Annotated in this window: 38 protein-coding genes (2 of these 38 cut by a window edge); 25 read left to right on the plus strand and 13 right to left on the minus strand. The window is 63.1% G+C overall.

The genetic code is table 11. The features are described 5' to 3' along the window. Positions 1 to 3,164 carry the 5' portion of an NAD-glutamate dehydrogenase gene (locus ILFOPFJJ_RS00485; protein ID WP_173508636.1) on the minus strand. It extends 1,624 nt beyond the left edge of the window, so 3,164 of the gene's 4,788 nt are visible here — the first part of the coding sequence; its start codon is at positions 3,162 to 3,164; its stop codon lies off the left edge, out of view. A 282-nt stretch (positions 3,165 to 3,446) separates the two neighbouring features. Between ILFOPFJJ_RS00485 and pdxY the strand changes: the two genes are divergently transcribed. Then, the gene (gene pdxY, locus ILFOPFJJ_RS00490; RefSeq protein ID WP_173508637.1) at positions 3,447 to 4,328 is read left to right on the plus strand and encodes a pyridoxal kinase PdxY; all 882 of its coding nucleotides are present in this window, start codon (positions 3,447 to 3,449) and stop codon (positions 4,326 to 4,328) included. Positions 4,329 to 4,401: 73 nt separating this feature from the next. Beyond that, positions 4,402 to 5,043 (plus strand): carbonic anhydrase, encoded by a 642-nt coding sequence (locus tag ILFOPFJJ_RS00495; protein WP_173508638.1) that lies wholly within the window; start codon positions 4,402 to 4,404, stop codon positions 5,041 to 5,043. Between the two features lie 68 nt (positions 5,044 to 5,111). Here ILFOPFJJ_RS00495 and ILFOPFJJ_RS00500 read toward each other — a convergent pair whose 3' ends face one another. Together ILFOPFJJ_RS00500 and ILFOPFJJ_RS00505 are read right to left on the minus strand one after the other, a co-directional pair. After that, positions 5,112 to 5,933, minus strand: a complete 822-nt coding sequence (locus tag ILFOPFJJ_RS00500) for a lytic murein transglycosylase (protein WP_173508639.1) — start codon at positions 5,931 to 5,933, stop codon at positions 5,112 to 5,114. Positions 5,934 to 6,109: 176 nt separating this feature from the next. Then, a complete protein-coding gene (locus tag ILFOPFJJ_RS00505) occupies positions 6,110 to 7,144 on the minus strand; it encodes an aspartate-semialdehyde dehydrogenase (protein WP_173508640.1) in 1,035 nt (344 codons plus the stop codon). A 550-nt stretch (positions 7,145 to 7,694) separates the two neighbouring features. On the opposite strand from ILFOPFJJ_RS00505, the gene ILFOPFJJ_RS00510 reads away from it, so the two are divergent. Next, the gene (locus ILFOPFJJ_RS00510) at positions 7,695 to 9,584 is read left to right on the plus strand and encodes an MFS transporter (RefSeq protein WP_173508641.1); all 1,890 of its coding nucleotides are present in this window, start codon (positions 7,695 to 7,697) and stop codon (positions 9,582 to 9,584) included. A gap of 105 nt (positions 9,585 to 9,689) precedes the next feature. Here ILFOPFJJ_RS00510 and ILFOPFJJ_RS00515 read toward each other — a convergent pair whose 3' ends face one another. Both ILFOPFJJ_RS00515 and leuB read right to left on the minus strand, forming a co-directional pair. Then, on the minus strand, positions 9,690 to 10,388 hold the full coding sequence (locus tag ILFOPFJJ_RS00515) for a phosphatase PAP2 family protein (protein ID WP_173508642.1): 699 nt from the start codon (positions 10,386 to 10,388) through the stop codon (positions 9,690 to 9,692). 154 nt (positions 10,389 to 10,542) lie between these two features. Then, positions 10,543 to 11,655, minus strand: a complete 1,113-nt coding sequence (gene leuB / locus ILFOPFJJ_RS00520) for a 3-isopropylmalate dehydrogenase (RefSeq protein WP_173508643.1) — start codon at positions 11,653 to 11,655, stop codon at positions 10,543 to 10,545. 174 nt (positions 11,656 to 11,829) lie between these two features. On the opposite strand from leuB, the gene ILFOPFJJ_RS00525 reads away from it, so the two are divergent. Then, positions 11,830 to 12,471 carry a LysE family translocator gene (locus tag ILFOPFJJ_RS00525; protein WP_173508644.1) on the plus strand — a complete coding sequence of 214 codons (642 nt, stop codon included), beginning with the start codon at positions 11,830 to 11,832 and terminating at the stop codon, positions 12,469 to 12,471. Between the two features lie 83 nt (positions 12,472 to 12,554). Beyond that, positions 12,555 to 14,642, plus strand: coding sequence for a M3 family metallopeptidase (locus ILFOPFJJ_RS00530; RefSeq protein WP_173508645.1), 2,088 nt, complete (start codon positions 12,555 to 12,557; stop codon positions 14,640 to 14,642). Between the two features lie 212 nt (positions 14,643 to 14,854). Here ILFOPFJJ_RS00530 and ILFOPFJJ_RS00535 read toward each other — a convergent pair whose 3' ends face one another. Then, complete coding sequence (locus tag ILFOPFJJ_RS00535; RefSeq protein WP_173510109.1) at positions 14,855 to 16,027, minus strand: dihydrodipicolinate synthase family protein; 1,173 nt, start codon at positions 16,025 to 16,027, stop codon at positions 14,855 to 14,857. A gap of 318 nt (positions 16,028 to 16,345) precedes the next feature. On the opposite strand from ILFOPFJJ_RS00535, the gene ILFOPFJJ_RS00540 reads away from it, so the two are divergent. The 5 genes from ILFOPFJJ_RS00540 to ILFOPFJJ_RS00560 are packed head-to-tail and all read left to right on the plus strand — an operon-like array spanning position 16,346 to position 22,286. Further along, the gene (locus tag ILFOPFJJ_RS00540) at positions 16,346 to 17,389 is read left to right on the plus strand and encodes a substrate-binding domain-containing protein (RefSeq protein WP_173508646.1); all 1,044 of its coding nucleotides are present in this window, start codon (positions 16,346 to 16,348) and stop codon (positions 17,387 to 17,389) included. Beyond that, complete coding sequence (locus ILFOPFJJ_RS00545) at positions 17,386 to 18,387, plus strand: Gfo/Idh/MocA family protein (RefSeq protein WP_173508647.1); 1,002 nt, start codon at positions 17,386 to 17,388, stop codon at positions 18,385 to 18,387. The genes ILFOPFJJ_RS00540 and ILFOPFJJ_RS00545 overlap by 4 nt, the downstream gene beginning before the upstream one ends. A 5-nt stretch (positions 18,388 to 18,392) precedes the next feature. Continuing rightward, positions 18,393 to 20,006, plus strand: coding sequence for an acyl CoA:acetate/3-ketoacid CoA transferase (locus tag ILFOPFJJ_RS00550; protein ID WP_173508648.1), 1,614 nt, complete (start codon positions 18,393 to 18,395; stop codon positions 20,004 to 20,006). Next, positions 19,999 to 20,778, plus strand: coding sequence for an enoyl-CoA hydratase/isomerase family protein (locus ILFOPFJJ_RS00555; protein ID WP_173508649.1), 780 nt, complete (start codon positions 19,999 to 20,001; stop codon positions 20,776 to 20,778). The genes ILFOPFJJ_RS00550 and ILFOPFJJ_RS00555 overlap by 8 nt, the downstream gene beginning before the upstream one ends. Continuing rightward, a complete protein-coding gene (locus ILFOPFJJ_RS00560) occupies positions 20,778 to 22,286 on the plus strand; it encodes an aldehyde dehydrogenase family protein (RefSeq protein ID WP_173508650.1) in 1,509 nt (502 codons plus the stop codon). The genes ILFOPFJJ_RS00555 and ILFOPFJJ_RS00560 overlap by 1 nt, the downstream gene beginning before the upstream one ends. A 106-nt stretch (positions 22,287 to 22,392) precedes the next feature. Here the strand turns inward: ILFOPFJJ_RS00560 and ILFOPFJJ_RS00565 are convergent, their stop codons facing one another. After that, positions 22,393 to 23,463, minus strand: a complete 1,071-nt coding sequence (locus tag ILFOPFJJ_RS00565; protein ID WP_173508651.1) for a LacI family transcriptional regulator — start codon at positions 23,461 to 23,463, stop codon at positions 22,393 to 22,395. Between the two features lie 331 nt (positions 23,464 to 23,794). Between ILFOPFJJ_RS00565 and ILFOPFJJ_RS00570 the strand changes: the two genes are divergently transcribed. The 9 genes from ILFOPFJJ_RS00570 (at position 23,795) to ILFOPFJJ_RS00610 (ending at position 33,802) form a co-directional block, all read left to right on the plus strand. Further along, positions 23,795 to 25,039 carry an ABC transporter substrate-binding protein gene (locus ILFOPFJJ_RS00570; RefSeq protein ID WP_173508652.1) on the plus strand — a complete coding sequence of 415 codons (1,245 nt, stop codon included), beginning with the start codon at positions 23,795 to 23,797 and terminating at the stop codon, positions 25,037 to 25,039. Between the two features lie 211 nt (positions 25,040 to 25,250). Continuing rightward, positions 25,251 to 26,132, plus strand: a complete 882-nt coding sequence (locus ILFOPFJJ_RS00575) for a carbohydrate ABC transporter permease (protein WP_173508653.1) — start codon at positions 25,251 to 25,253, stop codon at positions 26,130 to 26,132. Continuing rightward, complete coding sequence (locus ILFOPFJJ_RS00580; RefSeq protein ID WP_173508654.1) at positions 26,129 to 27,010, plus strand: carbohydrate ABC transporter permease; 882 nt, start codon at positions 26,129 to 26,131, stop codon at positions 27,008 to 27,010. The genes ILFOPFJJ_RS00575 and ILFOPFJJ_RS00580 overlap by 4 nt, the downstream gene beginning before the upstream one ends. A 4-nt stretch (positions 27,011 to 27,014) precedes the next feature. Next, positions 27,015 to 28,127, plus strand: a complete 1,113-nt coding sequence (locus ILFOPFJJ_RS00585; protein ID WP_173508655.1) for an ABC transporter ATP-binding protein — start codon at positions 27,015 to 27,017, stop codon at positions 28,125 to 28,127. Between the two features lie 8 nt (positions 28,128 to 28,135). Continuing rightward, positions 28,136 to 29,644 (plus strand): GMC oxidoreductase, encoded by a 1,509-nt coding sequence (locus ILFOPFJJ_RS00590; protein WP_173510110.1) that lies wholly within the window; start codon positions 28,136 to 28,138, stop codon positions 29,642 to 29,644. Next, the gene (locus ILFOPFJJ_RS00595; RefSeq protein ID WP_173508656.1) at positions 29,641 to 30,414 is read left to right on the plus strand and encodes a 3-ketoacyl-ACP reductase; all 774 of its coding nucleotides are present in this window, start codon (positions 29,641 to 29,643) and stop codon (positions 30,412 to 30,414) included. The genes ILFOPFJJ_RS00590 and ILFOPFJJ_RS00595 overlap by 4 nt, the downstream gene beginning before the upstream one ends. An 87-nt stretch (positions 30,415 to 30,501) precedes the next feature. Beyond that, complete coding sequence (locus ILFOPFJJ_RS00600) at positions 30,502 to 32,157, plus strand: GMC family oxidoreductase (protein ID WP_173508657.1); 1,656 nt, start codon at positions 30,502 to 30,504, stop codon at positions 32,155 to 32,157. Positions 32,158 to 32,208: 51 nt separating this feature from the next. Next, a complete protein-coding gene (locus ILFOPFJJ_RS00605; protein ID WP_173508658.1) occupies positions 32,209 to 32,526 on the plus strand; it encodes a Dabb family protein in 318 nt (105 codons plus the stop codon). A 4-nt stretch (positions 32,527 to 32,530) separates the two neighbouring features. Then, positions 32,531 to 33,802 carry a glycerate kinase type-2 family protein gene (locus ILFOPFJJ_RS00610; protein ID WP_173508659.1) on the plus strand — a complete coding sequence of 424 codons (1,272 nt, stop codon included), beginning with the start codon at positions 32,531 to 32,533 and terminating at the stop codon, positions 33,800 to 33,802. A 78-nt stretch (positions 33,803 to 33,880) separates the two neighbouring features. On the opposite strand, the gene aptA is transcribed toward ILFOPFJJ_RS00610, so the two are convergent. Next, entirely contained in the window at positions 33,881 to 35,218 is a 1,338-nt protein-coding gene (gene aptA / locus ILFOPFJJ_RS00615; RefSeq protein WP_173508660.1) for an omega-aminotransferase AptA, read from the minus strand. 145 nt (positions 35,219 to 35,363) lie between these two features. On the opposite strand from aptA, the gene ILFOPFJJ_RS00620 reads away from it, so the two are divergent. Next, entirely contained in the window at positions 35,364 to 35,912 is a 549-nt protein-coding gene (locus ILFOPFJJ_RS00620) for a cupin domain-containing protein (RefSeq protein WP_173508661.1), read from the plus strand. Between the two features lie 197 nt (positions 35,913 to 36,109). Here the strand turns inward: ILFOPFJJ_RS00620 and ILFOPFJJ_RS00625 are convergent, their stop codons facing one another. The 4 genes from ILFOPFJJ_RS00625 to hglS all read right to left on the minus strand — a co-directional run bounded on the left by ILFOPFJJ_RS00625 (position 36,110) and on the right by hglS (position 41,809). Then, the gene (locus tag ILFOPFJJ_RS00625; protein ID WP_173508662.1) at positions 36,110 to 37,342 is read right to left on the minus strand and encodes a pyridoxal phosphate-dependent aminotransferase; all 1,233 of its coding nucleotides are present in this window, start codon (positions 37,340 to 37,342) and stop codon (positions 36,110 to 36,112) included. A gap of 16 nt (positions 37,343 to 37,358) precedes the next feature. Further along, on the minus strand, positions 37,359 to 38,891 hold the full coding sequence (gene amaB, locus ILFOPFJJ_RS00630; protein WP_173508663.1) for an L-piperidine-6-carboxylate dehydrogenase: 1,533 nt from the start codon (positions 38,889 to 38,891) through the stop codon (positions 37,359 to 37,361). Between the two features lie 85 nt (positions 38,892 to 38,976). Then, the gene (locus tag ILFOPFJJ_RS00635; RefSeq protein ID WP_173508664.1) at positions 38,977 to 40,398 is read right to left on the minus strand and encodes an FAD-binding oxidoreductase; all 1,422 of its coding nucleotides are present in this window, start codon (positions 40,396 to 40,398) and stop codon (positions 38,977 to 38,979) included. A 10-nt stretch (positions 40,399 to 40,408) separates the two neighbouring features. Continuing rightward, a complete protein-coding gene (hglS, locus tag ILFOPFJJ_RS00640) occupies positions 40,409 to 41,809 on the minus strand; it encodes a 2-oxoadipate dioxygenase/decarboxylase HglS (protein WP_173508665.1) in 1,401 nt (466 codons plus the stop codon). Between the two features lie 113 nt (positions 41,810 to 41,922). On the opposite strand from hglS, the gene ILFOPFJJ_RS00645 reads away from it, so the two are divergent. The 3 genes from ILFOPFJJ_RS00645 (at position 41,923) to ILFOPFJJ_RS00655 (ending at position 53,309) form a co-directional block, all read left to right on the plus strand. After that, positions 41,923 to 42,816, plus strand: a complete 894-nt coding sequence (locus ILFOPFJJ_RS00645; protein ID WP_173508666.1) for a LysR family transcriptional regulator — start codon at positions 41,923 to 41,925, stop codon at positions 42,814 to 42,816. 357 nt (positions 42,817 to 43,173) lie between these two features. Further along, complete coding sequence (gene ndvB / locus ILFOPFJJ_RS00650) at positions 43,174 to 51,786, plus strand: cyclic beta-(1,2)-glucan synthase (protein ID WP_173508667.1); 8,613 nt, start codon at positions 43,174 to 43,176, stop codon at positions 51,784 to 51,786. Between the two features lie 314 nt (positions 51,787 to 52,100). Beyond that, complete coding sequence (locus tag ILFOPFJJ_RS00655; RefSeq protein ID WP_173508668.1) at positions 52,101 to 53,309, plus strand: OpgC family protein; 1,209 nt, start codon at positions 52,101 to 52,103, stop codon at positions 53,307 to 53,309. A gap of 216 nt (positions 53,310 to 53,525) precedes the next feature. Here the strand turns inward: ILFOPFJJ_RS00655 and ILFOPFJJ_RS00660 are convergent, their stop codons facing one another. Beyond that, a complete protein-coding gene (locus ILFOPFJJ_RS00660; RefSeq protein ID WP_173508669.1) occupies positions 53,526 to 55,283 on the minus strand; it encodes a glucan ABC transporter ATP-binding protein/ permease in 1,758 nt (585 codons plus the stop codon). Positions 55,284 to 55,669: 386 nt separating this feature from the next. On the opposite strand from ILFOPFJJ_RS00660, the gene ILFOPFJJ_RS00665 reads away from it, so the two are divergent. Beyond that, a complete protein-coding gene (locus ILFOPFJJ_RS00665) occupies positions 55,670 to 56,410 on the plus strand; it encodes a helix-turn-helix transcriptional regulator (protein WP_136505318.1) in 741 nt (246 codons plus the stop codon). 241 nt (positions 56,411 to 56,651) lie between these two features. Next, positions 56,652 to 57,671: the 5' portion of a pyruvate carboxylase gene (gene pyc / locus ILFOPFJJ_RS00670; protein WP_173508670.1), read on the plus strand. It continues 2,439 nt past the right edge of the window; 1,020 of the gene's 3,459 nt are visible here — the first part of the coding sequence; it begins with the start codon at positions 56,652 to 56,654; its stop codon lies off the right edge, out of view.

The following is a 57,671-nucleotide window of genomic DNA, read 5'->3' on the forward strand; positions in this document are numbered from 1 at the left end:
GCTGTCATCGCCTCCGCCGTCAGGGTCACGAACTTCTCCGTGCGCGAGATGATCATTGCGCCCTGCGATAGTGTCTTGCGGTCGTAGTCCTGCCAGCTCGAGCGCGGAAGCGCGAACATACGCTTGCGCTCGGCGAAGGAAAGGTCGGTATCCGGATTCGGATCGATGAAGATATCGCGATGGTCGAAGGCGGCGATCAGCCGGATCTTCTCCGAGAGCAGCATCCCATTGCCGAAAACGTCGCCGGACATGTCGCCGACGCCGGCGACCGTGACGGGAGTCGTCTGGATGTCGATGTCCATCTCGCGGAAATGACGCTTGACCGTCTCCCAGGCGCCGCGGGCGGTGATGCCCATCTTCTTATGGTCGTAGCCGGCCGAGCCACCGGAGGCGAAAGCATCGTCAAGCCAGAAGCCGGCTTCCTGGGCAAGCCCGTTGGCCGTGTCGGAGAAGGTGGCGGTGCCCTTGTCGGCCGCGACGACGAAATAGGGATCGTCGCCATCGAGCCTCAGCGTATCGGCCGGCGGCACGACGTCATGGCCGACGATGTTGTCGGTGACCGACAGCAGCGTGCGGATATAGGTCTTGTAGGCTTCCGTGCCGACCTTGAAAATTTCGTCGCGCGTGCCGCCGACCGGCAGCTGCTTCGGATAGAAGCCGCCCTTGGCGCCGACCGGCACGATGACCGCGTTCTTTACCTGCTGCGCCTTGACGAGGCCGAGTACCTCGGTGCGGTAGTCCTGCGCCCGGTCCGACCAGCGAAGGCCGCCGCGGGCCACCTTGCCGAAGCGCAGGTGCACGCCTTCGACCTCGGTGCCGTAGACGAAGATCTCGCGGAAAGGCCGAGGCTCAGGCAGGCCATCGAGCTGCTTCGGATCAAGCTTGAAAGCGAGAACCGCACGCGGCCTGCCGTCCGCGTCTTTCTGGAAATAGTTCGTCCGGAGCGTCGACTGGATCACGTTGACATAGCGGCGCAGGATCTGGTCCTCGTCGAGGCTCGGTACGGCCGAGAGCGCCTCCTCGATAGCCGAGAGCAAGGCGTTGCCTTTCTTCGTCCTCGCCTTCGCCTCGATCTTCGGATCCATGCGCGTCGCAAACAGCCGGAAGATGTCGGCAGCGATCGCCGGATGCTTGTTCATCGTGTCGGCGATATAGCCCTGCGAATAGGTAATGCCCGCCTGGCGCAGATAACGGGCATAGGCGCGCAGCACCGTGACTTCGCGCGCGGTGAGGCCGGCAAGCAGGATCAGCCGGTTGAACGTGTCGTCTTCGATCGTGCCGCTCCAGGAAGCCAGAAACGCCTCTTCGAGCGCCACACCGGTCTTGGCAAGATTGAGCGCATGTCCATCGCGGTGGACCAACTCCATGTCGTGCAGCACCACAAGCCGCTGTTCTTCCGCATGCCCGCTGACGCCGATGTCGTAGGTCTGCTCGCTGATGACGCGGAACCCAAGATTTTCAAGGAGCGGCACGCGACGCGAGAGCGACACGGGATCTTCCGCGTGGAAGATTTTCAGTTCGAGCGTGTCCGGCCGTTCTTTCTGTTTGTGATAGAACGAGATGCGGATTGGGTCGTCGCGCCTGCAAGCGGCGATGTCCTGAAGATCGTCATAGGCTTCCGCCGGCGTGAAGGCCGCTTGGTAGGCTTCGCCGACCGAGATCTCGATACCGTCCTTGCGCGCAAGCAGGTTGAAGCGGTCGGTCCAGCGAGTGACGATGCTGCGAACCGCCTCCTCGAGCTTGGCCTGCGGAACGCGCGGCGTCTTCCCGCCATAGCGGCCGATAATGAAATGGACGCGCGCCAGCCCGCCTTCGGGGAAAGCGGGATAATAGGCAGAAACGCGACCGTCATAGACCGTTCTCAAATAGTTGCCGATCTTCTCGCGGACGTCCGAATCATATTGCTCGCGCGGCACGAAGACGAGGACCGAGACGAAACGGTCGAAATGGTCGATGCGCGGCAGCACGCGGATGCGTGGCCGGTCGCTGAGCTCGTTGATCTGCTCGCAGAACGCAGCCAGCAGCCCGACGTCGATCTGGAAAAGGTCGTCGCGCGGATAGGATTCCAGCGTGTTCGCCAGCATCTTGCCCGAATGGCTCTGGGGATCGTAGCCGAAATGATCGATGATCTTTTCGATCTTGTGTCTCAGCAACGGTATTTCGGACGCCTGACGCGTATAGGCCGTCGACGTGAAGAGGCCGACGATGCGCAGTTCCCCGATCACGTTACCGGAGGTGTCGAAGCGCTTGACGCCGATGTAGTCCATATAGGCGCGGCGGTGGACGAGGGATTTCACATTGGCCTTGGTGACGATCAGGAACTCCGGCCCTTCGAGAAAGGCGAGGATCTCCGGCGTCGTCAGCACGGCGTCCTTGCCCTGGCGCAATACCCGGACATCGGGATTGGAGAGAAGGCCGAGGCCCCTGCCCTTGCCGCGTTCGACCGTCGCCTTCTCGCCCTTGCCGGAATAGGTGTATTCCCGCATTCCGAGGAACGTGAAATTGCTGTCTCTTAGCCAGCGAAGGAAAGCGAGCGCCTCGTCACGATCGCTCTTCTTGCGCGAAGCATTGTAGGCTTCCAGTTCCTTCATGGCTTGGTTGAGCAATGTCGTCATCGCCGGCCAGTCGTGAACGGCTTGATGGACCTGGTCCAGCACGTCGGCGATGCGCTTGCTGAGCTGGCGCGCTTCGAGCGGTGCGAGCTTGTCCAGGTGAATCTGGATATGGCTCACCCGGTGCGCCGGATCGCTTTCCTCATCCGGATCGTACGCCTTGATGGGCTTGCCGGGTTCCCTGACGAGAATGGGATGGATTGCGAGATGGATGTCGCGGTGCGTGCTCGTCACCTCGCCCATGATCGAGTCGTAGAGGAAGGGCATGTTGCGTTCGGTGATGGCGATGATCGAGACGTCCGTGCCGCCGGGCGCAACGCCCGGCACGGTTTCGACCGAAACCTGCGGCTTGCCTCCGTCCCAGCGTGCGAGTTCGTTGCGTGCATGTGCGGCGGTCAATGCCAGCATGTCGGCGGTATAAAGATCGAGGTCGTCGTTGCTCGCCCCGCCGAAGAGGATCTCTGGCGCCAGCGCCTCGGCGCCGATCTTCTCCGCAGCCGCCTTGGCCGCGTCGATATGCCTGTCCCGCTTCGGATTGTATTTCACGCCCATGAACTGTCTCCCCGTACGTGATAGATGAACCTATCAGAACCATGGCCAATGGCGACCGTTTTATGCCCGTTTTCGGCAAAATCGAGCTGAATTTTGGAGAAATTCGCGCGATTTCGACCTAAATCCATTTAAATCGAAGGCGATTTTGCAAAAATTGCTCGAAAAACGGTGGAAACGCACGAAAACGCCGAAGCGCGGTTTCGGGCATCTCTGGCATCCGCTGTTGACAGGCCGGTGACAGTCGGGCGATCACACCTCGATTCGAAGGAATGGGATTGCCCGATGCCCGAAACGCATGCCGCACCCGGCGCCGTCATCGTTATTTCAAGCCATGTGGTTCGCGGCACCGTCGGCAACCGGGCCGCGGTCTTCGCGCTGGAGACGCTCGGGCACCGCGTCTGGGCCGTGCCGACGGTGATATTGCCGTGGCATCCGGGCCACGGCCCTTCGACACGGGTGACGATCGCCGACCAGGAGTTCCAGTCGATCATCGAGGATCTCGTCAATGCGCGTTGGACCGGCGAGGTGCGGGCGGTTCTCTCCGGGTACCTGGGTTCGCCGGGCCATGTCGAAGGCGTTGCTGAGCTCGTGACGGCATTACGTCAGCGCAATCCAGATCTTGTATACGCCTGCGACCCAATCATCGGCGATGGCAACGGCCTCTATGTCTCCGCCGAGATTGCCGCCGCCGTTCGCGACCGGTTGCTGCCGCTGGCGACACTGGCGACGCCCAACCGCTTCGAGCTTTCCTGGCTTGCCGGGGCTGCGCTTGAAACGAATACGGCGATCCTCGATGCGGCACTCGGTCTCGGACCGTCGCGCGTGCTGGTGACCTCGGCGATCCCGATGATGAGTGGTGGCACCGGCAATCTTTATCTGTCGGGCAGCCATGCGCTGCTCGCCGAACACCGGTTGATCGACAATCCACCGAACGGCACCGGCGATCTGTTGGCCGCCGTGTTTCTGGCACGGCTGCTTCAGGGGCTTTCGGAAGAGCGGGCGCTGCAGATGGCGACCGCCAGCGTGTTCGAGATCATCGCGCGCACGGCGAAGCGCGGCGCCGACGAGCTGACGCTCGAGCAGGATGCCTCGAGCCTCGCAACGCCGATGGCCATGGTGCAGATGCGGCGCCTCTTGCATCCAGGCCAGGTGCGGCGGAGATAAAGAAGTATTCACGCACAGCCATTGCGTGGCATCGTGGATTGATGTGTCGGCAGCATTGGGGTAACCGATCGATATGCAGCGCTTTCCGGATCATCTTCTGAACGGCTACCGCAACTTCATGAGCGGTCGTTTCAACGAACAGCAACAGCGCTATCGGACACTCGCCGAAAGCGGCCAGAAGCCGAGGACGATGGTCATTGCCTGTTGCGACTCGCGGGCCGCGCCGGAAACTATCTTCGATAGCGGCCCTGGAGAACTCTTCGTCGTGCGCAACGTCGCCAACATGATGCCGCCTTATGAGCCGGACGGGCATTATCATTCGACGTCGGCCGCCCTCGAATTTGCCGTCCAGTCGCTCCGCGTCAGCGACATCGTCGTTATGGGGCACGGGCGCTGCGGCGGCATCAAGGCGGCACTCGATCCGGACGCCGAGCCCCTCTCCCCCGGCGATTTCATCGGCCGCTGGATGAACCTGCTGAAGCCGGCCGCGGAACAGATCCAGAGCAACGAATTCATGACACAGGCGGAACGGCAACGGGCGCTCGAACGGGTGTCGATCCGGAACTCGCTTGCCAACCTGCGCACCTTCCCCTGTGTCCAGATTCTCGAGGCGAAGGGCAAGCTGCAGCTTCATGGCGCCTGGTTCGATATTTCAACCGGCGAGCTTTGGCTGATGGACGCCAAGACCGGCGATTTCGCCCGACCGGGCATGTAATCGGCCGGGCATGCAAAAAGCCCGGTCCTTTCGGACCGGGCTCGAAATCCATATTCTGTTGGTCGCGATCAGTCGCCGTCTATCTCGGCGCCGATGATGGCGATCGCCTGCTGGTACACGCTGGCGGCGTTCCATCCCTGGATCGCACCGTAGTTGACCTCGCCCGGCTGATAACCGCCGCCTGGCTGCCATCCATGGCCGCGCAGGAAGTTGGCGGTGGAGGCGAGTGCGTCCGCCTTGGAGCGGACCATGTCGACATGGCCGTTGCCGTCTCCGTCCACACCGTATTTCAGGACGTTCAGCGGCAGAAACTGCGTCTGGCCGATCTCGCCATGGGCAGCACCCCGGGCAGCAGGGCTCAGATCGCCGCGCTCTACAAGCTGGAGCGCTGCGTAAAGCTGGTTGGTGAAATAGTCGGAGCGGCGGCAGTCGTAGGCGAGCGTCGAGACGGCCGAGAGCGTGTGTTCCTTGCCCAAGAAGGAACCGAAGCCGGTTTCCATCCCCCAGATCGCAATCAGCGGTCCCGCCGGGACGCCGAAGCGCTGTTCGATGCTGGCAAACAGCTTGGCGTTCTGTGCCCGCATCTTCTTGCCGCGCGAGATGATCGCCTGACCGCCACGCTTCTGCATGAACTGGTCAAGCGAGAGCTTGAAGCTCTTCTGGCCGCGGTCCGCGCGGATGGTCGCCCTGTTATAGGAAACGTTGGAGAGTACCTGGTCGAGTACCGCCCTGCTGATGCCGTTGCCGGCGGCTTCCTGCTTGAACTCAGCTACCCAGGCCGCAAAGCCGCTCCCGTCATTGCCGCATTGAGCCGCCGCAGCGGCCGTGGGAAGGATTGCCGTCGAAACCAGGGCCGCAAGCCCCGCCGCTACGCACTTTGCCCTGTGCATGAAATACCCCGTCATTGCCCGAACAATCGCTTGTCTTCAATTACTGGTCCCGCGTCGCGGGATGCTAGTCATGTTTCACGTGAATCCGCCCAATACCGGCGGAAGAACCCAATGCGAAGCCCCGCGGGTCCTTGGCGGACCGGGCGGGGCTTTGCTTCAGTCCCGAGCGGGGCCGGTCAGGCGGCCTGCTTGCGGGGCTTAACCAGACCGCGATTGACGAGCAACTCGGCAATCTGGATGGCGTTGAGCGCGGCGCCCTTGCGCAGGTTGTCGGAGACCACCCACATGTTGAGGCCGTTCTCGACCGTGGCATCCTCGCGGATGCGCGAAATATAGGTCGCGTCTTCGCCAGCGCATTCGTAAGGCGTCACGTAGCCGCCGTTCTCATGCTTGTCGACGACCAGGCAACCCGGCGCTTCGCGCAGGATCTCGCGCGCCTCGTCGGCGGTGATTTCATTCTCGAATTCGATATTGACCGATTCCGAATGGCCGATGAAGACCGGGACGCGCACGGCCGTGCAGGTCACCTTGATCTTCGGATCGAGCATCTTCTTGGTTTCCGCCAGAACCTTCCACTCTTCCTTGGTGTAACCGTCTTCCATGAACACGTCGATGTGCGGGATGACGTTGAAGGCGATCCGCTTGGTGAACTTCTTGCTCTCGATAGGATCGGCAACGAAGACGGCGCGGGTCTGGTTGAAAAGCTCGTCCATGCCGTCCTTGCCGGCGCCGGAGACCGACTGATAGGTCGAAACGACGACGCGCTTGATCTTGGCGTGGTCATGCAGCGGCTTCAGCGCGACGACGAGTTGGGCCGTCGAGCAATTCGGGTTGGCGATGATGTTCTTCTTGGAGAAAAGGGCGATCGCATCCGGGTTCACTTCCGGAACGATCAGCGGAACGTCGCCGTCGTAGCGCCAGGCGGAAGAATTGTCGATGACGACGCAGCCCTGCTGGCCGATCTTCGGCGAATACTTCTGCGAAACCGCGCCGCCGGCCGACATCAGGCAGATGTCCGTATCGGAGAAATCATAAGTTTCGAGGTTGGAAACCTTCAGCGTCTTGTCGCCATAGGAAACTTCGGTGCCGATGGAGCGCGACGAGGCGAGCGCCACAACTTCATCGGCGGGAAACCCGCGTTCCGAAAGGATGTTCAGCATCTCCCGGCCGACATTGCCGGTGGCGCCTGCGACTGCAATCTTGAAACCCATGATCTAAGCTCTCTTTCTGTCTCTCCTCGTCTGGTGGAGGGGGAAGCCGCGCAGGAGGCCCGCGAGGTTTCCTGTCCCCGGCCTTACCGGGGAGAGAGCGGAGGGCCAGAGACGTCAGACGGTTTTCGTCGTCGTTTTGGCCGTTGTTTTGCTAGCGAGCGAGAAATGGCGAGCCTGCCCGGCAACTGCCGGCAAGATCGACGCAGCGATGGACGGACCGTTCGGTCGCATTGCGGTTTCCTCGTTCGCCGCTGCTCTTACGCGGTTTTCGGCAAGAGTCAAGCCGCCGCCGGCGTTTGCCGCCACCGCTGGCTATTCGCCAGCGCCGGAAAGAGCGAAAGCCGCGCCACACTTTTGCGTGATACGGCTTCGGGATCGCGCCCGATCGCCGCATTAGACGAAAGTCATACGCCCAAAGCATCTCTGCCTTGGCTGCCACTTTTCTGACATCCTTTGATCAGGCGCACCACGTCCGGGCATTCAGGGAGGAATGGCCGGGCCGGGGAATGGGCGCTCCAATATGCCAATTTTGGAGTGGAGGATTATCAAAATGGCGAATGTCGCAACAGTGGACGGCGCAAAAGCCGGCCCCATGACCGGCGAGGAGAAGAAGGTCATCTTCGCTTCGTCGCTCGGTACCGTCTTCGAATGGTACGACTTTTATCTCTACGGCTCGCTTGCCCTCTATATCGGCGCGACCTTCTTCAGCCAATATCCGCCGACGACGCAGGCCATCTTTGCGTTGCTCGCCTTCGCTGCCGGCTTTCTGGTGCGCCCGTTCGGCGCGCTCGTTTTCGGCCGCCTCGGCGACCTTGTCGGCCGCAAATATACCTTCCTCGTTACGATCCTGATCATGGGCTTCTCGACGTTCCTGGTCGGCGTCCTGCCCGGCTCCGCCTCAATCGGCATCGCAGCGCCGATCATCCTGATCGGTCTACGTTTGCTGCAAGGTCTTGCGCTTGGCGGTGAATACGGCGGTGCGGCAACCTATGTGGCAGAGCACGCCCCGCATGGGCGCCGCGGCTATTTCACCTCCTGGATCCAGACGACGGCGACGCTTGGCCTGTTCCTGTCACTGGTGGTCATCCTGGCGGTTCAATACATGGTCGGCAAGGAAGCCTTCGCCGCCTGGGGCTGGCGCGTGCCATTCCTGCTCTCCTGCGTGCTCCTCGGGGTTTCCGTCTGGATTCGCCTGAAGATGAACGAATCTCCCGCCTTCAAGCGGATGAAGGAAGAGGGCAAGGGCTCGAAAGCGCCCCTGACGGAAGCTTTTGGTCAGTGGAAGAATGCGAAGATCGCACTTCTGGCACTCTTCGGTGCGGTGGTCGGCCAGGCAGTCGTCTGGTACTCGGGCCAGTTTTACGCACTCTTCTTCCTCACGGGCGTCCTGAAGGTGGACGGGCAGTCGGCGAACCTGATGGTTGCCGCCTCGTTGCTTCTCGGCACCGGCTTCTTCGTCTTCTTCGGTTGGCTGTCGGACAAGATCGGCCGTAAGCCGATCATCATGGCGGGCCTGTTGCTTGCCATGCTCACCTACTTCCCGCTGTTCAAAGCGCTGACCTGGGCCGGCAACCCGGCGCTTGCCGAAGCGCAAGAGAACGTCCGCGCCACGGTCACTGCGGCCCCTGGGGATTGCAATTTCCAGTTCAACCCGACAGGCGTTCAGAAGTTCACGAGCTCCTGCGACATTGCGACCGCGTTCCTGACCAAAAACTCCGTTCCCTATGACGTCGTAAGCACTGCGGCGGCGGGAACGCCGGCGACCGTCAAGATCGGTGAGTCAACGATTAACAGCTACGACGCGGTTGCCGCGGGCGACAAGGCGAAGGCAGAGGATGCGGCCTTCAGCAAGCAGGTCAACATGGCGCTTCAGGCTTCCGGCTATCCGCTGGTGCGTGCGGCGGCGAAGGTTCCGGAATCCAAGCTCGACGCCTTCGTTGCAGCCAATCCGGAACTGGCGCTCGACGCCGCTGCTGTCCGAGCCGGCGAAAAGACCATGGTACCAGCCGACAAGCTGACTGCCGACAAGCTGCTGACCAAGGAAGAACTCGGCGGCGCCACGGAAATGGCCGTCTATTCGATCGACAAGGGCGGCGCCTTCACGATGGTGGCCGATCCGGCCCGCGTCAACTGGACGACGATCATCGCCGTGCTGACCGTTCTCGTCATCTATGTGACGATGGTTTACGGCCCGATCGCCGCGCTGCTGGTCGAACTCTTCCCGACCCGCATCCGCTACACCGGCATGTCGCTGCCCTACCACATCGGCAACGGCTGGTTCGGCGGCCTGCTCCCGGCAACGGCCTTCGCGATGAGCGCGGCCCAGGGCGATATCTATTATGGCCTCTGGTACCCGATCGTCTTCGCCGGCATCACGCTGGTCATCGGGCTCTTGTTCCTGCCGGAAACCAAGGACCGCGATATCCACGTAATGGACTGAGCGGGCGACCAAAATCATGACGCGGGATGCTGCGGGCGGAGACCCCGTTCCTCATCTCGCCGAACGACCTCTCCTGACTCCGGCGCGGCCTTCCGCGCCGGCTTTTTATTTGTCAACTTGGTGGGGGGTCGCGTTTTTCGGTGCCGGCCAGCCGCCCGCGTCCAAGCGGAAGAGCCAGCCTTGCCGGGCAAAAACGAATGCGATCATCATCGCGACCCAGAGGCCGAGCAGCAGGCCGGCGGCAACATCGCTCGGATAGTGTGCGCCGACGATTACGCGCGAAACGCCGATCGCCAATGCCAGTATCAGAAACACGGGTCTCAACTGCGGCATCAGCATCGCGAAGGCGCCGAAAAGGGCGCCGGCCGCCATCGAATGGCCCGACGGGAAGCTTTCGAACAATCGTTCACCGGTAAACGGCGTCAGGCTGTAGGCGCCGTAGTCGGCGAAAAGTTCCGGCCGCGCCCGGCCGATCAGGAATTTCAGCCCGTGCACCAGCACGCTTGCGGTGCCGATCGTCAGAAGAAAATAGGCGGACAGATTGCGCGCGCTTCTCGCTCGGTACCGAACCGTGTCGTGATGCGAGGCGCGCCGGGCAATGTAGGCGACCAGCAGCAGGAAGGTAGAAGTGTAGATCATCCAGGCGAATGTGCCGAAATCGGTAATCGTCCGGTTGAAGGCGACGATTTCCTCCGGCAGGTCCTGCGCCCATTGCGACAGTTGCGGATCGAAGGGAACGAGGGCAAGCACGAGCACCAGCGTCGTCAGGAATATCCAGGCCGTGGAAGCAAGCGGTTGATTCATATTTCGTCTTTCCTTCGCATCCTTCTGCATGTGAAGCCGGATGCAACGAAATCAAGACCCAAATATAAAACACCTCCGGAACGTCTCCGGAGGTGCTTGTTCATCGGACCACATCGGCACGAGCCGAGAGAAACGTCAGATGCCGGTACGCCGGTCAGACGGTAAGCGCCTTGAACTCGGCAAGGATCGCGTCGCCCATATCGGTGGTACCAACCTTTTGGCAGCCTTCGGCCATGATGTCGCCGGTTCGGATGCCCTTGTCGAGCACGTTGGCGATCGCCTTTTCCAGATTGTCGGCTTCCTTCACGAGGCTGAAGGAATAGCGCAGGCACATGGCGAAGGAAGCGATCATGGCGATCGGGTTGGCAATGCCCTTGCCGGCAATGTCCGGCGCCGAGCCGTGCACGGGCTCGTAGAGCGCCTTGCGCTTACCCGTCTTTGGATCAGGCGCGCCGAGCGAGGCGGAAGGCAGCATGCCGAGGGAACCGGTCAGCATGGCGGCGACGTCGGAGAGCATGTCGCCGAACAGGTTGTCGGTGACGATCACGTCGAACTGCTTCGGCTGGCGCACCAGCTGCATGCCGCCGGCATCGGCCAGCATATGCTCCAGTTGCACGTCGGCATATTTCGCCTTGTGGATTTCGGTCACGACCTGGTTCCAGAGCACGCCGGACTTCATCACGTTGCGCTTTTCCATCGAGCAGACGCGGTTCTGGCGCGTGCGGGCGAGTTCGAAGGCTACCCCGGCGATGCGCTCGATCTCGTAGGTGTCATACACCTGCGTGTCGATGCCGCGCTTCTGGCCGTTGCCGAGATCGATGATCTCCTTCGGCTCGCCGAAATAGACGCCGCCGGTCAGCTCGCGGACGATGAGGATATCGAGGCCTTCGACCAGCTCGGGCTTCAGCGAGGACGCATTGGCAAGCGCCGGATAGCAGATGGCCGGGCGCAGGTTGGCGAAGAGCTCCAGGTCCTTGCGCAGGCGCAGGAGACCAGCCTCCGGCCGCACCTCGTAGGGAACCGCATCCCACTTCGGTCCGCCGACGGCGCCGAAGAGCACGGCATCGGCGGCGAGCGCCTTCGTCATGTCCCCTTCCGAGATCGCCACGCCATGGGCGTCATAGGCGGAGCCGCCCACAAGGCCTTCATCCGTCACGAAGCCGGCACCGAGTTCGGCGTTCATGTAGGCGATGATTTTGCGGACTTCCGCCATGGCTTCCGGGCCGATGCCGTCGCCGGGCAGAAGGAAGAGATTGCGCGCAGTCATGGATAGTCCTTCTCAAGGGGAAACTCGGGCGCGTTCTTAGCGCAACTTCGTATCGAGGGAAATCTTTGTGGCGAAAGAATTGTGCGCGCCGGCCCGCCCGCCCCTTCCCGTTTCCGCTTGACGGAATCGCGCGCTGAGGCTCGAATGGCCGGACTCAACCGGGGATTTTTCAAGATGTCCGAGACGCTTCTTGTCGGTGCCTTTCTCGCAGCACTTTCCTATACGCTGATCCCCGGCCCCGCTTTTCTGGCGCTGCTTGGCATCGGCGCCGGCCAGGGCCGAAAAGCCGGTGCGCTCTTCATGGGTGGGCATCTCGCCGGCGATATCGTCTGGTCGACTCTGGCGCTCGTTGCAATCGTCGGTGCGCGATCGATCGGCACGGCAATCTTCGACGTTCTCGGCCTCTTCTGCGGCGCCTACCTCGCCTGGATCGGCTGGACCGCGCTCCGCGCCCGGCCGAAGGGCGAGAACCGCGCTTTGCTGACGGTGGAACGGCCGCTGCGCCGCGGCCTGATTTTCGGGCTCACCAATCCCAAAGGCTATCCGGTGGCGCTGGCGACGTTCACGGCGCTGCTTGCCGGTTCCGCCAATGCGCTCGAGTTCAACGCCCTGCCGATGCTGCTCGCTGTGTCGCTGATCGGTTTCCTCGTCGCCGATGTAATTCTGATCGCGATCATCGGCGCGTCCGTCGTTCGCCGCTTCTATCGCCGTCACGAGCTGGCCATTGTGCGGCTCTCCGGCCTCCTGTTCATCGGCTTCGCCGCACAGGCCGTCTGGCATGCGGCGCCCGGTCTCTTTGGCATGCGCAAGCCTTGACGATCCTGCCATTGCCAACCACTTCAAACATCTCCGCCGGCCAGCCGCCCGCTCCGCCGGCCCAGCATGCGAAAGGAATCCCCATGACTGCAAGCGCTTCGCTCAACCCCGCTCTTGTGAACTGGACCGGACACGAGGGTCTGCCGCGCTTCGATGCGGTCAAGGATGAGGACTTCGCGCCCGCCTTCGACGCGGCGCTCGCGGCCCATGAGGCGGAAATCGATGCGATCGCCAACAATCCGGAGCCGCCGACCTTTGAAAACACTGTCGTCGCCCTGGAAATCGCCGGAGATGAGCTTTCGCGCGTTTCGGCGCTTTTCTGGAACAAGGCCGGCGCCCACACCAACGACGTGATCCAGGCGCTCGAACGCGAGATCGCGCCGAAGATGTCGCGGCACTATTCGAAGATCGGCATGAATCCGGCCTTGTTCAGCCGTATCGACAGACTATGGGAGAAGCGCGAAGAGCTCGGCCTCGATCTCGAGGCGACGCGCGTCCTCGAGCGGCACTGGAAGGGCTTCGTCAAGTCCGGCGCCAAGCTCGACAAGCCGGAGCAGGAGCGGCTTGCCGCCATCAACGAAAAGCTTGCCGGGCTCGGCGCCAAGTTCGGCCAGAACGTGCTTGCCGACGAGAAGAACTGGGCGCTGTTGCTTGTGAGCGACGAGGAGCTCGCCGGCCTTCCGGAATTCCTGAAGGATGCGATGGCGGCGGCGGCCCGCGACAGAGGGGAAGAGGGCAAATACGCGGTCACCCTGTCGCGCTCGATCATCGAACCGTTCCTGACCTTCTCAGATAATCGCGAGCTTCGCGAGCAGGCCTTCAGGGCCTGGACGGCCCGCGGCGAAAACGGCGGCGAGACTGACAATCTCGACATTATCGCCGAGACGCTGGCGCTTCGGGCAGAGAAGGCAAAGCTGCTCGGATACGAGAATTTTGCGTCGCTGAAGCTCGACGACACCATGGCGAAGACGCCCGAAGCCGTGAACGGCCTCTTGATGCAGGTCTGGGAGAAGGCAGTCGTGCGCGCCCGCGAGGAGGAGGCGGATCTGGCCAAGCTGATTGCCGCCGAAGGGCGCAATCACGAGGTCATGCCGTGGGATTGGCGCCATTTTGCCGAAAAGCTGCGGGCGGAAAAATTCAACTTCTCCGAAAGCGAGCTGAAGCCCTATCTCCAACTCGAGAAGATCATCGATGCCTGCTTCGATGTCGCCCAGCGTCTCTTCGGTGTAACGGCCACGGAAAAGAAGGGCATCGCGGCCTATCATCCCGATGTTCGCGTCTTCGAGATCCGCGACGCCTCGGGCAAGCTGGTCGCGCTGTTCCTCGGCGATTACTTCGCCCGTTCCTCCAAGCGCTCCGGCGCATGGATGAGTTCATTCCAGTCGCAGCATAGGCTGAAGCTGAAGAATGGCGAGGAAGGTGAAATCCCGATCGTCTATAATGTCTGCAATTTTGCGAAACCGGCCGACGGCAAGCCGGCCCTGCTCTCGATCGACGATGCCCGAACACTGTTCCACGAGTTCGGCCATGCCCTTCACGGCATGCTCTCGAACGTCACCTACCCTTCCGTAGCCGGCACCGGCGTTTCGCGCGATTTCGTCGAGCTGCCGTCACAGCTCTTTGAGCATTGGCTGACCGTGCCGGATATCCTGAAGACCTATGCCGTGCACTACCGGACGGGCGAGCCGATGCCTAAGGCCTTGCTCGACAAGGTGCTGGCGGCGAGGACCTTCAATTCGGGTTTCGCCACCGTCGAATTCACCTCCTCGGCGCTGGTCGACATGGCCTATCACACGGCGGAAAGCATCGCCGAACCCATGGCACTGGAAGCGGCGACGCTCGAAAGGATCGGCATGCCGAAATCGATCGTCATGCGCCACCGCAGTCCGCATTTCTTGCACGTCTTTTCCGGCGACGGCTATTCCGCAGGCTACTATTCCTACATGTGGTCGGAGGTGCTCGACGCCGACGCTTTCGCCGCTTTCGAGGAAACCGGCGATCCCTTCGACCCTGAGACCGCGCGGAAGCTCAAGGACAACATCTATTCGGTCGGCGGCGCCATCGATCCGGAGGATGCCTACAAGGCTTTCCGTGGCAAGCTGCCGAGCCCGGACGCGATGCTGGCAAAGAAGGGGCTGGCGGCCGTAGCGCCGCCCTCGCCCGCCTCTTAGATCACGATGATTTTAGGTCGAATCGACCTAAAATCATAAACGTGATCGATTCTAGTAAGTTAGAGCGGGATGCGGGCGGAAAACCGCTCACACTTTCCCTATCCCGCTCTAAAGCGCGTCGCGTTCAATCGGACTCATGCGACGCGCTTTAGGTCCTTGTTTTTATGCATGTCGTTGACCCAAAACCGCTGCACACTTTTGGGCGACATGCATTAGTCCGCCTGTTCGACGCCGAGGACGGCGAGAAAATTGCGCATCCGCGCCGCTGCCAGCTCCGGCTTGTCGAGCACATTGGCCTGGTCGGCGAGGCGGAAGACGTCGGCATAGTGGAGAATCCCGCGGGCGGACTGCAGGCCAGCCGGCAAGGTGAAGTGGCGCTGATGGCCGTTCAGCCAGGCGAGGAAGACGACGCCAGCCTTGTAGTATTGCGTCGGCGCCTCAAAGATCTTGCGCGACAGCGGCACGGTCGGCTCGATCACGCCGCGGAAGGTGGCGACATCGCCATCTGCCAGGGCGGCAAGCGCCTTCGAAGCCGAGGGCGCCACGGCGTCGAAAATGCCGAGCAGCGCATGGCTGTATTTCTGGCCGTCCCCCTCGATCAGTTCCGCGTAGTTGAAATCGTCGCCGGTGAAGCAGAGAACGCCCTCCGGAAGGCCATTGCGCAGCGCCACTTCCTTGGCGTTGTCGAGCAACGAAATCTTGATGCCTTCGACCTTCTCGCTGTTTTCTCCGATGATCGCCAGAACGGTTTCGAGCGCTTCCTCGAAGGTTTCCGATCCCCAATACCCTCTAAGCTGAGGGTCGAACATGTCGCCAAGCCAATGAAGCACGACCTTGTCCTTGGCCTGACGCAGGATGTGGCCGTAGACACGACGGTAGTCGTCGCCGAAACGCGCTACGCGGGCAAGCGCCCGGCTCGCCATCATGATCGCCCGGCCGCCCTCAGCCTCGACGAAGCCGATCTGCTCCTCATAGGCGGCGATTACGTCGTCAATCGAGCGTGCCGCGTCGGGAGAAAGATGGTCGGTGCCGGCGCCGCAGGCGAGATCGGCGCCCGCAACGCTCTTCGCCTCGGCAAGCGAACGGCGGATCAGCTCCTGCGCGTCCGGCCACGCAAGCCCCATGCCGCGCTGGGCGGTGTCCATTGCCTCGGCGATCTTGAAGCCGAGGCTCCAGAGGTGATGGCGAAAGGCCATCGTCGCGTCCCAGTCGATCGCCGGCCTTCCCCAAGGATCGCTATCGCGCAGCGGATCGGAGACGACATGGGCGGCCGCGTAGGCGATGCGATTGAAGGTCGGAACCTGGGCAGGCCGGGCAATGGGCGTTCCCTGCAGCCGGTAATGTTCGAGTGAGCCGTCTTGGCGCGGCAGCGTCAGGCTGGTCATCGGCATTGATCCTCCACTTATGTTGCGGTCACTGAATAATTTAGACCGTTCCAAATTTCAAGATCAAAATGGACGAGCTGCTCGGTGTTTGATCAATCGGCGACCCGGAGTCGATCATCCGCCCAGTCGCCGCGTAGGCGCCAACCCGCATAGTCTCTCAGCTAACTCCCTGAACAGCCTAGCAATTTTGCAGGAACCCGTACGACCCGCATTTCCGTTGCCCCATGCGGACACGCATAAAAAAGTGAATAGAAAGCACTTGACGGAATTGGAACGTTCCAATTATTAAGAAGGCAAGACTTGAAATGGGAGGTCATCGTGGCGAAGGAACGGGTAACGGTTATCGATATAGCGCGCGCCGCCGGCGTGTCGAAATCGACCGTGTCGCTCGTCCTGCAGGGGAGTTCCCTCGTCAATGAGGCGACGCGGGCGAAGGTGAACGCGGCGATCCGCGAGCTTGGCTATGTCTACAACCGCAGCGCCGCGAATTTGCGCCAGTCGAAGTCGAAGATCATCGGCATCGTCGTCAATGACCTGACCAACAGCTTCTTCGCTGAACTCGCGGTCGGTGTCGATGCCGTCGTGCAGTCCGCCGGTTTCGTGCAGTTCCTCGCCAATACCAGCGAAAAAATCGAGCGCCAGCGCGAGGTGATCGCGTCCATGCGCGAGCACGGCGTGTCGGGTCTCATCATTTCGCCGGCGCGTGGAACCGAAGCCTCCGATCTCGCGCCGCTCGTCGAGAGCGGCATTCCCGTCGTGCTCGTCGTTCGCGATATTGCCGGTGCCGGCGTTTCCTCGCTGACGTCGGACAATCACGCCGGCGCTGTTGCTGCCGTCCGTCACCTGATCGAGCGCGGCCACCGCCGCATCGCCTTTCTGGGCGGCTTTGCCGATACCGCAGTCTTCGAGTCACGCGTGCGCGGCTATCGGGATGCGCTGCTAGAGGCCGGACTCGGCCCGCAAAGTGAGCTGGTCATCGGCTCCGCACCGTCGCGCGCCGGTGGCGTCACGGCCATCGAGCAGGCGATGATGCTGAAAGAACGGCCGACCGCGGCGCTCTGCTTCAACGACGCCGTCGCCTTCGGAGTTTGCGACGGCTTGCGGGCACGGCGGCTGGAGCCGGGGGCGGATTTTGCCGTGATCGGCTTCGACGACGTGATCGAGGCGAAGACGGCGGTGCCGGCGCTCACCACGGTTTCCGTCGATCCGCAGGGCATGGGCGAGCGCGCGGCGGAATTGCTTTTGAAGCAGATCAAAGCGGGCCGCGCGGAACCGGAAGCGATCGTCAGCTCGGTGCGGCTTGTCGTCCGCCAGAGCTGCGGCGCAGCGGCCGAACGAAGAATGAAGGAGGTCTCGTCATGATTCGCTGGGGACTGATCGGCGCGAGCACGATCGCGCGCGAGTGGGTAATCGGCGCCATCCGCGCCACGGGGGGAGAGGTCGTCTCGGTGATGAGTTCGAGCGCGGAGCGGGGCCAGGCTTACGCGGCGGAGAACGGCATCGCCAAGGCCGTCACGCGCCTCGACGAGCTCGTCGGCGACCCGGATATCGATGGCGTCTACATCTCGACAACCAACGAGTTGCACCACGATCAGGCGCTGGCGGCGGTCCGTGCCGGCAAGCACGTTCTCTGTGAGAAGCCGCTGGCGATGAATCTCAACGATGGTTGCGAAATGGTGCTGACGGCGTGTGAGGCCGGCGTCGTGCTCGGCACGAATCATCACCTACGCAATGCCGCCACGCATCGCGCCATGCGCGAAGCGATCGCCGCGGGCCGGATCGGCAGGCCGATTGCGGCGCGGGTGTTCCACGCCGTCTATCTGCCGCCGCATCTGCAGGGCTGGCGGCTCGACAAGCCGGAGGCCGGCGGTGGCGTCATCCTCGATATCACCGTGCACGACGCCGACACGCTGCGTTTCATCCTTAACGACGACCCGATCGAGGCGGTGGCGATCAGCCATAGCGCCGGCATGGGCAAGGAGGGGCTGGAGGATGGCGTCATGGGGGTCTTACGCTTCCGTTCGGGCGTGATCGCCCAGTTCCACGATGCTTTTACGACGAAATATGCCGAGACCGGCCTCGAAGTGCACGGCACCGAAGGCTCGCTGATCGGTCGCAACGTGATGACGCAGCGGCCCGTCGGCACCGTCGTTCTGCGCGATGAAGAGGGCGAGAGCGAACTGCCTCTCGACCACCGCAATCTCTACGAGACGGCGCTTGCGGCCTTCCACGCCGCGATTGAGGGGAACGGCGCACCCTCCGCCACCGGCGAAGACGGAGTTTGGTCGCTGGCGGCCGGCCTCGCGGTGGTGAAGGCGGCGGCCACCGGCATGGCCGTCCAGATCGAAACGGGACTTTGAACTCCATGAGCAAGCACATTTCACCGGCGGAAGCGGCGGCCCTGATACCCGACGGCGCGGTCGTTTCCGTCTCCTCCTCCAGTGGCCTCGGCTGCCCGGACCTGATGCTGAAGGCTATCGGCGAGCGCTTCAACGCGACCGGCCATCCGCGCGACCTGACGACCCTGCATCCGATCGCGGCCGGTGACATGAGCGGGATCAAGGGTGTCGATTACATCGCCAAGAAGGGCCTCCTGAAGAAGATCATCGGAGGGTCCTATCCCTCCGGTCCGTCCAGCGCCGAACCGCCGCTGATCTGGCAGATGATCGGTGCCGACGAAGTGGCCGCCTACAACATTCCTTCCGGCATTCTCTTCGACATGCATCGCGAGGCGGCGGCGAAACGCCCGGGCGTCATGACCAAGGTCGGGCTCGATACCTTCGTCGATCCGTCACGCGAAGGCTGTGCCATGAACGCGTCCGCCGCAGCCGAGCCTGTCGTGAAGAAGGTCACCTTCGAGGGCGAGGACTGGCTCTATTTCAAGGCGATCACGCCTCAGGTGGCGATCATCCGGGCAACGACGGCGGACGAGCGCGGCAATCTCACTTATGAGCATGAGGGCGCCTATCTCGGCGGGCTGGACCAAGCGCTTGCCGCACGCAACAACGGCGGAATCGTGATTGCCCAGGTCAAGCGCATCACCAAGGAAGGGTCGCTGAGACCGCATGACGTCCGCGTGCCAGGCGTGCTGGTCGACTATGTGGTCGTCGATCCGGACCAGAAGCAGACGACCCAGACGCTTTACGATCCCGCCATCTCCGGCGAGATCTTCCGCCCGCTCGACAGCTTCCGCGTTCCCGAATTCAGCATCCAGAAGGTGATTGCCCGCCGCGTCGCGCAGGAGCTCGAAGCGGGCAGTGCGGTCAATCTCGGTTTCGGAATTTCCGCCAACGTGCCGCGGATCCTGCTGGAGGAAGGTCTGCACGGCGCGGTCACCTGGGTGATCGAGCAGGGGGCGGTTGGCGGCGTGCCGCTCCTCGATTTCGCCTTCGGCTGCGCGTCGAATGCCGACGCCTTCATGCCGTCGCCCTACCAGTTCACCTATTTCCAGGGCGCGGGCTTCGATGCCTCGCTGCTTTCGTTCCTGGAAATCGACCGCACCGGATCGGTCAACGTGTCGAAGCTCAGCTTCCGCCCGCATGTGACGGCGGGTGCGGGCGGCTTCGTCGACATCACCGCGCGGGCGAAAAAGATCGTCTTCTCGGGCATGTTCAATGCCGGCGCAAAACTCGCGGTCGCCGACGGCAGGCTTGTCATAGAGAGGGAAGGCAAGCTGAAAAAGCTTGTCGATCAGGTCGAGCACGTGACTTTCTCCGGCCGCCGCGCGGTCGAGCAGGGGCAGGACGTCACCTATGTGACTGAGCGTTGCGTGATGAAGCTGACGCCCGACGGCATCGTGCTCACCGAAATCGCGCCCGGCGCGGACCTGCAGGAACATATCCTCGACCAGTCGGAATTTCCGTTGATCGTGTCCGACCAGCTGAAGCAGATGGATAGCGCGCTGTTCAACGAGGCGCCGCTCGGTCTGACTTTGCCGGCGAAGGCCGCGCGAAGCATCGCGGGAGGCACCCATGGCTGACGAACGCATGCGGGTCGAGGTCGAGGACGCCGTCGCGATCATGACCGTGTCCAGGCCTGAAAAGCTCAACGCCTTCGACATCGATATGCTGAAGGCCCTCGCTGCCGCCTGCGACACGGTCGAGGCGAACCGCGATGTGCGCGTCGCGATCCTGACCGGCGAGGGCAAGGCCTTCTCTGCTGGCGGCGACATCAAGGCCTGGGGCGGCATGGACGCGGCCGAATTCGGTCACGACTGGGTGCGCTTCGGCCATCGTGTCTTCGAACGGCTGGCGACGCTCCGCATGCCGGTGATCGCAGCCTTGAACGGCCACGCGCTCGGCGGTGGGCTGGAACTGGCGGCGGCGGCCGACATCCGCATCGCCGAAAAGCAGGTAAAGATCGGACTTCCCGAAACGAGCCTCGGCATGGTGCCCGGCTGGTCGGGCACACAACGGCTCGTCTCCCGCTTCGGTGCGCAGATCGTGCGGCGCATGGTGCTCGGCGGCGAGATGTTCTCGGCGGAAGGGGCGAAGGCCGAAGGGCTGGTCGATGCCGTCGTCGAGACGGGCACGGTCATGCAGGCTGCGCGGGACTATGCCGCCCGCATCGCAAGCCGCGGGCCCGCGGCGCTGGAAATATCGAAACTGATGATCGCCTCGGCGAACGGCGAGGACAAGGGCGCGGCAGTCGAGGCGCTGGGCTCGATCCTTGTCGCCAAGACCGGCGATCTCAAGGAGGGCGTCGCGGCCTTCAGCGAAAAGCGCGAAGCGCGCTTCAAGGGAGAATGGTGATGACGGTTCTGGTGAAACCCAAGGCGCTCGGCGATTACAAGGTTCGCGAATTCCGGATGCTGATCGACGGCAAGTGGGTCGATGGCGCCGAAGGCCGCACGATCGAGCGGGTGGCGCCCGGCCATGGCGTGACCGTCAGCCGTTACCAGGCGGCGACGAAGATCGATGCCGAACGCGCGATCGCGGCGGCAAGGCGCGCCTTCGATGACGGTCGCTGGCCGCGGATGACCGCGTCGGAGCGGTCGCTGATCCTGCTGCGCGCCGCCGACATGATCGCCGCGCGCACCGATGAACTCGCCTTTCTCGATGCGATCGAATCCGGCAAGCCGATCAGCCAAGCCAAGGGCGAACTGGCCGGCGCGGCCGACATCTGGCGTTATGCCGCTGCACTCGCCCGCGATCTCTCCGGCGAAAGCTACAATACCCTCGGCGACGGCACGCTCGGGGTCGTGCTGCGCGAAGCGATCGGCGTGGTTTCGATCATCACGCCGTGGAATTTCCCCTTCCTGATCGTCAGCCAGAAGCTGCCCTTCGCACTTGCCGCCGGCTGCACGACGGTGGTGAAACCGTCGGAACTGACGTCCGGCTCGACCCTCGTTCTCGGCGAAATTCTCGAGGCGGCTGGTGTGCCGGCCGGCGTCGTCAACATCATCGTCGGCACGGGGCCGGAGGCCGGCGCACCGCTCACGAGCCACGCGGATGTCGACATGGTTTCCTTCACCGGCTCGACCGGTGTCGGCCGGCTTACCATGGCGAACGCCGCGCAAACGCTGAAGAAGGTCTCGCTCGAACTCGGCGGCAAGAACCCGCAGATCGTCTACCCGGATGCCAACCTCGACGAATTAATCGATGCCGCCGTCTTCGGTGCCTATTTCAATGCTGGCGAATGCTGCAATGCCGGCTCGCGGCTGATTCTCCACCGCGACATCGCCGACGAGGTCACGGCGCGCATCGCCAGCCTCTCGGCCAAGGTGAAGGTCGGCGATCCGCTCGACCCTGAAACGCAGGTTGGTGCAATCATCACGCCCCAGCATCTCGAAAAGATCGCTGGCTATGTTTCTTCGGCCTCGAGTGATGGCGCGACCGTTGCCCATGGCGGTGCGGCGCTCGATCTCGGCATGGGGCAGTTCATGGCGCCGACCATCCTCTCGGCCGTCCGGCCGGAAATGGCGGTCGCCCAGGAAGAGGTGTTCGGTCCGGTCCTCTCCGTCCTCACCTTCGACACGACGGAGGAGGCGATCCGTATCGCCAACTCCATCGACTACGGGCTCTCGGCCGGCGTCTGGAGTCGCGATTTCGACACGTGTCTCACGATCGGACGGCGCGTGCGCGCCGGAACGATCTGGATGAACACCTTCATGGACGGCGCGTCCGAACTGCCCTTCGGCGGCTACCGGCAATCCGGTCTCGGCCGCGAACTCGGGCGCCATGCAGTGGAGGACTATACCGAGACCAAGACGCTCAACATGCATATCGGCCAGCGCACCAGCTGGTGGATGCCGCGCTGAGATCGGATCCGGAGGAGGCTGAAAAGTGCAGACGCCGACGGCAAGCGAGGAAAAGATCGGGAGGCGCTATCCGCACCCCCGTGCGCGCCGGCCTGTCGCCTTGGCTTCAGCTCGCCGCGCCCGCGGCTTGCGTCTCGAAGGGAAGCTCGGGACTCAGCAGCAATTGCAGTTCATTGATGTCCGTGCTGCCGGCGATGCGGCGCAGGAGGATGCGGCCCATATGCTCGCCGGTCGCGGTCAGATCCTCGTAGATCGTGTCGACCCGCGGCTGGATCGCGCCCAGCAACTGCGACGTCTGCTTGGCGACGATGTCGTATTCGAGCCCAAGCGTCAGGCCGCAATCGGTCATGCCGGTGATCGTTGCGAGCGCGCATACCTCACCGCCGCAGGCGAAACCGTCCGGAGGGTCCTTCTCCGCGTAACGTCGGCGAATGCGGTCGCGGATGGCGCCCGCCGGGCTGTCCAGATCGATGTCGGAAAGAATTTCATAGGCGCAGCCGGCCTCGCGCACCGCGGTCATGAAGCCGTGCTGGATGTGGCCGGCGAAGGTGTAGCCCGCTGGACCGCTGATGAGCGCCAGCTTGCGCCGCCCTTTTGCGATCAGCCGGCGCGTCGCTTCGTAGGCGAAAGTGAAATTGTCGTAGTCGACGAAGGCATGCGCCGTCGCGAGTTCGGTGCGGCCATGCGTGACGAAAGGGAAGCCGTTTTCGGAGAGCAGCATGACCCGCGGATCGAGCGGTTCGGTGCGCGAGAAGATCAAGCCGTCCGCCATGCTGTTGCGGATGATGTAGTTGATCGCATCGATATTCGCGGCGTTCAGGAAATTCGGCATGACGATCAGGTGGTACGACGTGCCTTGGAGCGCCTTGGCGATGCCGGCCATGACGGAGGTTCCGTAACCCAGGATTTCCTCGTGCGGCTCGAGCAGGACGGCGATGACGTTGGTGCGACCGGTTTTCAGGCGCTGGGCGGCGCGGTCCGGCGAGTAACCGATGTCGAGCGCCACCTGGCGGACGCGGTTGCGCGTGTCGATCGATATCTGCGGGGCGTTGGCCAGCGCCCGCGACACGGTGGTGACGGCAAGACCGGTGATGTCCGCGATGGTGCGCAGCGTCGGCTTGCCGCGGCTGTTTGCCGGGCCGTTGCCGGACCTGACGGATTTGGAGCGAGCTGCCAATGGTTCTTTCCTGCGAACGATCAAGAGCGGTTTTGTAACGTGACGCGAACCATTAGGCAATCGTATGATGAAAACGTTTTAAATGGACGAACGGAGCCAATTTTGTTGCGCTGCATCATGCCCGCGATGTCGTATAATCCAGCAAATTCAGGCCGTTTAGGTGACAAGACTGCGGAACGATCCCCAGCGCTTGACTTGGTGGTATTTGTAACGTTTTAAATTGGCCGGGCGGCGCATGCCGCAGGCCCATTGCCGTCCGGTGAAGACGGGCGGCATTCAAAAAAGGCGGGAGGAGATTCCGCTTCGGTAACTTGCAAACGGGAGGATAACGATGCGCAAGTTGATGACGACGACAGCTGTTGCAGCACTGATGTTGGCGGCGACAGCCGCGCGCGCAGCAGAGAACGTGGAAGTGTTGCACTGGTGGACGTCCGGTGGCGAAGCTGCGGCACTCGATGTTCTCAAAAAGGATCTGGAAGGCAAGGGCATCGGCTGGACCGATATGCCGGTCGCCGGCGGCGGCGGCACCGAAGCAATGACCGTGCTTCGCGCCCGCGTCACCTCCGGTAATGCTCCGACGGCGGTGCAGATGCTCGGCTTCGACATTCTCGACTGGGCAAAGGAAGGCGCGCTCGGCAACCTCGACGACATTGCCGCCAAGGAGGGCTGGGACAAGGTGGTTCCGACCGCCCTGCAGCAATTCTCGAAATATGACGGCCACTGGATCGCCGCTCCGGTCAACGTCCATTCGACGAACTGGGTCTGGATCAACAAGGCTGCACTCGACAAGGCCGGCGGCAAGGAGCCGGCGAACTGGGATGAGCTGATCGCGCTGCTCGACAAATTCAAGGAGCAGGGCATCACGCCGGTCGCCCATGGCGGTCAGCCCTGGCAGGATGCGACGATCTTCGACGCCGTCGTGCTCTCGCTCGGCAACGACTTCTACAAGCAGGCCTTCATCGACCTCGATCCGGCGGCGCTCGGCGGCGACAAGATGAAGGAAGCCTTCGACCGCATGACGAAGCTCCGTTCCTATGTCGACGACAACTTCTCCGGCCGCGACTGGAATCTCGCTTCGGCCATGGTCATCGAAAACAAGGCCGGCCTGCAGTTCATGGGCGACTGGGCAAAGGGCGAGTTCCTGAAGGCGAAGAAGGTGCCGGGCACCGATTTCGTCTGCATGCGCTTCCCGGGAACGCAAGGATCGGTCACCTTCAACTCCGACCAGTTCGCCATGTTCAAGGTCTCGGAAGACAAGGTTCCGGCACAATTGCAGATGGCCTCTGCCATCGAAAGCCCGACCTTCCAGTCGGCTTTCAACGTCGTCAAGGGATCCGTTCCGGCCCGTACCGACGTTCCGGATACCGACTTCGACGCCTGCGGCAAGAAGGGCATCAAGGACCTCGCGGAAGCCAACGCAAACGGCACGCTCTTCGGCTCCATGGCCCATGGCCACGCCAACCCGGCCTCCGTCAAGAACGCGATCTACGACGTCGTGACCCGCCAGTTCAACGGCGAGCTCAGCTCGGAAGACGCGGTGAAGGAACTCGCCGCGGCGGTCGAGGCCGCGAAGTAAGCGGGACCGAGGGATTGCCCCTCATCCGCCTGCCGACACCTTCTCCCCGCTCGCGGGGAGAAGGACGAGGGCGGTCCGCTCCGGCGTTCCCCTTTCCCCTTGTTGGGGCGAGCTGGTGCACCTCCGTCCCTCTCCGCGCAAATGGGGAGGGTTAGAGTGAGGAGCAGACGCGCGGAACGAACGAAACGATACGTCAACGGTGGTAACGATCATGGATAGCCGCACCCGGCTGCAGGAGCTTTTGCCCAAGCTCGTGCTCGCCCCCAGCTTTCTCATAGTTCTGGTGTTCGTCTACGGCTTCATTGCCTATACCGGCTTCCTCTCGATGACGGACAGCAAGATGCTGCCGTCCTACAATTTCGTCGGCCTGCTGAATTACAGCCGGCTCTGGGCTCTGCCGCACTGGTGGCGGGCGGTCAGCAACCTCGCGATCTTCGCGACGCTTTATATCGCCATCTGCTCGGTGCTGGGGCTGGCGCTCGCCATCCTGCTCGACCAGAAGATCAGGGCCGAGGGGTTCCTTCGACCGATCTATCTCTACCCGATGGCGCTTTCCTTCATCGTCACCGGAACGGCGTGGAAGTGGTTCCTCGATCCCGGCATCGGGCTTGAGAACACCATGCATCTCTGGGGCTGGGAAAGCTTCTCCTTCAACTGGATCAAGGACCGCAACTTCGCGATCTACTGCGTCGTCATTGCCGCCGTCTGGCAATCGACCGGCTTCATCATGGCGATGTTCCTGGCTGGCCTGCGCGGCGTCGACAATGAAATAATCAAGGCCGCCCAGATCGACGGGGCGAAGACGTCCACCATCTATCGTCGGATCATCATTCCACTGATGCGGCCCGTCTTCCTCTCGGCCTTCGTCGTCCTCGCCCATCTTGCGATCAAGGCTTACGACCTCATCATCGCCTTGACCGGCGGCGGGCCGGGCCAGGCGACCGAACTGCCGGCGACCTTCATGTATTCCTACACCTTCACCCGCAACCAGATGGGCATCGGCGCATCCTCGGCGATCATCATGCTGGTGATGATCTTCTCGATCATCATTCCCTACCTCTATTCCGAAATCCGGGGAGGAAAACGCCAATGAGAGCCCCCAATCCAGACAATGTCATCTCGCACAACCGCCTGGCGCGGGCACTGATCTACACGGCGCTGATCCTCTTTGCGCTCTATTCGCTGCTGCCGCTCTATGTGATGGTGGTGAATTCGCTGAAGCCGCTCGACGAAATCCGCCAGGGCGGCATGCTGAACCTGCCGGAGACCTGGACGGTCGAGCCCTGGCTTTCGGCCTGGTCGACGGCGCAGATCGGCGTTCAGCCGACCGGCCTTCGTCCCTTCTTCATCAATTCGATCCTGATGGTGGTCCCGGCGGTCGCCATCTCGACGATCATTGGCGCGCTCAACGGCTACGTGCTGACCAAGTGGCGTTTTCCGGGAGCAAACATCTTCTTCGGAATGCTGCTGCTCTCCTGCTTCATCCCGTTCCAGATCGTGCTGATCCCGATGGCGCGCATTCTCGGCGTGCTAGGTATTGCCGGATCGATCTGGGGGCTGATCCTCGTGCATGTGGTTTACGGCATCGGCTTCACGACGCTTTATTTCCGCAACTACTACGAGGCCTTCCCAACCGAACTGGTGCGCGCGGCGCAGATCGACGGCGCGAGCTTCTTCCAGATCTTCCGGCGCATCATGCTGCCGTCTTCCGGGCCGATCATTGTCGTGTCGGTGATCTGGCAGTTCACCAATATCTGGAACGACTTCCTGTTCGGTGCCTCGTTCTCGGGACCCTTTTCGACGCCGATGACGGTCGCGCTCAACAACCTGGTTTCGTCGTCCACGGGGGTCAAGGAATACAACGTCCACTTCGCGGGCGCGATCCTCGCCGCCCTGCCAACGCTCATCGTCTACATCGTGTCCGGCCGCTACTTCGTCCGCGGGCTGATGTCCGGCGCCGTGAAAGGATAAGCTCATGTCTTTCTTGAAAATCAGCAACCTGCGCAAATCCTACGGCTCTCTTGAAATCCTCAAGGACATCAACCTGGAGATCGAGAAGGGCGGGTTCCTCGTCCTCGTCGGTCCGTCGGGCTGCGGCAAGTCGACCCTCCTGAACACGATCGCGGGCCTGGAACCGATCACCTCGGGGGACATCGCAATCAACGGCCGGTCGGTCTCGGGGCTTCACCCGTCGAAGCGCGATATCGCCATGGTGTTCCAGTCCTATGCGCTCTACCCGAACATGACGGTCGCCGGAAACATCGCCTTCGGCATGGAAATCCGCGGCGTGCCGAAGGAGGAGCGCGAGAAGGCGATCAAGCAGGTTGCCGACATGCTGCAGATCGGCCATCTCCTCGACCGCAAGCCGAGCCAGCTTTCCGGTGGCCAGCGCCAGCGCGTCGCCATGGGCCGCGCGCTCGTACGCAATCCGCAGGTCTTCCTCTTCGACGAGCCTCTGTCGAACCTTGATGCGAAACTGCGTGTCGATATGCGCACCGAGATCAAGCGCCTGCATCACCGCATGAAGACCACGATCGTCTACGTGACGCACGACCAGATCGAGGCGATGACGCTCGCCACCAAGATCGCCGTCTTGAGGGATGGGGTGTTGCAGCAGTTCGGCTCGCCGGCCGAGATCTACAACAATCCGGCCAACATGTTCGTCGCCGACTTCATGGGGTCACCGGCGATGAACCTGCTGACTGCCCGCATCGAAAAGACTGGCGCCGATGTAGCAGTCACGCTGGCGCGGCCGAACGCCGAGCCATTGAAGCTCGCCGTGCCGCATAACGGCGCGCTATCCGCCTATGCCGGCAAGGATGTCGTGTTCGGCATCCGGCCGGAGGCCCTGACGGACCCCGACGGTGCCGACCGTAACGCGAAATATGTCGCGGAAGGCGAGTGCCTGATCGAGGTGGTCGAGCCGGCCGGCTCCGACACCTTTGCGGTGACGCGTCTCGGCGGCAAGGAAATCGTCGCCCGACTGCGCGCCGACGCGCGCATCGCACCCGGTCAAACGTCGCGGCTCGCCTTCAACCTCGACAAGGCGGTGTTCTTCGATCCGCAAAGCCAGATGCGGATCGCGTGAGCATGGCGATGCGGACTGAGCCGGATATCGTCATCATCGGATCGGGAATCGGCGGCGCGACCGTGGCGGCGGGGCTCGCGCCGTCGGGCGCCGAGATCCTGATCCTCGAAGCAGGCGGTCACATCGAGGACCGCCCGGAAAACCGTGACCAGCGGGCGATCTTCCAGCGCGGCCATTTCCGGCCGAAGGAAACCTGGTACGAGGCGGGCGGCGTCGGCTTCAATCCCGGCAATTACTACAATGTCGGCGGCAACTCGAAATTCTACGGCGCGGTGCTGACCCGCTATCGCCGGGAGGACTTCGAGGAGATGCAGCATCTCGACGGCGTTTCGCCCGCTTGGCCGTTTGCTTACGACGAGCTGGAGCCGTGGTATTCCAAGGCGGAGGCGCTCTATCAGGTGCGCGGGAGGCTCGGTGAAGATCCGACCGAGCCGGCGCACTCGCGCGATTATCCTCATGGCCCCGTTGCGGACGAACCGGCGATCGCCAGGGTTCGCAAGTGCTTGGCAGAGATCGGCCTGCACCCCTATTCGCTGCCGCTCGGCATCGACATCGAGCGCTGGCTCGCCAAGGGCAAGACCCCTTGGGATGCGCATCCGAACAGCTTCGACGGCAAGATGGATGCGGAGACGGCGGCGCTGGCCGCAGCACTCGAATATCCGAACGTCCGGCTGCAGACCGGCTCGCGCGTGACGCGGCTTGCGACCGCGCCCGACGGCAAGGCGATCGAGACTGTTCACTACGTCAAGGAGGGGGCGGAGCACAGCGTTTCGCCGAAGCTGGTCATCCTCTCGGCCGGGGCCGTACAATCGGCTGTCCTGCTGTTGCGCTCGGCCGACGACCGCAATCCGGCCGGGCTTGCAAACCGATCCGACCAGGTGGGGCGCAATTTCATGAACCACAATTCGAGTGCGGTGATCGCGCTCAGCCCCTGGTACCGCAACGATTCCATCTATCAGAAGACCTTCGGTCTCAACGATTTCTATCTTTCGGATGGGGCAGGGGGGCCGCCGCTCGGCAATATCCAGCTGCTCGGCCGCGTCTCCGGCGCGATCCTGAAGGCGAACATGCCGGCCATGCCGGAATGGCTCCTGAACCAGGTCTCGGCCCGCGGCATCGACTTCTACGCCATGAGCGAGGACCTGCCGTCACCGGACAGCCGGGTCATGGTCGATGGCGACCGCGTGGTACTGAAATGGGTGCGCACCAATTGGCAGGCCCATCTCGATCTCGTCGCCAGGTTGAAGGCGGTGCTGAGAAGGGCCGGCTTCCCGGTCGTTCTCGCCCGGGCCTTCGACAAGCGTACGCCGTCGCATCAGTGCGGCACCGTCAGGATCGGCAAGGACCCGGATGAGGCGCCACTCGACGTCTATTGCCGCGCATTCGATCACCCGAACCTCTTCGTCGTCGATGCCGGCTTCCTGCCGACTTCGGCGGCGGTAAATCCGGCGCTGACGGTTGCGGCGCAGGCGCTGCGCGTCGCGGATCACATTATTAAAGAGGATCTTCGGTCATGACGGAGAAAGCACGTCCCGCCGCGATCGTCACCGGTGGCCGACGTGGCATCGGCCTCGGCATCGCGCGGGCGCTCGCGGCAAGCGGCTTCGACATCGCCATCACAGGCATCGGCGATGCCGATGGTGTAGCACCGGTGCTCGCGGAACTCGGGACATACGGCGTGCGGGCGACCTTTCTCCAGGGCGATCTCGCCGATCTCTCCACCCATCAGGCGACCGTGGACGCGGTAATCGACGCGTTCGGCAGGATCGATTGCCTCGTCAACAATGCCGGGATCGCTTCCGTCGTGCGCGGCGATTTCCTCGATCTGAAGCCCGAGAACTTCGACACGATCGTCGGCATCAACCTGCGCGGCACGGTTTTCTTCACGCAGGCGGTGTTGAAGGCAATGCTCGGGGCGAAGGCCGCCGGTCCGCGCTCCATCATCAACATCACTTCGGTCTCGGCCGCGATGACATCGCCGGAGCGGCTCGACTATTGCATGAGCAAGGCGGGACTTGCCGCCTTCAGCCAGGGACTGGCGCTGAGATTGGCCGAGACCGGTATCTCTGTCTTCGAAGTTCGACCCGGCATCATCCGATCCGACATGACCGCAACGGTGTCGGGCAAATACGATGCCCTGATTGCGGATGGGCTGGTGCCGATGCGGCGATGGGGAGAGCCCGACGACATCGGCAGGATCGTCGCCGGGCTCGCCGGCGGGCAGTTCGGCTTCGCCACGGGCTCGGTCATCCAGGCCGATGGCGGGCTTTCCATCAGCCGTCTTTGAAGGAGCAGGCGGGAGATGCGCATCGGAGTCGTTTTGCGTTTGCGATTTGGAACGATCCAAATCGCAAACTCTGGAGGAAAATAGCGAATGACATACGACTACATCATCACCGGCGCCGGCCCCGCGGGCTGTGTTCTTGCCAACCGCTTGAGTGAGGACCCGACGGTCAAGGTGCTGCTGCTCGAAGCCGGTGGCGGTGACTGGAATCCGCTGTTCCATATGCCGGCCGGCTTCGCCAAGATGACCAAAGGCGTCGCGAGCTGGGGCTGGCAGACGGTGCCGCAGAAGCACATGAAGGGCAGGGTGCTGCGCTACACCCAGGCGAAGGTGATTGGTGGCGGTTCGTCGATCAACGCGCAGCTCTATACCCGCGGCAATGCGGTCGACTATGACCTTTGGGCGCGCGAAGACGGTTGCACCGGCTGGGACTACCGAAGCGTGCTGCCCTATTTCAAGCGGGCCGAAGACAACCAGCGCTTTGCCGACGACTATCACTCCTATGGCGGACCGCTCGGGGTCTCGATGCCGGTCTCGGCACTGCCGATCTGCGACGCCTATATCCGCGCGGGCCAGGAGCTCGGCATCCCCTACAACCACGATTTCAACGGAAAACAGCAGGCGGGGGTCGGCTTCTATCAACTGACGCAACGAAACCGCCGGCGCTCTTCCGCGTCGCTTGCCTATCTCTCGCCGATCAAGGACCGAAAAAACCTGACGGTGCGCGCCGGTGCGCGCGTCGCCCGCATCGTGCTCGAAGGCAGGCGAGCGGTCGGTGTGGAGGTGGTGACGTCCAGGGGCAGCGAAACGATCCGGGCGGACCGCGAGGTGCTCATCTCTTCGGGCGCGATCGGATCGCCGAAGCTGCTGCTGCAATCGGGTATCGGCCCGGCCGACCACCTGCGCGCGGTCGGCGTCGAGGTTCGCCACGATCTCCCGGGCGTCGGCGGCAATCTTCAGGACCACCTTGATCTCTTCGTCATATCGGAATGCACTGGCGATCACACCTACGACAACGTCGCCAAGCTGCACCGCACGCTTTGGGCCGGTCTGCAATACGTGCTCTTCCGCACCGGACCTGTCGCCTCGTCGCTCTTCGAGACCGGCGGCTTCTGGTATGCCGATCCCGACGCACGCTCGCCGGACATCCAGTTCCATCTCGGTCTCGGCTCCGGCATCGAGGCCGGCGTCGCGCGCCTCAAGAATGCAGGGGTCACGCTCAACTCCGCCTATCTGCATCCGCGCTCGCGCGGCACCGTCCGGCTTTCCTCCTCCGATCCGGCCGCCGCTCCGCTCATCGACCCGAACTATTGGGAAGATCCGCACGACCGCAAGATGTCGCTCGAGGGTCTCAGGATCGCCCGCGAAATTATGCAGCAGCCGGCACTGAAGCCCTATGTGCTCGCGGAACGTTTGCCGGGTAACGACATCCGGACCGAAGAGCAGCTTTTCGAATACGGTTGCGCCAACGCCAAGACCGATCACCATCCGGTCGGCACCTGCAAGATGGGTACGGATGCGACGGCGGTGGTCGATCTGGAGCTCAAGGTGCGCGGGCTCGACGGTTTGCGGGTCTGCGACAGTTCGGTGATGCCGCGCGTGCCGTCCTGCAACACCAACGGGCCGACGATCATGATGGGTGAGAAGGGGGCGGACATCATCCGCGGCCTGCCGGCGCTGCCGCCTGCGATTTTCCAGCACGAGCGCAACGACACGCGCGCGCGAGCGCGAGCCGAGGTTCGCTAGAGGCGGACGGAAACCGCTACTTTCCTGCAATCGCTCACGTCGGGAGGAAACATGATCCGACACTGTGTCTTCATCCGCTTCCGCCCGGCGGTGACGAATGCCGAGAAGACGGCGCTCTTCGACGAGATTGCCGCGCTGAAAGACCGCCTCCCGGGTCTGCTGGCCGTGCACATCGGCGCGAATGTCAGCCCAGAGCTTGGCATGGACAAGGGTTACGGCGAAGGCTTCATCGTCGATTTCGCCGACGCGGCCGCGCGTGACACCTATCTCGATGATCCGGAACATCGCAAGACCGGTGGAAAAATCGTTGCGGCGGCGGAAGGCGGCGTCCAAGGTGTCTTCGTCTATGATCTAGAGATACCGGACTGATTCCATGGCATCGATCGAGCCGCGCTCCTTCCTGACCTCCCTCTTCGAGGCTGCCGTCGCGGCCGCCGATCCTTATGCCGCTATCCGCGCTCATCTGCCGGAGAGACCGAAGGGGCGCACGATCGTCATCGGCGCCGGCAAGGCCGCAAGCCAGATGGCGGTCGCCTTCGAGCGGCTTTGGGATGGTCCCCTTGATGGTGCCGTCGTCGCCCGCCATGGGCCGGTCGAAAAATGCGAGCGCATCACGGTGCTGCAATCCGCGCATCCCGTGCCGGACGAGGCCGGGCTTGCGGCATCCTCCGCGCTCCTCAAGTTGGTCGAGGGACTGACGGCGGACGATCTGGTGGTGGCGCTGATTTCCGGCGGCGGCTCGGCGCTCTTGCCGGCGCCTCCCACGGGGCTGGCGCTCGAGGACGAGATTGCCGTCAACCGGGCACTGCTCGCCTCCGGAGCGCCGATCTCGGCGATGAACGTGGTGCGCAAGCACGTTTCGCGCATCAAGGGCGGGCGGCTTGCTCTTGCCGCGTCGCCGGCGCGTGTCGTCAGCCTCGTCGTCTCGGACGTTCCGGGCGACAATCCGGCCTTCGTCGCTTCAGGCCCCACGGTGCCGGATCGGTCGAGCCTTGAGGAAGCGCGCGAGATCGTCGCACGCTACGCGATGGCCTTGCCCGAGCGGGTGGCGGCGCATCTCTCATCCGAGGCCGCCCGAGCACCTGAGCCCGACGATCCCGCCTTTGCTCGCAACGAATGCCATGTGATCGCCTCGGCGAGCGTCTCGCTGGAGGCCGCAGCGGCGCGTGTCCGGGATGTGGGTATCGAGGCCGCGATCCTCTCGGACGCGATCGAAGGCGAGGCGCGCGACATCGGTCGTATGCATGCGGCGCTCGCCCGCGAGGTGGCGTTGCAAAATCGCCCCTTTGAAAAGCCTGTCGTGCTGCTCTCCGGCGGCGAGACGACCGTGACGATTTCCGGCAACAACTACGGCAAGGGCGGGCGCAACAGCGAGTTCCTCTTGTCGCTGGCGCTCGACATCGAAGGCGCTACCGGCATTGATGCGCTTGCCGCCGATACCGACGGTATAGACGGCTCGGAAGACAATGCCGGCGCCTTTGCCGACGGAGAGAGTGTCGCCCGCATGCGCGCGGCGGGCGTCGATCCTCGTGCACATCTCGCCCGCCACGACGCCTGGTCGGCCTTCTCGGCCAGCGGCGACCTTTTCGTGCCCGGCCCGACCGGCACGAACGTCAACGATTTCCGTGCGATACTGATATGCTGAAGCGCTGCGGCCGGACGCACTACAACGCCGTGCGTCTTTTCAGACGCACGGCGTTGTAGCACTTTGAGTTGCTGTCGCTTATCTCACCCGCTTCAGCGCGTCGGCGAGGGTCGAGACGATCTCGCCGAAATGCTTCTTTTCGACGATCAGTGGTGGCGAGAAGGCGATGATGTCGCCGGTGACGCGGATCAAGAGGCCTCTCTCGAAACAATCGACGAAGACGTCGTAGGCGCGCGCGCCGGGTGCGCCGTCACGTGATTTGAGTTCGATACCGGCGATGAGGCCGATGGTGCGGATGTCGATGACATGCGGCAGGCCCGTCAGCGAATGCATCGCCTCGTGCCAGTCCTCCTGCAGATCGGCAACGCGCGTCATCAGGCCCTCGTCGCGATAGATGTCGAGCGTGGCGATACCGGCGGCGCAGGCGGCCGGATGGCCGGAATAGGTATAGCCGTGGAAGAGCTCGATCTGGCCCTCCGGCCCGTGCATCAGCGCGTCGTGCACCTTGCGACTCGCAAAGACCGCGCCCATCGGGATCGCGCCGTTGGTGAGGCCCTTGGCGGTGGTGACGAGATCCGGAGTGACGCCGAAATAGTCGGCCGCGAAGGTCGCGCCGAGGCGGCCGAAGCCTGTGATCACCTCGTCGAAGATCAGGAGAATGCCGTGCTTGTCGCAGATCGCGCGCAGCCGCTCGAGATAACCCTTCGGCGGGATCAGCACGCCGGTGGAGCCGGCAACGGGCTCGACGATGCACGCGGCGATGGTTTCGGCGCCATGAAGCGCCACCAGCCTTTCGAGATCGTCGGCGAGTTCCGCGCCATGCTCGGGCTGGCCCTTGACGAAGGCATTCTTCGCCGGGTCATGGGTATGGCGCAGATGGGCGGAGCCCGGGAGTTGCGGGAAGACGCGGCGGTTGTTGACGATGCCGCCAACCGAAATGCCGCCGAAGCCGACGCCATGATAGCCGCGCTCGCGGCCGATCAGGCGCGTGCGCGTGCCCTGGCCGATCGACCGCTGGTAGGCAAGAGCGATCTTCAGCGCCGTGTCGACCGATTCCGAGCCGGAACCGGTGAAGAACACACGGTCGAGCTTGGCGCCGGCCGGGCCGGGCGCGATCTCGGCCAGCCGCTCGGCGAAGTCGAAGGCGATCGGATGGCCCATCTGGAAGGAAGGAGCAAAATCCATGGTCGAAAGCTGGCGCTCGACCGCGGCGGCGATCTGCCGACGGCCATGGCCGGCATTGACGCACCAGAGGCCGGCGGTGCCGTCCAGGATCGTGCGGCCGTCGACGCTGGTGTAGTGCATGCCCTCGGCACTCGCCAGCAGGCGGGGCGCGGCCTTGAACTGGCGGTTGGCGGTAAACGGCATCCAGTAGCTGTCGAGAACCGGGGTGTTGGGCTTGTTGTGGGCGTCCATGGCATCCTCCTGTGGTGTTCGCGATTGACGCCATGATTTGGATTGCCGAACAAGTCCTTTTCTTCGCTCAGCTAAGCCACTGTAGTTTATGCAAACTGCTTGCTAGAGTTTCGATATTCCGAACAACGTCAACACGGGATCTGCGATGACCGTCGATATTGGCAACCGGCTGCGCCATGTCCGGCTGATGCACAATCTCTCGCAGCGCGAACTTGCCAAGCGGGCCGGGGTCACCAACTCCACCATCTCGCTGATCGAATCGAATGCCTCGAACCCGTCGGTCGGCGCCCTAAAACGCATTCTCGATGGCATTCCGATCGGGCTTGCCGAGTTTTTCTCCTTCGAACCGGAAAAGCCGCGCAAGGCGTTCTATGCGGCGGAGGAACTGGTGGAGATCGGCAAGGGGCCGATTTCCTACCGCCAGATCGGCGACAATCTTTTCGGCCGCAGCCTGCAGATCCTGAAGGAGTGCTACCAGCCGGGGGCGGATACCGGCAAGGTGCCACTGGTGCATGAAGGCGAGGAGGGCGGGATCGTGCTTTCCGGGCGGCTGGAGGTGACCGTCGACGACGAGCGGCGCATTCTGGGGCCGGGGGATGCGTACTATTTCGAAAGCCGCCGGCCGCATCGGTTCCGCTGCGTCGGGCCGATGCCCTGCGAGGTGATCAGCGCCTGCACGCCGCCGACGTTTTGAGGGGCGGGGGAGGAGCGCGAAGTGCCCCTCATCCCGCTGCCGCGACCTTCTCCCCGCAGGCGGGGAGAAGGGACTCGCGGGACCCCCTCGCGGCCTTCTCAAGCGGCGTCTTACAGGGCACGTCCCCTCTCCCCGCGTGCGGGGAGAGGGTTAGGGTGAGGGGCAGTTCGAAAGTCTGTGAGGGCCAGTCAACGACCTCACGACAGCCGCGCGCAGGCGGCGGCGATGCGCTCCAGCGCTTCCTTCAGCTCCGCTTCCGAGGTCGCATAGGAAATGCGGAAGAAGGGCGAAAGGCCGAAAGCCGAACCCGGAACGACGGCGACATGGACGTCTTCGAGCAGATAGGCGCAGAAGTCCGTATCGGTTTCGATCGTCTTGCCAGAGGGCGTCACCTTGCCGAGCATGCCGGCGCAGCCGGAGAAGGTGTAGAAGGCGCCTTCCGGGATGCGACAATCGAGACCGTCGATCGCGTTCAGCCCGTTGACGACGAGGTCGCGGCGGCGCTGAAAGCTTGCGGTGCGTTCCTTCAGGAAATCCTGCGGGCCGGTCAGCGCCGCGACGGAGGCCGCCTGGCTGACCGACGAAGGGCAGGAGGTCGCCTGGCTCTGGACGACGGCCATCGCCTTGATGAGCTCGCGCGGGCCGCCGGCATAGCCGATGCGCCAGCCGGTCATCGCATAGGCCTTCGACACGCCGTTGACGGTGAGCGTACGCTCCTTCAACCGAGGCTCGAGCTGTGCCGGGGTGACGAAGCGGAAACCGTCATAAACGATGTGCTCGTACATGTCGTCGACGAGCAGCCAGACATGCGGATGCTTAAGAAGAACGTCGAGCAGCGGCCGGTAATCGGCAGCGCTGTAGGCGGCACCGGACGGGTTCGAGGGCGAGTTCAAGAGCACCCAGCGTGTCTTCGGCGTGATTGCCGCTTCGAGCTTGTCGGCGGTGAGGCGGAAGCCGGACGATGCATCGCATGCGATCAAGACCGGCTTGCCTTCGCAGATCTGGACGATGTCCGAATAGGACGTCCAGTAGGGCGTCGGGATGATCACCTCGTCGCCGGGATTGATCGACGCCATCATGGCGTTGAAGAGGATCTGCTTGGCGCCGGTGGCGACCGTGATCTCGTCCAGTTCGTAGGCGAGGCCGTTTTCGCGCTGGAACTTCTCGCGGATCGCCTTCTTCAGCTCCGGCGTGCCGTCGAGCGCGGTGTATTTCGTCTCACCACGCTGGATTGCTTCTGAGGCTGCTTGCTTGATGTGGTCCGGCGTGTCGAAGTCCGGCTCGCCGGCGCCGAGGATGATCACCGGCTTGCCTTCGCGCTTCATCGCGTTGGCGCGGGCGCCGATCTTCAGGATTTCCGAAACGCCGATCGAGGAAATCCGCGAGGCGGGCAGAAAGCCCGCCTCCTTCACACTCGCGTTGATGGTCATGATCGATCCTATTCGATTATTCGATGTCGAACGAGACGCCCTGCGCCAGCGGCAGAGCCTTCGAATAGTTGATCGTGTTGGTTGCCCGGCGCATATAGGCCTTCCAGGCGTCGGAGCCCGATTCACGGCCGCCGCCGGTTTCTTTCTCGCCGCCGAACGCGCCGCCGATTTCCGCACCCGACGTGCCGATGTTGACATTGGCGATGCCGCAGTCCGAGCCGTCGGCCGCGAGGAAGCGTTCCGATTCCTGCATGTCGCGGGTGAAGATCGAGGACGAAAGACCGGCCGCGACGGCGTTGTGTTCCGCGAGTACCGCATCGAAGTCGCTATACTTGATGACGTAGAGGATCGGCGCGAAGGTTTCTTCGAGGACCGGGCCCTCCTGCTTCGGCATTTCGACGAGCGCGGGCTTCACGTAATAGCCGTTCTCATGGCCGAGTTCGACGCGCTCGCCGCCGGTGACGGCGCCGCCATGCGCCTTGGCGTCGGCGATCGCCTTCTGCATGTTGTTGAAGGCGGCCTTATCGACGAGCGGGCCAACCAGCGCGGTGCTTTCGAGCGGGTTGCCGACGGAAACCGACTGGTAGGCCTTCTTCAGGCGCGGAACGAGCTGATCGTAGACGCTTTCATGGACGAACAGGCGGCGCAGCGTCGTGCAGCGCTGGCCGGCGGTGCCCATCGCGCCGAAGGCGATGGCGCGGAGCGCCATGTCGAGATCGGCCGACGGGCAGACGATGCCGGCATTGTTGCCGCCGAGTTCCAGAATGGCGCGGGCGAAGCGCTTGGCAAGGCGCGGGCCGACTTCGCGGCCCATGCGGGTCGAGCCGGTGGCCGAAACGAGCGGAACCTTCGGGTGATCGACGAGCACTTCGCCGATTGCGCGGTCGCCGATCAGCGCCTGCGACAGGCCTTCCGGTGCATCGCCGAAGCGGGCGAGGGCGCGTTCAAGGATCGCCTGCGATGCAAGGGCGGTTAGCGGCGTCTTTTCCGACGGCTTCCAGACGACCGCGTTGCCGCAGACGAGCGCCAGCGCCGCGTTCCACGACCAGACGGCGACCGGAAAGTTGAAGGCCGAAATGATGCCGACGACGCCGAGCGGGTGCCAGGTTTCCATCATGCGGTGGCCCGGCCGTTCGGTGGCGATCGTCAGGCCATAGAGCTGGCGGGAGAGACCGACGGCGAAATCGCAGATGTCGATCATTTCCTGCACTTCGCCGAGGCCTTCCGACGGGATCTTGCCGGCTTCGAGTGAGACCAGACGGCCGAGATCGGCCTTGAAGGCGCGCAGCTCCTCGCCGAGCAGGCGGACGAGCTCGCCGCGCTTCGGCGCCGGCACGAGCCGCCAGGCACGGAAGGCCTCGTTGGCCCTTTCGATCCGGGCCGCGGCTTCGGCGGCCGAGACGGTCTTGAGGCTTGCAATCTGTTCGCCGGTGACCGGGCTGTAGGACGGCATGTCGCCGCCCACATAGAGTTCGCGGGCGACGCCCATCTTGTCGAGGAGGGCGGCGGCCTCCTTGGCGACGTCGACTTTCTTGGTTGCAATGTTCATCTCAACTGACTCCCGTTTTGTCTCATTTATTGGTTGCGCGGGATGCGGGCGGAAAACCGCTTCACACTTTTCCGCATCCCGCGGCTCAACCGAAACGCACGCTGCCGAGCTTTCCCGGCGATGTAAGTGCTTTCAGGCCGCCGGCCATCTCTTTCAGTTTTTCCGGCGTGTAGAAATCGTAGTAGGCCTGGTTCCGACGGCCGATCGCATGCTCGGCGCTGAAGCTGCCGCCATATTGCTCGACTGCCACCGCGAAGACCCAATCGCGCAGGCGTTGTTCCAAGCTCGCCTCGGTCAATAGCGGGCTATCCTTTGCCACGACAAGATTGAAATGCACGCCGCCGTCGCCGATATGGCCGAAATCGCAGACGGTGACGCCCGGGAACTTGTCCGGCATCTCGGCCTTCATATGGTCGCAGAAAGCCATGATATCACCTCTGCGGAAGGAAAGATCGAAGGCGATCAGCTTGCCGAGGTGCTTCACGCCTTCGGAAAGCGCGTGGCGAAGTGCCCAGATCTCGTGCGGCGGACCGACGAAGGCGTCGGCGAGCGGCGCCTCTTCCACCTCCCAGATTTCCGCCAGCACGCTTTCGAGAACGGCGTCGAGCGACTGTTCGCCCTCGCGCGGCTCCCAGGTGCGGGAGATTTCCGCGAGGATCACATAGTCCGGCACGTTGCCGCCCTGGAAGGGATTTTTCAGCGACGGCACGTGGGCCAGAGCCGCGGCGATCGCGTTCTTCGACATGCCCTCGAAGGCGGAAAGATAGGCGCCGAGCCTTTCTTCCATGGCGTTCAGCAGCGGGAGCACATGGCCGCCGCTTGCTGGAACGAGGAAAGCCGTCGCCGTCTGTTTCGGCACCCGCTCGAGATTGAGCACGCATTCGGTGACGATGCCGAAGGCGCCGGAGGTGCCGACGAAGATCTGCTTCCAGTCGACGCCGGTATTGTTCTTGCGCAGGTCGCAGTCGAGGTCGAGAACGGTGCCATCCTCGTCGGCGAGCACGACCTTCAAGCCCAACGTGTTGTGGCGCACGTCGCCGTACTTCAGGAAGCGCGAACCGCCGGTGTTGGTCGCGATCATGCCGCCGAGCCGCGGATCGGCGCCAAGGTCGATCGGAAAGAACAGGTCGTATTCCTCCAATCGGCGGTTGAGATCGGAGAGCCGAAAGCCGGCATCGACGCGGACCGAGCGGTTGTCGCTATCGAGCTCGAACTGCCTGTTGAGCCGATCGAGACTGAGAACGACCTCGCTGCCGGTGCCGTCCGGCGTCGAGCCGGAGACAAGGCCGGTATTGCCGGACTGCGGGATGACTGCAAGACCATTACGGACGCAGTAGGAGACCGCAGCCGAGACTTCCGCCGTCGTCGCCGGGCGCAGCACGGCCGCCGCGCGGCCCTGGTCGTAGCGTGCGCCGATCTCGTATGCTTGCATGTCTTCCTGACGCGTGACGAGACCCTTGTCGCCAAGGATCTTCGTCAGCGCGTCGATATGTTCCTGTCCAATCATTGCTGGCGTATCATTCCGCTGCCATTGCCGCGCTCAGGGCCCGAAGGCAGTTTTCGATCGATGCCTGTTCGATACCGGCATAATGGTCGAATTCGTTGAGAACGGCGACACCCAGATCGGTCTCGAAGCGCTTCTGGTTCGGGCTTGCGACAAACTCCTGCTGGGCGCCGTCGCCGAGGTTCGACTGAAAGATACCGGCGGCGCTGACCGGAAGGAAGTCCTCGTAGACGATCGGATCGAACTCAACGAGGCCGTCGCTGATCAGCGAATCCAGGTCACGGCTGCCGGTGAGTTTGGTCCGTCGGCCCCTTTCGGTCAAAGAATAGCTGAAATAGCCGAGCCCCGCCTCACGGATTTCAGCCCAGCTGTCCGGGAAGGCTTCGAAGGCCTGGGCGAGAGCCGCTTCATACTGCTTCGCATTGGAGCCGTCGGCGGCGGGCCGCACGATCTTGCGCGATTCGTCGAGCAGCCGGTCGTAGAGGCCGCGTCCCTTCGGCGTCAGCGCAATGCCGCGCTGTTCGATCTCGCCGAAACGGGCCGTGTGCGAGCCCGCCTTCCAGCCGCCGTCGGCGTCGCGGAAGGAGACGGGCTCTTCCAGGGCCTTGAACGACGTCTGGCGCAGCAGGATCGGGCATTTGCGTGTCGGCGGACCTTCGACGACGGCCTTGGGGGCGATGCCGTATTCGGGCATCAGCGCCTGGATCTCATCGATATCGAGCGTGCGCGGCGTCAGATGATTGATGTGCGGCCCCTTGAAGGAGACGACATCGGCGATCAGCCGGTGCGCGTCATGCAGTCGCTTGTACATGTCGGCGCTGACATTGGCCTTGTCATGCCAGCGGAAGGTCTCGAGCACTTCAGCGACGAAGCGTTCCGCATCCGCCTTGTCGAGCCCGCCGTCGCGCTCCGCCGTCTCGGTGAGCTCGACCGCGCCGGGCGTGAAGATCCGGCGCTCGCGGAGGATCGCTTCCGCCTCGGCGCGAAGGGTCTCGTCGGCGATCAGGTCCAGCCTCAGGAGCGAGGTGAAGACGCGGAAGGGATTGCGCTTCAGCGCCGCGTCACCGACCGGCCGGAAGGCGGTGGAATGCACCGGCACGCCGGCGGTCGAAAGATCGTAGTAGCCGACCGGATACATGCCCATGACGGCAAAGACGCGGCGCATCATCGAGAGCTCGGCCGGGGTGCCGAGACGGATCGCCCCGTGGCGTTCCTCCGAGATGCGGTCTAGCGTATCGGTCGCTTCGAGGCGATCCTTCAAGGTGGCGTCCGCCGCCAGCGTGTTGGCATTGACCTTGGCCACCAGTTCCATCAGCGTGCCGTAGGCCGGAACCTCTTCACGGTACATGACCGACATGGCAGCAGAGAAGGCCGAACGGATCTCGTCGGCGGATACGAAACTATTCTCTTTCACTGTGGCTCGCCTCGCGCTAAGGGTGAAGGACAAGGTCATTCTTATTTCTGATCATATCCGAGCACCGCAGCCTTGGATCGCGCTGCTTCTGACTATGTTGATGCGAGGCTGGAATGAAGTTAAGCCGACGACTGGTTCCTGACGTGACGACGCTGCAGGCCTTCGAATGCGCGGCGCGGCACGGCAGCTTCACCCAGGCCGCAGCCGAGCTCAACCTCACGCAAAGCGCCGTCAGCCGGCAGATCAAGGATCTCGAAACCCAGCTCGGTGTCCTGCTTTTCGAGCGGGTACGCCAGCGGGTCATCCTTTCCGAAGCCGGACAGAAGTTTCTGCCGGAAGTCCGCCGGCTGCTGCACCAGACCGAGGAGCTTATGGTGCGCGCCATGGCTTCGGCGCGCGCCGACTCCACTCTCTCCATTGCATCGCTGCCGACCTTCGGCAGCCGCTGGCTGGTGCCGCGCCTGCCCGATTTCCTGAAGCGCCATCCGGGCACCGTTCTCAACATTGCCTCTCGCTCGGCGCCATTCGATTTCGACGAGCAGAATTTCGATCTGGCGATCCACTACGGCCAGCCCGTCTGGGCGCGGGCAACCTGCAGCTACCTCTGCAGCGAAGTCATCGTTCCGGCTGCCAGTCCAACGCTGCTCAAGGCCAATCCAGTCGAAACGCCCGAGGATATCGGCGGCGGACCGCTTCTCCACCTCGCCACGCGTCCCAAGCTCTGGGCGCAGTGGTTCGAAGCGAACGGGATGGACGGGCATGGCGCCTATCGCGGCAACCGGTTCGACCAGTTCTCGATGGTCATCGAGGCGGCAACCGCAGGTCTCGGTTTTGCCCTTTTGCCTCGCTATCTGATCGAGCAGGAACTCGCCGCAGGCACGCTGCGGATCGTTCTCGACCGACCTATGCAGACCGAAAACAGCTATTATCTCGCCGTTCCGGAGGGCAAGCGTGAGAACCCGATCAGCCTCGCCTTCAGGGAATGGATCACCGAACAGGTCGGTTGAGTTCGAGCCGCCGCGGACCGCCTGAAGCGGACCTTTGGCCACTGCGCCACGTTTCGTGCCGCCATGCTGCAAAACACCAGGAAGGGGCTGATTTGACACGAACGTTCAACGAACCGGCGGGAGTGTGCGCAATCGCCCGCTTTCTTCCGTTCCGGACTTGCTCAATTCGTCCGAACCTGCGCTCGCAATCCTTGCAAGCTGCTGACACTGCGGCTAAAAAATGCCACTTTCATGCATCACGCGGCCGTGAAATCCAACGCGCCGCCGGCTTTGCGATCTCTGATGCCCAAATCCCAGGCGGCGCCCGTTTCCGGCGCTTTCCCGGCTTCGGGAGGATGACGGCGGATGGGAGGACACATGACCGTGTCTAAAAACGCGCCGGCGAAGCTTGAATCATCAGGGCCGCAATCGACCCGGCCGAACAACGAAAGCCGGGCCGCTCAACCCCGGTTGGAATCAGAAACCGCAGCCATGCTCCTTCAGAACAAGCCGTCCACTTCACCGCGCGACCCGGAAGCGAAACAAATCGATTATAACGATTCGATCCGCTCGACCTACTTTTCGATCGAAGACCTTCGGCAATGCGGTGAAGACCTCGCGCTGAACGGCGCCTCCTCGCTGCCCGGTTTCTTTTCTTTCGATTTCCGCGCCCGGCATCGCGAAAACGAGAAGGAAATCTTCCGCGTCTATCGCGCGACGGCGGCCGATGTCGAGGCCGGCGCGTCTATCACGCCGGCGGCCGAGTGGCTGCTCGACAACAACCATGTCGTCGAGGAGGCGATCCAGGAAGTCCGGCGCGATTTTCCGCGCAGGTTCTATCGGCAGTTGCCGACCCTTTCCGTGTCGGATGTCGTTATCCCACGCACGATGGCGCTGGCCTGGCTCTATGTCGCTCACACCCACAGCACCGTGTCGCGGGAAAACATCACCGCGATGGTCGAGGGCTTTCAGCAGCATGACACCTTCAAGATCGGCGAGTTGTGGGCGCTGCCGTCGATCCTGCGTTTCGTGCTCATCGAAAATCTGCGCCGGATCGCGATACGCGTCGAGCGCTCGCGCGGTATGCGGCAGAAGGCGAACGAGGTCGCTGACCAGATCGTGCGCCTCAACGATCCGGAAAGGTGCCGGGCGCTGCTCGCGGAATCCGAGGCGCTTGCCGCGGACAATACGTTCATCGCGCAGCTTCTCTATCGCATGCGCGACGGTTCCCAGACCTCTGGCGTGGTGATCGGCTGGATCGAGGAAAGGCTTGAAAGGCGCGGCACCGACGTCGAGGAGGCGCTCGTCGCGGAACAGAATCGCCTCTCGTCCGGCAACGCGACGATGAGCAACATCATTCGCAGCCTGCGCGAAATCGACGACACCGACTGGGCCGTCTGGTTCGAGAGCGTCAGCAAGATCGACGCGACGCTTCGCGACGGCTCCGATTATGCCGCGCTCGATTTCGGCTCGCGCAACAAATACCGCGACACGATCGAGAAGCTGGCGCGCCGCTCCGGTCACAGCGAGCATGAAGTGACGCAGATCGCGATCGCGATGGTCGAGGAATCAAGGGCGGCAGCGGCTGTCGAAGCGCCCCTGCAGGAACCGAATGTCGGCTCTTTCCTCGTTGGCAAGCAGCACCTGGAGCTGGAGAAGAGGATCGGCTATTCGCCGTCGCCGCTTCAGCGCATCATCCGTTTCGGCCGCAGGCTGGATTGGTTCGCGATTGCCGGACCGAACATTCTCCTGACCGTCCTGGCGATGGTCGCCGTCTACGCCTTCGTCAGCCCGATGGAGATCCCGAGCGGTGCCAAACTGATCATGTTGCTGCTCTTCGCGCTGCCTGCTTCGGAAGGCGCGATGGGGCTGTTCAACACGCTCGTCACGCTCGTTGTCCGGCCGTCGCGGCTCGTCGGCTACGAGTTCATCAACGGCATCCCGGAAGATGCGCGCACGCTCGTCGTCGTCCCCTGTCTGATCGCCAAGCGCGACCATGTCGATGAACTGGTGCGCAATCTGGAGGTCCACTATCTCGCCAACCCGCGCGGCGAAATCTATTTCGCTCTGCTCAGCGACTGGGCCGACAGCAAATTCGAGGAAACGCCCGCGGATATGGATGTCCTCGAATATGCGAAGCGCGAAATCGCCTCGCTTTCGGCGCGCTACGCCTATGACGGCAAGACCCGCTTCTTCCTGCTGCACCGCCGCCGGCTCTTGAACGAGGCCGAGGGTGTCTGGATGGGCTGGGAGCGCAAGCGCGGCAAGCTCCACGAGCTCAACCTTCTTCTGCGCGGGGATCGCGACACCTCATTCCTCCAGGGCGCCAACATGGTTCCGGACGGCGTCCAGTACGTGATGACGCTCGATTCCGACACGCGCCTGATGCGCGACGCGGTGACGAAGCTGGTCGGCAAGCTCTATCACCCTATCAACCGGCCGGTCGTGAATACCGCGAAGCAGGAAGTGCTCACCGGCTACAGCCTGCTGCAGCCGCGTGTGACGCCGTCGCTCACCACCGGCAGCGAGGCCTCCGCCTTCCAGCGCATCTTCTCGATCAATCGCGGCATCGATCCCTACGTCTTCACGGTCTCGGACGTCTATCAGGACATCGTCGGCGAAGGCAGTTTCACCGGGAAGGGTCTCTATCATGTCGACGCCTTCGAGGCGGCCCTCAAGGGCAGGATCGAAGAAAACGCAGTGCTCAGTCACGACCTGCTCGAAGGTTCCTATGCGCGCTGCGCGCTCGTCACCGACGTCGAGCTCGTCGAGGATTTCCCGACCCGCTACGAGGTGGAAATGTCGCGCCAGCATCGTTGGGCGCGCGGCGACTGGCAGCTCCTGCCTTATATCTTCAATCCGGCGAACGGCCTGTCGATGCTCGGCCGCTGGAAGATGTACGACAACCTGCGCCGGTCGCTCATCCCCGTTGCCTGGCTCGTCGCCTCGGTCATGGGCTGGTACTACATGGAGCCGACCGAGGCGCTGATCTGGCAGATCGTGCTGATCTTCAGCTTGTTCGTGGCGCCGACGCTCTCGCTGATCTCTGGCCTGATGCCGCGCCGCAACGACATCGTCGCACGCGCGCATCTGCACACGGTGCTTTCGGAAATTCGCGCCGCCAACGCCCAGGTCGCGCTGCGCATCGTCTTTATCGCCCACAACGCGGCGATGATGGCGGATGCAACCGTTCGTTCGGTTTACCGCACCTTCGTCAGCCGCAAGCTGATGCTTGAGTGGCGCACCGCCGCGCAGGTTCAGAGCGCCGGCCACGGCTCGATCGGAGATTATTTCCGCGCGATGTGGACCGCGCCGGCTCTGTCCGTCGTTTCGCTGGCGCTCGCCGCGGTATCCGATACCGGCCTGCCCTTCATCGGCATCCCCTTCGCGCTCCTTTGGGCGGTTTCGCCCGCCGTTGCCTGGTTTGTCAGCCAGTCGGCCGAGACCGAGGACCAACTGGTCGTTTCGGATGAAGCGATCGATGAGATGCGCAAGATCGCCCGGCGCACTTGGCGCTATTTCGAGACCTTCGTGACGGCCGAGCAGAATTTCCTGCCGCCGGACAATTTCCAGGAAACGCCGCAGCCGGTGCTGGCGGAGCGCACCTCGCCCACCAATATCGGCGTCTATCTCCTGTCGGTGATGTCGGCCCGCGATTTTGGCTGGATCGGTTTCGAAGACACGATCACGCGGCTCGAGCAGACGATCGCCACGATCGACCGCATGCCGAAATTCCGCGGCCATCTCTTCAACTGGTACCGGACGAGATCGCTCGAAACGATGGAGCCGCGCTATGTCTCGTCGGTCGATAGCGGCAATCTTGCCGGCCACCTGATCGCGGTGTCGTCGATGTGCCGGGAATGGGCCGAGGCACCTTCCGCCCATGTCCAGGGCAGTCTCGACGGTATCGGCGACGTCGCCGCCATTCTCTCGGAAACGCTGAAGGAGCTGCCCGACGACCGCAAGACCGTGCGACCGTTGCGCCGCCTGATCGAAGAGCGCATCGTCGGCTTCCAGAACGCACTGGCCGCCATCAAGCGCGAGCGTGAATTCGCGTCGATTCGCGTGATCAATCTGGCGGTGCTTGCACGCGACATGCACAAGCTCGCCGCCAACCTCGATCACGAAGTCCGCACCAGCCAGAGCGCCGAGGTGGCGAAGTGGGCGGGTTCACTCGTGTCCACCTGCGAGGCGCATATCGCCGACGGCGTCTTCGACCTTGGCGCGATCGAGTCGCTGCGCCAGCGTCTCCTCGTGCTCAAGGAGCGCGCACGCGATATCGCCTTCTCGATGGATTTCGGCTTCCTTTTCCGGCCGGAACGGCGGCTGCTTTCAATCGGCTACCGCGTCAACGCCAACGAGCTCGACGAGGCCTGCTACGATCTTCTCGCCTCCGAAGCGCGCCTGACGAGCCTTTTTGCGATCGCCAAGGGCGATCTGCCGACGGAGCACTGGTACAAGCTCGGGCGTCCGATCGTGCCGATCGGCGCGCGCGGCGCGCTCGTCTCCTGGTCCGGCTCGATGTTCGAGTATCTGATGCCGCCGCTGGTCATGCAGGAGAGGCAGGGCGGGATTCTCAATCAGACGAACAATCTGGTCGTGCAGGAGCAGATCAACCACGGCCGCCGTCTCGGTACACCGTGGGGCATCTCCGAAGCGGCATTCAACGCGCGCGACCATGAACTGACTTATCAATACACGAACTTCGGCGTGCCGACCCTCGGGCTGAAGCGTGGCCTTGGCCAGAATGCGGTGATCGCGCCCTATGCGTCGATTCTCGCCTGCATGTACGATCCGAAGTCGGCGCTCGCCAACCTGGCGCGGCTGAGAGAGGTCGGCGCTCTCGGTGCCTACGGTTTCCACGATGCTGTCGATTTCACGCCGACGCGTGTCCCCGAAGGGCAGAAATGCGCGGTCGTGCGCAACTACTATGCGCACCATCACGGCATGTCGGTCGCGGCCGTCGCCAACGTCGTGTTCAACGGGCGTCTGCGCGAGTGGTTCCATGCCGACCCGGTGATCGAAGCGGCCGAACTGCTGCTGCAGGAGAAGGCGCCGCGCGACATTCCGGTGATGACCGCCAAGCGTGAGCCGGAATCGCTCGGCAAGGGCCAGGCCGAGCTTCTGCGTCCGGAAGTCCGTGTCATCGAGGATCCGCTGACGCAGGACCGGGAAACGGTCTTCCTGTCGAACGGGCATTACTCGATCATGCTGACCGCGACCGGCGCCGGCTATGCGCGCTGGAACGGCCAATCGGTCACGCGATGGAAACCGGACCCGGTCGAAGACAGGACGGGCACGTTCATCTTCCTGCGCGACACCGTCAGCGGCGACTGGTGGTCGGCCACGGCCGAACCGCGCCGCGCGCCAGGCGAAAAGACCATGACCCGCTTCGGCGACGACAAGGCGGAGTTCGTCAAGACCGTCGGCGATCTCACGAGCGAAGTCGAGTGCATCGTCGCGACCGAGCACGATGCGGAAGGCCGCCGGGTAATCCTGCTCAACACCGGTACGGAAGATCGCTTCATCGAAGTGACATCCTATGCCGAGCCGGTGCTCGCCACGGACGAGGCCGACAGCGCGCATCTCGCCTTCTCCAAGATGTTCCTGCGGACCGAGATCAGCCGCCAGGGCGACGTTATCCGCGTGTCGCGCAACAAGCGCAGCCCCGGCGATCCAGACATGGAAGTCGCGCACCTCATCACCGACAATGCCGGCAGCGAGCGCCATACCCAGGCGGAAACGGACCGCCGTCGCTTCATCGGCCAGGGGCGCACGCTTGCGGAAGCCGCCGCCTTCGATCCCGGCGTGGCGCTTTCGGGAACCGACGGCTTCACGCTCGATCCGGTGATGGCGCTTCGTCGCGTCGTGCGCGTCCCGGCGGGCAAGAAAGTGAGCGTCATCTTCTGGACGATCGCAGCGCCGAACCGCGAAGCTGTCGATCGGGCGATCGACCGCTATCGCCACCCGGAAACCTTCAATCACGAACTGATCCATGCCTGGACGCGCAGCCAGGTGCAGATGCGCCATGTCGGCGTGACATCCCAGGAGGCGGCAAGCTTCCAGATGCTCGGACGCTATCTGGTCTATCCCGACATGCACCTTCGCGCCGATACGGCGACGCTCAAGGCGGGGCTTGCCTCCCAGTCGGCGCTGTGGCCGTTGGCGATCTCGGGCGATTTCCCGATCTTCTGCCTCAGGATCAACGACGACGGCGACCTCGGCATAGCCCGCGAGGCGCTGCGCGCGCAGGAATATCTAAGAGCGCGCGGCATCACCGCGGATCTCGTCGTCATCAACGAGCGAGCGTCCTCCTATGCCCAGGACCTGCAGCACACGCTCGATTCGATGTGCGAAAACCTGCGGCTGCGCGGGCTTTCCGACGGCCCGCGGCAGCATATCTTCGCCGTGCGCCGCGATTTGATGGAGACCGAGACCTGGTCGACGCTGCTTTCTGCTTCGCGCGCCGTCTTCCATGCCCGAAACGGTACGATCTCCGATCAGATCGCGCGTGCCACCGCGCTCTACGCGAAACCTGCGGCAAAAACGGTCGAGGGCAAGCAGAGGTTGCTGGCGGTGATTGAGGAGGCGGGCGAGCCTGCCGCCGCCGAGATCAGCGGCGACGGCCTCGAGTTCTGGAACGGCTTCGGCGGCTTCGCGGATGAGGGGCGTGAATATGTCGTTCGGCTGCGGGGCGGCGAGGCCACACCGCATCCGTGGATCAACGTCATATCCAACCAACAGTTCGGCTTCCATGTCTCCGCCGAGGGCTCGGCCTTCTCCTGGAGCCGCAATTCGCGCGACTACCAGCTCACGCCGTGGACGAACGATGCCGTGGTCAACCGCCCGGGCGAAGCGATCTTCGTGCGCGATATGGCGAGCGGCTCGATCCTGACGCCTTATGCCGCGCTCTCGCGGCGCAAGTCGGTCGTGTTCGAAGCCCGCCACGGGCTTGGATATTCGAGCTTCGCAAGCACACGGGACGAACTCGAGATCGAGGCGGTGCACACCGTGCACGCGACCTTGCCGGCGAGGCTGGTGCGGCTCTCGATCCGCAACCGCGGTGCGTCCGCGCGGCAGTTGCGGATCTACGGCTATGCCGAATGGGTCCTCGGCAACAATCGCGGCCGCACGGCCCCGTTCGTCCTGTCCGAATGGCATGACGGCGCGCAGGCGCTCGTCGCGACCAATCCGTACAGCATCGACTATGCCGGCCGTTCGGCATTCCTCGCCATCGACGCGCGGGTCGACTCCTTCACGGTGAGTCGGCGGGAATTCCTTGGCCAGGCCGGCGGAATCCTGGCGCCGCGAGCGGTCATCGCGGGCGCTGCGTTGACCGGTTTCGCGGAGGCCGATGGCGACGCCTGCGCGGCGCTTTCGACCGATCTCGTCATCGAACCGGGTGCCGAGCGGCAAATCACCTTCTTCCTCGGAGACGCCGACAACGGCGAACAGGTGCAGTCGATCGTCACCGAATTGCGAGCGACTGCCTTCGACACCACGCTCAAGGCGGCGAAGGCATTCTGGGGCGAATTCACCGGCGTCGTGAAGGTCGAAACGCCCGACAGGGCCTTCAACCACATGGTGAACCATTGGCTGCCTTATCAGAGCCTCGGGTGCCGGATCATGGCGCGTTCGGCCTTCTATCAGGCAAGCGGCGCCTACGGTTTCCGCGACCAGCTGCAGGATACGCTTGCCTTCCTCGTGCATCGGCCGGAGCTTGCGCGGGCGCAGATCCTCAATGCGGCCTCTCGGCAGTTCGTCGAGGGCGACGTGCAGCATTGGTGGCTGCCCGGCACCGGTGCCGGTGTTCGCACGATGATTTCCGACGACGTCGTCTGGCTCGCCTATGCGGTTGCGCATTACTGCGCGGTCACCGGCACGTCCGATATTCTTGCGGAGAAGGCTCCGTTCATTGTCGGCCCCGCTCTCGAGGAGGGCGAGCATGACAGCTTCTACACGCCGGAGGTCGCCGACGAGACCGCCGACATATACGAGCATTGCGCTCGTGCGCTCGATCTCGCGATCAGGCGGACGGGGGCCAACGGCCTGCCGCTCATCCTTGGCGGCGACTGGAACGACGGCATGAACCGCGTCGGCATCGCCGGCGAGGGCACGAGCGTCTGGCTCGGCTGGTTCCTTGCCGGCGCGCTGCGTGCTTTCCTGCCCCATGCCCGGGAGCGGAAGGACAAGCCGCGCGCCACGCTTTGGGAGGCGCATCTCGAAATGCTGAAAGAGGCGCTCGACGGCGCCGGCTGGGACGGCGATTACTATCGCCGCGGCTACTACGATGACGGCACCCCACTCGGGTCCGCCAACAACGGCGAGTGCCGGATCGATTCCATCGCCCAGTCTTGGAGTGCGCTCTCAGGCGAGGGCGAGGCGGACCGCTCCAAGTACGCGATGGACGCGGTGATGGCGGAGCTCGTCGATCCGGAAAAACGGATCGTTCGGCTCTTCACGCCGCCGCTTGAGAAGACCAAGCAGGACCCCGGCTACATCAAGGCCTATCCCCCGGGCGTGCGTGAAAACGGCGGCCAGTATACGCATGCGGCCACCTGGGTCGTGCTGGCCTTTGCCGCACAGGGGCGGGCGGAAGAGGCGTGGCGGACCTTCCAGATGCTCAACCCCGTATCGCATGCGCTCAGCCGCGACGATGCCGAGCACTACCGGGTCGAGCCCTATGTCGTCGCCGCCGACGTCTATGGCGAGGGCGAACTCGCGGGACGGGGCGGCTGGACCTGGTACACGGGCTCGGCCGGCTGGCTCTATCGCGCCGGCGTCGAAGGCATACTCGGTATTCGCCAGAAGGGTAAGAAGCTGGTGATTCGGCCCGTGCTGCCGGCGGAATGGACTGGCTATTCCGCCGAGGTCAGGGTGAATGGCGCGACACACCGGATTTCCGTCCATCGCGATGAAAAAACCGGTGAACCAATCGTCAGCGTAAATAATAGTGTCACAAAAAACGCGCATGAAGGCATTTTGCTGTAACTGCCGGAATTGAGCATGAGAGGAACCGGCTTTGTACCCCGCACGGACAAGGCCGGTTTTTCATTGCCCGCTCAGTTGCAGCCGCGATCCAAACGTTCCACAGCGCCGCGCGTCTTATCGGACGGGTAGAGGACGCTGTAGCACTTTGAATTGCTGCATGTTTTGTCCTTAAATCAGCTCCGATTTAACGAAACATGCCGTAGATCGCGCTTCATCAACGATGCCGGACGCGTCTCGGATATGGCCGGATCGCGCTCTCGGCATCCTCTTCCAACAGGGGTGGGGCGGGGCGCCAAACCCGGATACCAGACCGCATGCTGCAAACGACATTCGGCAAGGACGCGATCAAGGTTGCCGGCTCGGATCACAACGATCCGGGCTCCAATCAACACAAGATCAGCGTTCCTCGTCCTGTGCCGGTTATCCCGGAACGCGATACGCGCCTCGACGTCTTTCGCGCTCTCTGCCTGTTGACGATCTTCATCAACCACGTCCCGGGCCAATATCTCGAATATCTGACACACAAGAACATCGGCTTTTCCGATTCAGCCGAGGCCTTCGTGCTGATTTCCGGCTTGGCGGTCGGCGCGGCCTATAGCGGAAAATTCGTCGTGGGCGCAAGGCTCGCCCTGACTTTGAAGATATGGCGGCGCGCGCTGACGCTCTATGTCGCGCATATCATGACGAGCGTCGTCACGCTGGCGATCTTCGCGGGCGGCGCGCTCTATTTCGGCCGCCAGGACCTGATCGGCGAGATCAACATCCGGCCCATCGTCGAGCAGGCCGAGCAAGGCATCGTCGCAATGGTGCTGCTCGGCCACCAGCTCGGCTACAACAACATCCTGTCGCTCTATGCGGCGCTGTTCCTGATGCTGCCCGGTATCCTGTGGCTGAACGCGGTGGGGCGATGGCTCCTCCTTGCCCTGTCGGCCGTGCTGTGGCTCGCCGCCGGTTGGTTCAAGCTGGTGCCGTCCAACTTCCTGGACGAGGGCTACTGGTTCCTCAATCCCTGGTCCTGGCAGTTCCTTTTCGTCATCGGCATTCTTTGCATGAGCCACGTGCGCGCCGGCGGCAGCCTGCCGCGAAACCGGTGGCTCATCGGGGTTTCCGCCGCCTATCTGCTTGTCTCCGGCTTCTGGGTCGTGTTTTCCTGGTGGAACATCGACTTCTCCTTCGGGCTGCCGGCGGTGCTCACCGGCTTCGACAAGACGTTCCTGTCGCTGACGCGGCTTCTGCACGTGCTGGCGCTCGCCTATCTCCTCGCCATCACCCCGCTCGTCAGTCGGTTGACCAGGCTTCAGCGCAATCATCCGCTGGTGATGATCGGGCGCCACTCGCTCGCGGTTTTCATCTTCGGGACGATCCTTGCGATGGCCGGCCAAGTGCTACTCTTCGTGACCGGCAGGAACCCGATCATCGGCTCGCTCTTCGTCATCGCCGGCATCGGTCTGCACTTCGTCTACGCCTATTACCTCGAATGGCTGAAAGAGGTGGCGGTCGCGAAACCGCTCAGGGCCGCATGAGAGAGTTCTGGAACGCCGTGGCCCCTGTTGAGTAGAGCCGACCGGCTTGCAACGGCGGAAATCGAGGGTTGATACTCCCCTCTGTCCTGCCGGGCAGAGGGGGTCCCAGCGGCTTGGAGATGCTGCTGACGAGCGGCGCTGTAGCCCGATGAAATAACAAACGCCCCGGAGCAGGCGCTCCGGGGCGTTTCTCGATTGCAGGACGCTGTGGCGAACTCACGCCGCCGTATGGCTCTTGCGAACATCCTCGTCGGTCAGGATACCGCTTGCCCGCAGCAGGGCAGCGAAGCGCCCGTTGCTGTGGCTGAGCTCGTTGAAGCCGCCCATCTCGACGACCCGGCCATGATCCATGAAGATCACCAGGTCGGCCTCGCGCACCGTCGAAAGGCGGTGGGCGATGATGAAGGTGGTGCGGTCCTTGCGCAGTGCATCGATCGCATCCTTGACGCGGGCTTCGGTCTCGACGTCGAGCGCGCTCGTCGCCTCATCGAGCACCAGGATCGGCGAGTTCTTGAGGATGGCGCGGGCGATGGCGACACGCTGGCGCTCGCCACCCGACAGGCGGTTTCCGCGTTCGCCGACGACGGTGTCGTAGCCGTTCATGCGGCTTTCGATGAAGTCGCTTGCGGCTGCGGCTTCCGCGGCGGCCATGATCTCTTCGAGCGAGGCGTCGTCACGGCCAAGGCGGATGTTGTCGCCGATCGAGCGGTTCATAAGACCGGCATCCTGGAAGACGGTGGCGATCGACCGGCGCAGCGACTTGCGGGTGACGGTAGAGATATCGACGCCGTCGATCAGGATCTGGCCGTGCTTCGGATCGTGGACCCGCTGCAGGAGATTGACGAGCGTCGTCTTGCCGGCGCCGGTCGGGCCGACGATGGCGACCGTCTGGCCGGCCTTCGCCTTGAACGAGACGTTGCGCACGCCCTGGTTCGTGTTGGCGAAGTCGAAGGACACGTCGCGGAATTCCACCTCGCCGACGACGCCGGTCAGTTCCTGCGCCCCGGCCGGCTCTTCGCGTTCGCGCACCGAGTCCTCGAGCTGGAAGAAGTCTTCAAGCTTGGCGCGTGCCTCGAAGATCTGCGTGACGAAGGCTTTCATCTGGTCGAGGCGACCGATGAGCAGGTTGGCGAAGCCGATAAAGGCAACGACCTCGCCGACGCCGAGCTCGCCGCGCTGCACCAGCACCGTGCCGATGATGAGGATCGCCATCATCGAGATGGTCGAAGCGATGCGGTTCAGCGCGCTTGCCAGCGCCCACCAGTCGAGCACGGGAAACTGCGCCGAGATCAGCCGCTCGGTGAATTTCTTCAACTCGCGCGTTTCCGCTTCGATGCGGTTGTAGCTATGAACGACCGAAACGTTGCTGATCGCGTCGGAGACGTGGGAGAAAACCGTATGATAGTGGTTCTCGACCGAAGCCTGACCTTCCTTCGTACGGGTCATCACGGCCTTGCTGATCAATACATAGGCCGCGCCGAGGATGACGAGAACGATCGAAAGGCGCATGTCCATTACGAAGGCGGTCGGCACGAGCAGGACGAGGGCCACGGCCGTCGCCAGGTGCTGCCGCATGAATTCGAGCCAAAGGCCGAAGAGAGTTTCGCAGGCGCGCAGCAGCGTGTGCAGCGCGTTGGATGTGCCGCGCTGGCTGTGCCAGGATAGCGGCATGGACACGATTCGCCCGAACGCTTCGGTCAGGAGCGTTGCGCGGCGTCCGTGTGCGAGGCGGTCGGCCTCACGGGCGACGAGGACAAAGGCCACCGTGTTGAAGACACCGAACCCCGCCCACATGAGCAGCATCGGCGTGACTTCCCCCTTGGAGGAAATCGCATCGATGATGCGGCCAAAGAGGATCGGTTCGGCAATCGTGATGATGGCGAGCACGACGTTGGCGATGACGATCGCCCCGACGCGGAATTTGTGAACGGCAAGATACTGGAGGGCTCTTGCATACACCTGGAACAAAGACACTGTCTCACCCCTTCTGGGCATCGGATGTTGCGCCGCAGCAACGTTCGATGCGGCGAGTGCATTTGTGCCCCTTGGCGGCCCGGGTGGCAGACTTTCGCCACCGTGCCGGGCCTCAAGGCCCCGCTGGGCGGCCTTGCGACATTCCTGCGGAAAAGGTGGAGGCTGAACCTTGCGGGCTCTGGGAGCATCCGGTGCCAAGGGAGGATTGGCGGGATAATCCATAGTCCGCTATCTTGTGCCTCCACTCCGATATTTTGCAGGTTTCGTGCAAGACCGGGCGTGATAAGAAGAATTATCGCGGTTGCAACATGAATGGCTTCTGAACGGCGCGTTCATGGAGGCTTCTCAAGCGCTGCGCCCGTGCATTCCCGACCTGAAGGTGTTCTATGAATATCACGTTGCTCGTACAGTTTCTGGCGCTCTTGGAAGAGATGAAGACGCGCGAGGAGATCCTGCCCGAGTTCGAACGACTGCTCGATCGCTGCGGTTTCGACTTCTACGGTGTCGTGCGCCAACCGAAGCCCAACGAGAACCCGCTGAGGCTGCTGCTTGCTGGCCGCTGGCCGGACGGGTGGCCGCAAATCTACATCCGCAAGAAGTATGTCGTCATAGATCCGACGATCCGCTATCTCGGCCATGCGCAACGCGGTTTCCGCTGGCGCGACACACTCGCGGCCTTCCGCTCGGACCCGCACCGCAAGCGCATGGAAAGCATGATGGTCGAGGCGCGCAATCACGGGCTTTTCGACGGCTATATCTTCCCGGTGCACGGCCGGCGCGGGCTGATGGGCAATCTCACCGTCGGCGGGCGCGTGGTCGATCTCAGCCCCGTCGAACTCAGTCTCTTCGACGCGATCGCGAAGAGGCTCTTCTGGAAGCTGCTGGAGCTCACCGATCCGGAGATCATGGCCGAGCTCGTCTCGCGTGTCGAAGTGCAGATGACGCGGCGCGAAATGGAGGCGCTGAACTACCTCGCCGACGGCATGACGTCGAACGACATCGGCAAGGTCCTAGACATTTCGAGCCACACCGTCGACTGGTACATGAACGGCATCCAGGAGAAGCTGAAAGCGAAGAATCGCCATCACGTCGTCGCCATCGCCTTCCGTCTTGGCCTCATTTCCTGAGGTCAAATCCGTCCGTGTGATCGTCCAATGTCAGAGCCAAAGCCGCTCACACCTTTCCTCATCCCGCTACCGCTTGTTGCCTTAAATAACACTTCAAAGGTGCTGCAGCGTCCTCTGCGCGTCCGATTGGATGCGCGGCGCTGTAGTGTCGCATCTGAAATTGCACTTCATTCATTGACTCGCTAAAACTTCATTTCGCGGGTGCAGCATTCCCGCGTTTTCAAGTCTTGAGGAGTCCGACTTGCCTATCTCTAAGATCCTTGTCGCCAACCGTTCCGAAATTGCCATCCGTGTGTTCCGCGCGGCCAACGAACTGGGTTTGAAAACGGTCGCGATATGGGCTGAGGAGGACAAACTGGCACTGCACCGCTTCAAGGCGGACGAGAGTTATCAGGTCGGACGCGGGCCGCATCTTGCCCGCGATCTCGGCCCGATCGAGAGCTATCTGTCGATCGACGAGGTGATCCGCGTCGCCAAGCTGTCGGGCGCCGACGCCATTCATCCGGGCTACGGCCTGCTTTCCGAAAGCCCGGAATTCGCCGAAGCCTGCGCGGCGAACGGCATCACCTTCATCGGCCCGAAGCCGGAGACGATGCGCCAGCTCGGCAACAAGGTGGCCGCGCGCAATCTGGCGATCTCGATCGGCGTGCCGGTCGTGCCGGCGACGGATCCGCTGCCGGATGACCCGACGGAGATCGCGAAACTCGCTGAGGAGATCGGCTATCCGGTGATGCTGAAGGCCTCCTGGGGCGGGGGCGGCCGCGGCATGCGGGCGATCCGCGACCCCAAGGACCTGATCCGCGAAGTGACCGAGGCGAAGCGCGAGGCAAAGGCCGCTTTCGGCAAGGACGAGGTCTATCTGGAGAAGCTGGTCGAGCGCGCCCGCCATGTCGAAAGCCAGATCCTTGGCGACACCCATGGCAATGTCGTGCATCTCTTCGAGCGCGATTGTTCGATCCAGCGGCGCAACCAGAAGGTCGTCGAGCGCGCACCCGCGCCTTACCTCAATGCCGCGCAGCGCGAGGAGCTTGCCGCCTACTCAAGGCGGATCGCCGAGGCGACAAACTATGTCGGCGCCGGCACCGTCGAGTACCTGATGGATGCCGACACCGGCAAGTTCTACTTCATCGAAGTCAATCCGCGCATCCAGGTCGAGCACACGGTGACCGAAGTCGTCACCGGCATCGACATCGTCAAGGCGCAGATTCACATCCTCGACGGCCATGCCATCGGCATGCCGGAATCAGGCGTCCCTTCGCAG

Source organism: Sinorhizobium psoraleae (assembly GCF_013283645.1).
Lineage (GTDB): Bacteria > Pseudomonadota > Alphaproteobacteria > Rhizobiales > Rhizobiaceae > Sinorhizobium > Sinorhizobium psoraleae.

What these genes read in the sequence shown, in the direction of transcription:
- ndvB (WP_173508667.1), top strand. Translation starts at nt 43,174, where the DNA reads ATGACCGTGTCTAAAAACGCGCCGGCGAAGCTTGAATCATCAGGGCCG.
- ILFOPFJJ_RS00620 (WP_173508661.1), top strand. Translation starts at nt 35,364, where the DNA reads ATGACCGTCGATATTGGCAACCGGCTGCGCCATGTCCGGCTGATGCAC.
- ILFOPFJJ_RS00535 (WP_173510109.1), bottom strand. Translation starts at nt 16,027, where the DNA reads ATGACCAGCCTGACGCTGCCGCGCCAAGACGGCTCACTCGAACATTAC.
- ILFOPFJJ_RS00655 (WP_173508668.1), top strand. Translation starts at nt 52,101, where the DNA reads ATGCTGCAAACGACATTCGGCAAGGACGCGATCAAGGTTGCCGGCTCG.
- ILFOPFJJ_RS00515 (WP_173508642.1), bottom strand. Translation starts at nt 10,388, where the DNA reads ATGAATCAACCGCTTGCTTCCACGGCCTGGATATTCCTGACGACGCTG.
- ILFOPFJJ_RS00610 (WP_173508659.1), top strand. Translation starts at nt 32,531, where the DNA reads ATGGCATCGATCGAGCCGCGCTCCTTCCTGACCTCCCTCTTCGAGGCT.
- ILFOPFJJ_RS00590 (WP_173510110.1), top strand. Translation starts at nt 28,136, where the DNA reads ATGCGGACTGAGCCGGATATCGTCATCATCGGATCGGGAATCGGCGGC.
- ILFOPFJJ_RS00665 (WP_136505318.1), top strand. Translation starts at nt 55,670, where the DNA reads ATGAATATCACGTTGCTCGTACAGTTTCTGGCGCTCTTGGAAGAGATG.
- ILFOPFJJ_RS00575 (WP_173508653.1), top strand. Translation starts at nt 25,251, where the DNA reads ATGGATAGCCGCACCCGGCTGCAGGAGCTTTTGCCCAAGCTCGTGCTC.
- ILFOPFJJ_RS00525 (WP_173508644.1), top strand. Translation starts at nt 11,830, where the DNA reads ATGTCCGAGACGCTTCTTGTCGGTGCCTTTCTCGCAGCACTTTCCTAT.
- ILFOPFJJ_RS00560 (WP_173508650.1), top strand. Translation starts at nt 20,778, where the DNA reads ATGACGGTTCTGGTGAAACCCAAGGCGCTCGGCGATTACAAGGTTCGC.
- ILFOPFJJ_RS00555 (WP_173508649.1), top strand. Translation starts at nt 19,999, where the DNA reads ATGGCTGACGAACGCATGCGGGTCGAGGTCGAGGACGCCGTCGCGATC.
- ILFOPFJJ_RS00500 (WP_173508639.1), bottom strand. Translation starts at nt 5,933, where the DNA reads ATGCACAGGGCAAAGTGCGTAGCGGCGGGGCTTGCGGCCCTGGTTTCG.
- ILFOPFJJ_RS00550 (WP_173508648.1), top strand. Translation starts at nt 18,393, where the DNA reads ATGAGCAAGCACATTTCACCGGCGGAAGCGGCGGCCCTGATACCCGAC.
- pdxY (WP_173508637.1), top strand. Translation starts at nt 3,447, where the DNA reads ATGCCCGAAACGCATGCCGCACCCGGCGCCGTCATCGTTATTTCAAGC.
- ILFOPFJJ_RS00580 (WP_173508654.1), top strand. Translation starts at nt 26,129, where the DNA reads ATGAGAGCCCCCAATCCAGACAATGTCATCTCGCACAACCGCCTGGCG.
- ILFOPFJJ_RS00570 (WP_173508652.1), top strand. Translation starts at nt 23,795, where the DNA reads ATGCGCAAGTTGATGACGACGACAGCTGTTGCAGCACTGATGTTGGCG.
- ILFOPFJJ_RS00605 (WP_173508658.1), top strand. Translation starts at nt 32,209, where the DNA reads ATGATCCGACACTGTGTCTTCATCCGCTTCCGCCCGGCGGTGACGAAT.
- ILFOPFJJ_RS00645 (WP_173508666.1), top strand. Translation starts at nt 41,923, where the DNA reads ATGAAGTTAAGCCGACGACTGGTTCCTGACGTGACGACGCTGCAGGCC.
- ILFOPFJJ_RS00595 (WP_173508656.1), top strand. Translation starts at nt 29,641, where the DNA reads ATGACGGAGAAAGCACGTCCCGCCGCGATCGTCACCGGTGGCCGACGT.
- amaB (WP_173508663.1), bottom strand. Translation starts at nt 38,891, where the DNA reads ATGAACATTGCAACCAAGAAAGTCGACGTCGCCAAGGAGGCCGCCGCC.
- ILFOPFJJ_RS00545 (WP_173508647.1), top strand. Translation starts at nt 17,386, where the DNA reads ATGATTCGCTGGGGACTGATCGGCGCGAGCACGATCGCGCGCGAGTGG.
- ILFOPFJJ_RS00505 (WP_173508640.1), bottom strand. Translation starts at nt 7,144, where the DNA reads ATGGGTTTCAAGATTGCAGTCGCAGGCGCCACCGGCAATGTCGGCCGG.
- ILFOPFJJ_RS00510 (WP_173508641.1), top strand. Translation starts at nt 7,695, where the DNA reads ATGGCGAATGTCGCAACAGTGGACGGCGCAAAAGCCGGCCCCATGACC.
- ILFOPFJJ_RS00600 (WP_173508657.1), top strand. Translation starts at nt 30,502, where the DNA reads ATGACATACGACTACATCATCACCGGCGCCGGCCCCGCGGGCTGTGTT.
- ILFOPFJJ_RS00635 (WP_173508664.1), bottom strand. Translation starts at nt 40,398, where the DNA reads ATGATTGGACAGGAACATATCGACGCGCTGACGAAGATCCTTGGCGAC.
- leuB (WP_173508643.1), bottom strand. Translation starts at nt 11,655, where the DNA reads ATGACTGCGCGCAATCTCTTCCTTCTGCCCGGCGACGGCATCGGCCCG.
- aptA (WP_173508660.1), bottom strand. Translation starts at nt 35,218, where the DNA reads ATGGACGCCCACAACAAGCCCAACACCCCGGTTCTCGACAGCTACTGG.
- ILFOPFJJ_RS00530 (WP_173508645.1), top strand. Translation starts at nt 12,555, where the DNA reads ATGACTGCAAGCGCTTCGCTCAACCCCGCTCTTGTGAACTGGACCGGA.
- ILFOPFJJ_RS00585 (WP_173508655.1), top strand. Translation starts at nt 27,015, where the DNA reads ATGTCTTTCTTGAAAATCAGCAACCTGCGCAAATCCTACGGCTCTCTT.
- ILFOPFJJ_RS00625 (WP_173508662.1), bottom strand. Translation starts at nt 37,342, where the DNA reads ATGACCATCAACGCGAGTGTGAAGGAGGCGGGCTTTCTGCCCGCCTCG.
- ILFOPFJJ_RS00495 (WP_173508638.1), top strand. Translation starts at nt 4,402, where the DNA reads ATGCAGCGCTTTCCGGATCATCTTCTGAACGGCTACCGCAACTTCATG.